Origin of the sequence: Burkholderia sp. BE17 (genome assembly GCF_009362305.1) — a bacterium.
Classification (GTDB): Bacteria; Pseudomonadota; Gammaproteobacteria; order Burkholderiales; family Burkholderiaceae; genus Burkholderia; species Burkholderia pyrrocinia_C.
This window is the reverse complement of record NZ_WHNU01000040.1, coordinates 1-56945: the sequence shown is the minus strand read 5'-3', so window position 1 is coordinate 56945 and position 56945 is coordinate 1. Positions and strand designations below refer to the sequence as shown.

The 56945-nt window shown below is 67.2% G+C and carries 55 protein-coding genes, 1 tRNA gene, 1 pseudogene and 1 riboswitch (1 of these 58 running past the window's edge); of the genes and pseudogenes, 40 read left to right on the top strand and 17 right to left on the bottom strand.

Annotation, left to right across the window (positions count from 1 at the left end):
* The 7 genes from GD429_RS29815 to GD429_RS29785 all read right to left on the bottom strand — a co-directional run.
* A protein-coding gene (locus GD429_RS29815; RefSeq protein ID WP_152862416.1) for a hypothetical protein crosses the window boundary here: on the bottom strand, positions 1-5 show its beginning. 967 nt of this gene lie to the left of the window's left edge; only the first 5 of its 972 coding nucleotides appear in the window; it begins with the start codon at positions 3-5; the stop codon falls past the left edge of the window.
* Complete coding sequence (locus tag GD429_RS29810) at positions 2-703, bottom strand: WbqC family protein (RefSeq protein ID WP_321574974.1); 702 nt, start codon at positions 701-703, stop codon at positions 2-4. The genes GD429_RS29815 and GD429_RS29810 overlap by 4 nt, the downstream gene beginning before the upstream one ends.
* Positions 704-705: 2 nt before the next feature.
* Entirely contained in the window at positions 706-1851 is a 1146-nt protein-coding gene (vioA, locus tag GD429_RS29805; RefSeq protein ID WP_131948757.1) for a dTDP-4-amino-4,6-dideoxy-D-glucose aminotransferase VioA, read from the bottom strand.
* Positions 1852-1881: 30 nt separating this feature from the next.
* On the bottom strand, positions 1882-4233 hold the full coding sequence (locus GD429_RS29800) for a tetratricopeptide repeat protein (RefSeq protein WP_152862414.1): 2352 nt from the start codon (positions 4231-4233) through the stop codon (positions 1882-1884).
* Between the two features lie 253 nt (positions 4234-4486).
* Positions 4487-4786 (bottom strand): flagellar protein FliT, encoded by a 300-nt coding sequence (locus tag GD429_RS29795; RefSeq protein WP_152862412.1) that lies wholly within the window; start codon positions 4784-4786, stop codon positions 4487-4489.
* A 25-nt stretch (positions 4787-4811) separates the two neighbouring features.
* Positions 4812-6308: a flagellar filament capping protein FliD gene (gene fliD, locus GD429_RS29790; protein WP_152862410.1), complete on the bottom strand. Its 1497-nt coding sequence runs from the start codon at positions 6306-6308 to the stop codon at positions 4812-4814.
* A gap of 132 nt (positions 6309-6440) precedes the next feature.
* The gene (locus tag GD429_RS29785) at positions 6441-7598 is read right to left on the bottom strand and encodes a flagellin (protein ID WP_152862408.1); all 1158 of its coding nucleotides are present in this window, start codon (positions 7596-7598) and stop codon (positions 6441-6443) included.
* A gap of 518 nt (positions 7599-8116) precedes the next feature.
* On the opposite strand from GD429_RS29785, the gene rpsU reads away from it, so the two are divergent.
* Positions 8117-8329: a 30S ribosomal protein S21 gene (rpsU, locus tag GD429_RS29775; RefSeq protein WP_006401410.1), complete on the top strand. Its 213-nt coding sequence runs from the start codon at positions 8117-8119 to the stop codon at positions 8327-8329.
* Positions 8330-8559: 230 nt separating this feature from the next.
* Here rpsU and GD429_RS29770 read toward each other — a convergent pair whose 3' ends face one another.
* Positions 8560-9162 carry a DNA-3-methyladenine glycosylase I gene (locus GD429_RS29770; protein WP_152862404.1) on the bottom strand — a complete coding sequence of 201 codons (603 nt, stop codon included), beginning with the start codon at positions 9160-9162 and terminating at the stop codon, positions 8560-8562.
* A gap of 142 nt (positions 9163-9304) precedes the next feature.
* Here GD429_RS29770 and GD429_RS29765 point away from each other — a divergent pair, with 142 nt between their 5' ends.
* Positions 9305-10186 (top strand): BadF/BadG/BcrA/BcrD ATPase family protein, encoded by an 882-nt coding sequence (locus tag GD429_RS29765; RefSeq protein WP_152862402.1) that lies wholly within the window; start codon positions 9305-9307, stop codon positions 10184-10186.
* 145 nt (positions 10187-10331) lie between these two features.
* Positions 10332-11156 carry a Cof-type HAD-IIB family hydrolase gene (locus GD429_RS29760; protein ID WP_152862400.1) on the top strand — a complete coding sequence of 275 codons (825 nt, stop codon included), beginning with the start codon at positions 10332-10334 and terminating at the stop codon, positions 11154-11156.
* 131 nt (positions 11157-11287) lie between these two features.
* Here GD429_RS29760 and aqpZ read toward each other — a convergent pair whose 3' ends face one another.
* Positions 11288-12028 carry an aquaporin Z gene (gene aqpZ / locus GD429_RS29755; RefSeq protein ID WP_152862398.1) on the bottom strand — a complete coding sequence of 247 codons (741 nt, stop codon included), beginning with the start codon at positions 12026-12028 and terminating at the stop codon, positions 11288-11290.
* A 300-nt stretch (positions 12029-12328) separates the two neighbouring features.
* On the opposite strand from aqpZ, the gene GD429_RS29750 reads away from it, so the two are divergent.
* Complete coding sequence (locus GD429_RS29750) at positions 12329-12625, top strand: H-NS histone family protein (protein WP_006489320.1); 297 nt, start codon at positions 12329-12331, stop codon at positions 12623-12625.
* 112 nt (positions 12626-12737) lie between these two features.
* Here the strand turns inward: GD429_RS29750 and GD429_RS29745 are convergent, their stop codons facing one another.
* On the bottom strand, positions 12738-13802 hold the full coding sequence (locus tag GD429_RS29745) for a glycosyltransferase family 4 protein (RefSeq protein WP_152862396.1): 1065 nt from the start codon (positions 13800-13802) through the stop codon (positions 12738-12740).
* A gap of 666 nt (positions 13803-14468) precedes the next feature.
* On the opposite strand from GD429_RS29745, the gene flhD reads away from it, so the two are divergent.
* From flhD to metF, 25 genes and pseudogenes are all read left to right on the top strand, one after another.
* A complete protein-coding gene (gene flhD / locus GD429_RS29735; RefSeq protein ID WP_011350590.1) occupies positions 14469-14789 on the top strand; it encodes a flagellar transcriptional regulator FlhD in 321 nt (106 codons plus the stop codon).
* A 92-nt stretch (positions 14790-14881) separates the two neighbouring features.
* Positions 14882-15436, top strand: a complete 555-nt coding sequence (gene flhC, locus GD429_RS29730; protein ID WP_152862394.1) for a flagellar transcriptional regulator FlhC — start codon at positions 14882-14884, stop codon at positions 15434-15436.
* Between the two features lie 180 nt (positions 15437-15616).
* Positions 15617-16477 carry a flagellar motor stator protein MotA gene (motA, locus tag GD429_RS29725; RefSeq protein ID WP_011350592.1) on the top strand — a complete coding sequence of 287 codons (861 nt, stop codon included), beginning with the start codon at positions 15617-15619 and terminating at the stop codon, positions 16475-16477.
* A 13-nt stretch (positions 16478-16490) separates the two neighbouring features.
* Positions 16491-17510, top strand: coding sequence for a flagellar motor protein MotB (gene motB / locus GD429_RS29720; RefSeq protein ID WP_152862392.1), 1020 nt, complete (start codon positions 16491-16493; stop codon positions 17508-17510).
* Between the two features lie 24 nt (positions 17511-17534).
* Positions 17535-17912 carry a response regulator gene (locus GD429_RS29715; protein WP_034183898.1) on the top strand — a complete coding sequence of 126 codons (378 nt, stop codon included), beginning with the start codon at positions 17535-17537 and terminating at the stop codon, positions 17910-17912.
* A 33-nt stretch (positions 17913-17945) separates the two neighbouring features.
* Positions 17946-20225, top strand: coding sequence for a chemotaxis protein CheA (gene cheA, locus GD429_RS29710; protein WP_152862390.1), 2280 nt, complete (start codon positions 17946-17948; stop codon positions 20223-20225).
* Positions 20226-20273: 48 nt separating this feature from the next.
* Positions 20274-20789: a chemotaxis protein CheW gene (gene cheW, locus GD429_RS29705; RefSeq protein WP_152862388.1), complete on the top strand. Its 516-nt coding sequence runs from the start codon at positions 20274-20276 to the stop codon at positions 20787-20789.
* A gap of 37 nt (positions 20790-20826) precedes the next feature.
* A complete protein-coding gene (locus GD429_RS29700) occupies positions 20827-22788 on the top strand; it encodes a methyl-accepting chemotaxis protein (protein WP_152862386.1) in 1962 nt (653 codons plus the stop codon).
* A gap of 3 nt (positions 22789-22791) precedes the next feature.
* On the top strand, positions 22792-23784 hold the full coding sequence (locus GD429_RS29695) for a CheR family methyltransferase (protein WP_152862384.1): 993 nt from the start codon (positions 22792-22794) through the stop codon (positions 23782-23784).
* Entirely contained in the window at positions 23781-24584 is an 804-nt protein-coding gene (cheD, locus tag GD429_RS29690) for a chemoreceptor glutamine deamidase CheD (RefSeq protein WP_152862382.1), read from the top strand. The genes GD429_RS29695 and cheD overlap by 4 nt, the downstream gene beginning before the upstream one ends.
* The gene (locus GD429_RS29685) at positions 24581-25672 is read left to right on the top strand and encodes a protein-glutamate methylesterase/protein-glutamine glutaminase (protein ID WP_152862380.1); all 1092 of its coding nucleotides are present in this window, start codon (positions 24581-24583) and stop codon (positions 25670-25672) included. Before cheD ends, GD429_RS29685 begins: the two co-directional genes overlap by 4 nt.
* 67 nt (positions 25673-25739) lie before the next feature.
* Positions 25740-26135: a chemotaxis response regulator CheY gene (cheY, locus tag GD429_RS29680; protein WP_026045350.1), complete on the top strand. Its 396-nt coding sequence runs from the start codon at positions 25740-25742 to the stop codon at positions 26133-26135.
* Position 26136: 1 nt separating this feature from the next.
* Positions 26137-26868 (top strand): protein phosphatase CheZ, encoded by a 732-nt coding sequence (gene cheZ / locus GD429_RS29675; RefSeq protein ID WP_034183906.1) that lies wholly within the window; start codon positions 26137-26139, stop codon positions 26866-26868.
* A gap of 262 nt (positions 26869-27130) precedes the next feature.
* A complete protein-coding gene (locus GD429_RS29670; protein WP_174422189.1) occupies positions 27131-27634 on the top strand; it encodes a DUF2844 domain-containing protein in 504 nt (167 codons plus the stop codon).
* A gap of 16 nt (positions 27635-27650) precedes the next feature.
* A complete protein-coding gene (locus GD429_RS29665; protein ID WP_152862378.1) occupies positions 27651-28904 on the top strand; it encodes a DUF3443 domain-containing protein in 1254 nt (417 codons plus the stop codon).
* Positions 28905-29066: 162 nt separating this feature from the next.
* Positions 29067-29565 (top strand): annotated as a pseudogene (locus GD429_RS29660) (VOC family protein).
* A 419-nt stretch (positions 29566-29984) separates the two neighbouring features.
* Entirely contained in the window at positions 29985-30365 is a 381-nt protein-coding gene (locus tag GD429_RS29655) for a DUF805 domain-containing protein (protein ID WP_152862377.1), read from the top strand.
* 343 nt (positions 30366-30708) lie between these two features.
* Positions 30709-31908: a flagellar biosynthesis protein FlhB gene (flhB, locus tag GD429_RS29650; protein ID WP_321574971.1), complete on the top strand. Its 1200-nt coding sequence runs from the start codon at positions 30709-30711 to the stop codon at positions 31906-31908.
* Complete coding sequence (flhA, locus tag GD429_RS29645; protein WP_152862374.1) at positions 31905-34004, top strand: flagellar biosynthesis protein FlhA; 2100 nt, start codon at positions 31905-31907, stop codon at positions 34002-34004. Before flhB ends, flhA begins: the two co-directional genes overlap by 4 nt.
* Positions 34001-35764 (top strand): flagellar biosynthesis protein FlhF, encoded by a 1764-nt coding sequence (flhF, locus tag GD429_RS29640; RefSeq protein ID WP_152862372.1) that lies wholly within the window; start codon positions 34001-34003, stop codon positions 35762-35764. Before flhA ends, flhF begins: the two co-directional genes overlap by 4 nt.
* Entirely contained in the window at positions 35757-36575 is an 819-nt protein-coding gene (locus GD429_RS29635) for a MinD/ParA family protein (protein ID WP_152862370.1), read from the top strand. Before flhF ends, GD429_RS29635 begins: the two co-directional genes overlap by 8 nt.
* A 22-nt stretch (positions 36576-36597) precedes the next feature.
* Positions 36598-37332 (top strand): RNA polymerase sigma factor FliA, encoded by a 735-nt coding sequence (locus GD429_RS29630; RefSeq protein WP_085041358.1) that lies wholly within the window; start codon positions 36598-36600, stop codon positions 37330-37332.
* A 94-nt stretch (positions 37333-37426) separates the two neighbouring features.
* A riboswitch (S-adenosyl-L-homocysteine riboswitch) is annotated at positions 37427-37554 on the top strand.
* A 32-nt stretch (positions 37555-37586) separates the two neighbouring features.
* A complete protein-coding gene (gene ahcY, locus GD429_RS29625) occupies positions 37587-39005 on the top strand; it encodes an adenosylhomocysteinase (RefSeq protein WP_152862368.1) in 1419 nt (472 codons plus the stop codon).
* A gap of 160 nt (positions 39006-39165) precedes the next feature.
* On the top strand, positions 39166-39519 hold the full coding sequence (locus GD429_RS29620; RefSeq protein ID WP_011882923.1) for a phage holin family protein: 354 nt from the start codon (positions 39166-39168) through the stop codon (positions 39517-39519).
* 13 nt (positions 39520-39532) lie between these two features.
* Complete coding sequence (gene metF / locus GD429_RS29615; RefSeq protein ID WP_152862366.1) at positions 39533-40363, top strand: methylenetetrahydrofolate reductase [NAD(P)H]; 831 nt, start codon at positions 39533-39535, stop codon at positions 40361-40363.
* An 88-nt stretch (positions 40364-40451) separates the two neighbouring features.
* On the opposite strand, the gene GD429_RS29610 is transcribed toward metF, so the two are convergent.
* Together GD429_RS29610 and GD429_RS29605 are read right to left on the bottom strand one after the other, a co-directional pair.
* A complete protein-coding gene (locus GD429_RS29610) occupies positions 40452-41930 on the bottom strand; it encodes an amidase (protein ID WP_152862477.1) in 1479 nt (492 codons plus the stop codon).
* Positions 41931-42011: 81 nt separating this feature from the next.
* Complete coding sequence (locus tag GD429_RS29605) at positions 42012-42704, bottom strand: dienelactone hydrolase family protein (RefSeq protein WP_258282638.1); 693 nt, start codon at positions 42702-42704, stop codon at positions 42012-42014.
* Between the two features lie 246 nt (positions 42705-42950).
* Here GD429_RS29605 and GD429_RS29600 point away from each other — a divergent pair, with 246 nt between their 5' ends.
* On the top strand, positions 42951-44030 hold the full coding sequence (locus GD429_RS29600; RefSeq protein ID WP_152862364.1) for an NAD(P)H-dependent flavin oxidoreductase: 1080 nt from the start codon (positions 42951-42953) through the stop codon (positions 44028-44030).
* Positions 44031-44548: 518 nt separating this feature from the next.
* Positions 44549-45691, top strand: coding sequence for a branched-chain amino acid ABC transporter substrate-binding protein (locus tag GD429_RS29595; protein WP_152862362.1), 1143 nt, complete (start codon positions 44549-44551; stop codon positions 45689-45691).
* A gap of 85 nt (positions 45692-45776) precedes the next feature.
* Here GD429_RS29595 and GD429_RS29590 read toward each other — a convergent pair whose 3' ends face one another.
* The gene (locus GD429_RS29590) at positions 45777-46994 is read right to left on the bottom strand and encodes an MFS transporter (RefSeq protein ID WP_321574967.1); all 1218 of its coding nucleotides are present in this window, start codon (positions 46992-46994) and stop codon (positions 45777-45779) included.
* Positions 46995-47447: 453 nt separating this feature from the next.
* Here GD429_RS29590 and GD429_RS29580 point away from each other — a divergent pair, with 453 nt between their 5' ends.
* The 3 genes from GD429_RS29580 to GD429_RS29570 all read left to right on the top strand — a co-directional run bounded on the left by GD429_RS29580 (position 47448) and on the right by GD429_RS29570 (position 50153).
* Positions 47448-48107 (top strand): HugZ family protein, encoded by a 660-nt coding sequence (locus GD429_RS29580; protein ID WP_152862358.1) that lies wholly within the window; start codon positions 47448-47450, stop codon positions 48105-48107.
* A gap of 355 nt (positions 48108-48462) precedes the next feature.
* Positions 48463-48756, top strand: coding sequence for an H-NS family nucleoid-associated regulatory protein (locus GD429_RS29575; protein WP_152862471.1), 294 nt, complete (start codon positions 48463-48465; stop codon positions 48754-48756).
* Between the two features lie 239 nt (positions 48757-48995).
* Positions 48996-50153 (top strand): cation diffusion facilitator family transporter, encoded by a 1158-nt coding sequence (locus GD429_RS29570; RefSeq protein WP_152862356.1) that lies wholly within the window; start codon positions 48996-48998, stop codon positions 50151-50153.
* 42 nt (positions 50154-50195) lie between these two features.
* Here GD429_RS29570 and GD429_RS29565 read toward each other — a convergent pair whose 3' ends face one another.
* From GD429_RS29565 to GD429_RS29555, 3 genes are all read right to left on the bottom strand, one after another.
* Entirely contained in the window at positions 50196-50666 is a 471-nt protein-coding gene (locus tag GD429_RS29565) for an Lrp/AsnC family transcriptional regulator (RefSeq protein ID WP_006477376.1), read from the bottom strand.
* A gap of 79 nt (positions 50667-50745) precedes the next feature.
* On the bottom strand, positions 50746-51405 hold the full coding sequence (locus GD429_RS29560) for an exonuclease (protein ID WP_152862354.1): 660 nt from the start codon (positions 51403-51405) through the stop codon (positions 50746-50748).
* Positions 51402-52046 carry an MBL fold metallo-hydrolase gene (locus tag GD429_RS29555; RefSeq protein ID WP_152862352.1) on the bottom strand — a complete coding sequence of 215 codons (645 nt, stop codon included), beginning with the start codon at positions 52044-52046 and terminating at the stop codon, positions 51402-51404. The genes GD429_RS29560 and GD429_RS29555 overlap by 4 nt, the downstream gene beginning before the upstream one ends.
* Positions 52047-52701: 655 nt before the next feature.
* Between GD429_RS29555 and GD429_RS29545 the strand changes: the two genes are divergently transcribed.
* Positions 52702-53313 (top strand): septal ring lytic transglycosylase RlpA family protein, encoded by a 612-nt coding sequence (locus GD429_RS29545; RefSeq protein ID WP_152862350.1) that lies wholly within the window; start codon positions 52702-52704, stop codon positions 53311-53313.
* Between the two features lie 78 nt (positions 53314-53391).
* On the opposite strand, the gene rsmI is transcribed toward GD429_RS29545, so the two are convergent.
* Positions 53392-54270, bottom strand: a complete 879-nt coding sequence (gene rsmI, locus GD429_RS29540) for a 16S rRNA (cytidine(1402)-2'-O)-methyltransferase (RefSeq protein WP_152862348.1) — start codon at positions 54268-54270, stop codon at positions 53392-53394.
* Positions 54271-54316: 46 nt separating this feature from the next.
* On the opposite strand from rsmI, the gene GD429_RS29535 reads away from it, so the two are divergent.
* From GD429_RS29535 to GD429_RS29515, 5 genes are all read left to right on the top strand, one after another.
* Complete coding sequence (locus tag GD429_RS29535) at positions 54317-54745, top strand: YraN family protein (RefSeq protein ID WP_193727232.1); 429 nt, start codon at positions 54317-54319, stop codon at positions 54743-54745.
* A 126-nt stretch (positions 54746-54871) separates the two neighbouring features.
* A complete protein-coding gene (locus tag GD429_RS29530) occupies positions 54872-55456 on the top strand; it encodes an SIS domain-containing protein (RefSeq protein ID WP_152862344.1) in 585 nt (194 codons plus the stop codon).
* A gap of 17 nt (positions 55457-55473) precedes the next feature.
* Positions 55474-56274 carry a BON domain-containing protein gene (locus tag GD429_RS29525; RefSeq protein WP_152862342.1) on the top strand — a complete coding sequence of 267 codons (801 nt, stop codon included), beginning with the start codon at positions 55474-55476 and terminating at the stop codon, positions 56272-56274.
* Complete coding sequence (locus GD429_RS29520) at positions 56271-56633, top strand: c-type cytochrome (RefSeq protein ID WP_152862340.1); 363 nt, start codon at positions 56271-56273, stop codon at positions 56631-56633. The genes GD429_RS29525 and GD429_RS29520 overlap by 4 nt, the downstream gene beginning before the upstream one ends.
* Before the next feature lie 66 nt (positions 56634-56699).
* Positions 56700-56775: transfer RNA gene (locus tag GD429_RS29515), tRNA-Ala, on the top strand.
* Positions 56776-56945 lie beyond the last annotated feature (170 nt).

Here is a 56945-nt window from a genome sequence, read left to right as displayed (position 1 = left end):
ATCATGCGGCCACCGTGTCGATTGCAAGCATCGTGCGGGCCGTGTCGACGCGGTTGAACATCAGCACATCGATGATCGACAGATTCGGCACGAACGGCATGCCGAATTGCGTGTACGAGCCGGATTCGGGTTCGATGAACGCGAGGTCGATGCCGGCGTCGAGGAACGCCGCACGATCGTACAAGGTCCGGCCACCGGGTGCGTTAACGTAGAGTCGGGCGCTTTCTCGGCGACAGATATCGATCACCCGAGCCTGGCCACGCAGCATGACGTTGCCGTAACCGGTCGACGTGGAGATGAATTTGGTTTCGATGCCGAGATAGGCGCAAGTCTCGGTGACGCTGTGCGACGCCAGCTGTCCGATTGCATCGGTATCGGTCGACAGCACACGTTCGACGAGCCGGATAACGGGTGCATATTGCGGCGCCCGCGAATAGGCGTGATGCAGCATTGCGAGCAGTTTGGGCATCCAGCGATCCCGCGGCTGGATGCGTACATCCAGAATAGGGCGCGACGAACTGGCACCGTTCAGCGGAACGGTGAGGTAGTGCGGCGCGTCCCCGAGCAGAATGCGATTTCGGTTGATCCAGCCGTTTTTAATGTACGCGACGTCGTCGTAAAACACGAAGCGGTCGACCGACGCCGCGAGCTGAAAGTAGCCGAGATACGGAAACAGATACGGCTGCATGATCGCCAGACGCACGATCAGTGCTCCGCGATCACGCTGACGATGCGCAGCAGGTCGTATTTCGTCAATGCCGGATAGATCGGCAGGCACAGCACCTTCATCGACGCTTCGGCGGCCACCGGCAGGTTCGCACGACTGGCGGACGGCAGGCCACGATACATCGGGAAATCCGAAATCAGCGGATGGAAATAGCGTCGCACGTAGATGTCGAGGTCGCGGAATTTCGCGTATAGCGCGTCGCGGCTCAGTGGGTATTCCGGCTCGACGAGAATCGGAAAGTAAGCGTAGTTCGCGGCGATTTCGCCGGCGTCCGGCAAGCAGCGGATGCCTGGTATATCCCGCAGCAATTCCCGGTAGCGAGCGTCGATTTCCTGGCGGCGGGCCAGTGCGTCGTCGATGTGTTGAAGCTGCAGCAGCCCGAACGCTGCATTCACTTCGCTCATCTTTCCGTTGATGCCGGAGGCGACGACCGTGACTTCGTCGACAAATCCGAAGTTTTTCAGATGATCGATGCGCTGCTTCGTTTTCGCATCGGGGCAGATGATGGCCCCGCCTTCGAACGTGTTGAAGACCTTGGTGGCATGGAAGCTGAGAATCGACAGGTCGCCATGCTTCAGCACGCTGCCGTCGCCGGTTCGAACCCCGAACGCGTGCGCGGCGTCGTAGATCACGCGGAGGTTGTAGTTGTCGGCGATCTTCTGGATCGCCTCGACGTCACACGGATGTCCATAGCAATGCACCGGCATGATTGCCGTCGTCTGCGGCGTGATCGCCGCCTCGATTTTCGCCGGGTCGAGATTGAGCGTATGCGGATCGACATCGACGAATACCGGCTTGATGCCGTTCCAGAGGAGCGAGTGCGCCGTCGCGACGAACGAATAGGGCGTCGTGATCACCTCGCCCGTGATGCGCAGCGCCTGCAGTGCGGTGACGAGCGCGAGGGTGCCGTTCGCGAACAGCGACAGGTACGGCACGTCGAGATACTCGCACAGCGCGCGCTCGAACTGCTGGTGGAACGGGCCGCCGTTGGTCAGCGTCCGGCTTTCCCAGATCTTCTCGAGGTACGGCAGGAATTCTTCAAGCGGAGGCAGGTGCGGTTGCGTGACGTAGATGCGTTCGTGCGGCAGTTGCGCGACGGACGACGCGGGCAGGCTGGCGGTCATGGCGGTCTCTCTCTCGGTATCGCGTGGAGCTCAGGCCTCGGCCGCGGCCTGTGCGGTAGCCGTGTCGTCGAACAACGGCGTGTCGAATGCGGTGACGGGCTCGCCCGCGCACCAGCGGGTCCACATCGTACGCAGCGCCGACGACAGCCCGGCCGCGACGACGGCCGGGCGGAACGCGGCGGATTGCGAGCAGCGTGCGCGCAGGCCGGTGCGCAGTGCCTGAAGGGCGGCGGTGTCTTGGCCGAGCGCGAGCGCCTTCGCAACGAAATCGTCCTCGTCGCCCGCGATGAAGGCGTCGAGCCCAACGTGCTGCAGCCAGGTCGCACTGCCACGCCCGGCCAACGTCACGCCGGGGATGGTCAAGGTCGGGACGCCCATCCACAGTGCGTTCAGCGTGGTGGTCGAGCCGGTGTACGGGAACGTGTCGAGACACAGATCGACACCATGGTGCTGCTGCATGTACACGGGGATGTTCGAGCGGCGGTGGAACGACAGGCGTCCGGCATCGATACCCGCGGCGGCAAACCATTCGGTCAGCGTGTTCTGGTCGCCGTCGTTGCCGATCGCGCCAAGCGCCATGCGCGCGGTCGGATTCGCGTGCAGCACGCGCGCCCAGACCGAAATCACGTGCGGGCTCAACTTGTTCAGGCGGTTGAAGCTGCCGTAGGTCGTGTAGCCGTTGTGCAGCGCAGGCAGCAGGTTGACGGGCGGGCAATGCTGTGGCGGCATGAACGGCGCGCTCGCAGGCAGCCGCACGATCTGCTCGACGAAATGGTCGTCGAATTGACCGTGCGGCGCGACGAAGCGATCCGTCAGGTAGTAGTCCATCGCGGCGATCCCTGTCGTGACCGGATAGCCGATCCATGACGCCTGCACCGGTGCCGCACGCTGCGCCAGCGCGACGAGCCGATTACGGCCGGTGTGGCCCGACAGGTCGATCATGATGTCGATTCGGTCATTGCGGACGCGCTCGAGGAACGCCCGGTCGGTCATGCCGGCGACATTACGCCAACTCTTCGCGCAGGCCTTGAAGCGTCCGGATATCTGATCTTCCTCGACGTGATTGTGATAGAAGTGCATCGCGATGCCCGTATCGGTCACAAGATGCTCGATGACGGGCAAGGCATAGGAAGCGACCGCATGGTTGAACAGGTCGCCCGACACGAAGCCGATCTGCAGCTGGCGTGTCGGGTTACGCGAATTTGAGAAAACGGCCGTGCGTTTGCGCTTGTGGTTGTCGTAGTGTCGGCCGAACTTGCGGTGTTCGTCGAAGAGCATTTGCGGAGCGAGGTCGCTGCTATGCACGAGGCAGAACAGCATGCTGCTGTGAGTCACGCTGTCGGTCGGGTCGATTTCTAGCGCGCGCCGCAGCCAGCCGAGTGCCTCCTGTGTCGCACCGTGTTCGAGCAACACGAATCCGAGCGTGCCGAGCGGGGCGGCCGCGCCGGGCGCGAGTTCGACCGCGCGTCGGCAGGTCGCAATTGCTTCGTCCGTGTGACGCAGCGCGAACAGCACGAGGCCGTGGATGCGCAGTCCCTCCGGGTGCCCAGGCTGGAACTCGAGCAGGCGACGGCACTGTTCGTCCGCCTCCGCGAAACGATGAGTCACCCGCAGCGTATCGGCGAGAAGGATGCGCACAAGCACTTCCTCCGGCAGCAATTCGATCGTGCGCAAGCCGGCATCGATCATCTCCGCAAAGCGACCTTCCCGGTGCAGTGACGCGGACAGCGCACGCCAGCATGCACCGTCGTCCGGGAATTCGGCGACCAGTCGCTGAGCATATGTGACGGCTTCCGCGTGCTTGCCCTTGCCGAAAAGTGCGGCGTGCTTCTGCAGATGGTTCTGACTGGCGCGGCTGACCGGCTTGCCGGCCCCATCCCGTCCCGCAGGAGGGCCTCCGGTGGTTTCCGCTACGATCGCCGCGTCGATGCCGCTCGATACGCCGACCGCTGCCGCGGTTGCGAGCACCAGGTCGGGCGCCGCCATCTGCGCGATCAACCCGTCGAGCGCGGGGCCGCGCACGCCGCGCTGTTGTGCGATCTCGATCGCGATCCACGCGGCGGGCGTTTGCCCGCTGCGATACAGCGCGTGAATGTAGCTGACCCAGTAGTAGCCGTTGGCCGGATTCGCGCCGATTGCGGCTTCGAAATGCGGCACCGCGTCGGCCGGGCAGCCCGTATCGACCATTAGCACCGCGAGGTTGTAGTGCGCGTCCGCGTGCGCGGGCACTGCGTCGAGGATGGCCTCGTATAGCGCCTGCGCGTCGTCGAAGGCACCGCTGCGCTGGCGTTCGAGCGCGTTGTCCATGACGAGCGCAATGTCCTGCGCGAGTTGCTGCTCGGGCGTGAGCGTGGCGGTGGCGGACGGATCGGACGGGAGCATGATGAAATCTGCGGAAAGTCGGTCGATACCATTATCGGTAGCGTGCCGCCGCGCCGATGCCGCGAGGTGACGGTAAAAGCCCGGTCAGTTTGGCCGATTGAACGGGCTGCCGCGGCACGGCGACGCGGCCGTCGGCGTGCCAAAAAAAATGCCCGCACGAGGCGGGCGGAGGCGAACGAGCACGCCCTCACATCAGCGTGTAGTTCTTGTTGTCGGGTTGGCGCGCGCGGTTCGGCGCTGCGCCTGGGGTGCGTCAGCGGCTCGCGACGCTCTGGTACTGGCCGACGGCCTGCACGCGGCCCATTGCCGCCTGGTATTCGTCGGTCAATTCCTGCTGCGCGCGTTGCGCGTCGGCGAAGATACGGTCGTTGCTGGCCTGCATGCGGCGGATCGCGGCGATGCCGGCCGGCGGCTGGTCGGCCGCGAGCAACGCGACGAGCGGCTCGCGTGCGTCGACGAGGCGCGCCGCCTCGATCCAGTCGGCCATCGCGGCTGCATGATCGATTGCGTCGGTGAGCGCGTCGAGCTGCGCGATCAGTTCGGTCTGTTCCATCGTGGCTCTCTTGTCCGGCTGGCGGTCAGCCCTTGTTGTTCGACATCGCGCCGGCGCTGTTCGCGCCACCGAACAGCTGCGTCAGGTACTGCGAGTTGCTGTTCATCGTCGCCATCAGCTTGTTGAGCGCGGTGAACTGCGCCTGGTACTGGTTGGTCAACTGCGTTGCGTAGTTCGACAGGTTCGTCTGCTGCGTCGTGACGCTCTTCAGATCGTTGCTGAGCGCCGTCGTGCGCGCGGCGATCAGCCCATTCGTCTTCGTGTAATTCGTGATGTTCGTCGTCAGCTGCTCGCCGATTCCGTTCGTCGAGTTGAACAGCGACGCAACGCCCGACGGGTTGGTCTGCAGCGCGGTGTTGAGCGTCGCGCTGTCGGTCTTCAGCGTGCCGTCGGCCTGCAGCGTGACGCCGATCGACGCGAGGTTGACCGTCGAGCCGTTGCTGTTCACACCGCTCGCGACGATCGACGCGAGCGAGTTCTTGATCGTGTTGAGCGTCGAATCGCCGAGCAGCGGGCCTTGCGACGACGCGCCGGACGTGAAGCTCGACAGCGAGCCCATCGTCGTGACGAGCGTGTTGTAGAGCGTCACGAAGTTGTTGACCGCGGCGGCCTGGGTTTTCGTGTCGGTGGCGACCGTCAGCGTCTGGGTCTGGCTCGCGTTGACGGCGGCCGTGGTCAGGTTCAGCGTGACGCCGGTGATCGCGCTCTTCACGGTGTTGCTCGCGCTCGTGCCGGCGATGCCGTTGATCGTGAACGCGGCGTCCTGCGCGGCCGTGCTTTGCTTCCATGCGGCGCTGCCGTTCGCGGACGTAAAGGTCGACTGGCCGCCCGTCGTGCTGGCCGTCGACGTGACGCCGAGGCTGGACAGGCCGTTGTCGCCGGACACGTTGCTGAGCGCGACGCTGATCGCGTTCGCCGCGCCGGTCGGCGTCGAGCTGAGCACGAGGTGCGCGCCGTCGCTGCCGTTGACGACCGATGCGACGATGCCCGGGTTGCCGGTCGTGTTGTTGATCGCGGCGGCGATGCCGGACAGCGTGTTGTTCGTGCCGTTCACGTCGACCGTGAACGACTGGCTGCCGAGCGACAGCGTCATCGTGCCGGTGCCGAGCGCCGTGGACGAACCGAACGCGGCCGACGACAGCGACTGCGACGTCGCGATCTGCGTGACGCCGACCGAATAGCTGCCGGCGACGGCGCCCACGCCCGCGGTCGCAGTGAGGCCGGTGCCGCTCGCGGTTGCGGTGAAGGTGTTCTGCAGCGAGCCGTTCGACAGCGTCGTGAGGCTGGCCTGCAGCGCGCTCAGCGCCGCCGAAAGGGCGCCGTACGCGGAAATCTGGGTGTTGTCGCTGGCCTGCTTTGCGGTGAGCGCGGCGCTTTGACCGGCGATCTTCGCATTGACGAGCGCCGTCACGAGCGAGTTGACGTCCATCGACGAGTTGCCGGTCGACCCGCTGATGATCGATTGCGCAGCCTGCTGCAGCTGGCTGTTGGCCGAGTTGGTGGCGGAATTGATCGTCGACATCGTATTGCTCCGTGCGGCGGATGATCCGTGAAATGCTGGGTGAAGATCTGGACGCGGGGCAAGGCCGCGCGCGCCAAGCGTTTGCGGCCGGGCCGCGCGTTACGCGGGGCCCGGCCGTCGGATGCTACGAGATTACTGCAGGAGCTTCAGGACCTGCTGCGGCAGCGAGTTCGCCTGTGCGAGCACCGAGATGCCTGCTTGCTGCAGCACCTGGTTCTTCGACATGTTCGCGGTTTCCTGCGCGAAGTTCGCGTCGGTGATCTGCGACTGTGCCGACGACAGGTCGGTCGATTCTGCCTGCTGCGCCGTTGCGATCGCCGTGAAACGGTTTTGTGCCGCGCCGAGTGCTGCCTGCACGTTGTTCACCGTTTGCAGCGCGTTGTCGATCGACACCATCGCGACGTTCGCACCGCTGACCGTGCTGATGTCGAGGCCCGACACCGTTGCCGGCTTGTTGACGGCGTTGATCTGCGCGACGGCGTTCGTGATCGCGGTGAGCGATGCCGACGACATGCTGGAGCTGGTCGCGCCCGCGCTGATCGAGATTTGCGAGACCGTCGTGCCGTTCGAAGCGGCTGCGGTCGTCGTCGTGAAGACTGCCGATGCCGCAGCGCTCGAGAGCGTCGAGCCGTTCTGGTCGGTGAACGTGAAGCCGCCCTTGCCGTCCGACGTCACGTTGATGGCCGTGATGGCCGCGCCCGACGACGTGTAAGCGCCGGCGGAGTCGAGGCTCAGGCCCGTGATCGTGCCGACCGTCTGGCCGCTCTGCACGACGCCGCCGCCGATCTTCGCAGCCGACATGCTTTGGCTCAGGTCCAGCGAAATCGTCTGGCCGACGTTCGCGCCGACCTGGAACGACACGATGCCTGCGTTGCCGTTCAGGATGTTCGTGCCGTTGTACGTCGTTTGCGACGCGATACGGTTCACTTCCTGGACCTGCTGCGAGACTTCCTGTTGCAGTGCTGCCTGGTCGGTCGTCGACATCGTGCCCGTCGACGCCTGGACGGCCAGTTGGCGAATACGCTGCAGGCTGTTCGTCAGCGACGACAGTGCGCTCGATGCCGTTTGAATCATCGACACGCCGTCGTTCGCGTTCGACACGCCCTGGTTCAGGCCGTTGATCTGCGTTTGCATCCGCGTCGAAATCGCGAGGCCGGCTGCGTCGTCGGCTGCGCTGTTGATGCGCTTGCCCGACGACAGACGCGTGATGGCTTGCGACAGTGCACCTTGCGAGCCGTTGAGGTTCTGCTGTGCAACCAGCGAGTTGATGTTGCTATTGATTCCGAGCATGGAAAAATCTCCTGTTTAAGCCGAAAGCCCTGGGAAGCCGTTTTTGGCGTCGGCGGAAGCACTCGTTCATTGCTGGCCGCCTCAGAGCAGGATTTCGGCGTGCCAAAACAAAACTTGAGGGGCGCATTGAGATTCGTCCCGATTTTTTATCGTTCTTTGTCATTTCGGACGGGCCGGCCAGATGCCCGATCAACTGGGGGCAGAGACGGCCCGCAGACGGAGTGGCAAGGCTGTGCACACGCAATCGACAAAAGGATGGTTTTGTCTGTGATTCCCTGATATGATGGCGGGCTGAATTGAGATTTCTGTCACGCCTTTGCCGGTTTCGGCATGTCTGCTGGCAGTCAAACGCGGCGCTGCACGCGGTTGTGAAGCGTACTCGCGGTGCTTTCCGCCTCTCTTTTCCGGCCTCCGAGGCCGTATTTCCGCTCGTTTCGCCTGTTGTGGGGACGCCCGGATGGCCGGTGCGTGGCGCTTGGCCGCTACGTTTTTGACCGTTTAAGCAATTTAGGAACGACATGACGACGATTCTTCTGAAAGAAAACGAGCCGTTCGAAGTGGCGATTCGCCGCTTTCGTCGCGCTATCGAAAAAAATGGCCTGATCGCTGAGCTGCGCGAGCGCCAGTCTTACGAAAAGCCGACCGCAGTCCGCAAGCGCAAGAAGGCAGCAGCCGTCAAGCGCCTGCACAAGCGCCTGCGCAGCCAGATGCTGCCGAAGAAGCTCCACTAAGAGCGTCTTAGGGTTCGCCGCGAAACGGCGGAGTGTGTCTCGAAAGAGGCCGCTCCGCCGTTTTGCTTTTGGAGGCCGGGAAAGTTCGTGCCGTGGCGGCGAGGTCGCCGACCCGCGCGTGCCGGTGATCGATCTGTCGCTCGTGGTCGGTCGTGCCGGCGTCGTCACGCGCCGCGCGGTGACTGGACGGGGCGGAGCCGTTGCAGGCTCCGGGTGATGGTTGGCGCTGGTCAGCCCGCCTTGCGCCGGCGTGCCGGCTGCTTGCCGCCGAGCGCCGCGCATTGAGCGTGGCACGGGCAGCCGGCCTCGTGATCGTTGACCATGCCGGTCGCCTGCATCAGCGCATAACAGATCGTCGAGCCGACGAACTTGCAGCCGTATGCCTTCAGCGCCTTGCTGAGCGCGTCGGACTGTTCGGTCGATGCAGGCGCGTCGCGATACGACTCCCATGCGTTCTGGACCGGCGTGTTGCCGACGAACGACCACAGGAACGCGGCGAGCGACCCGTGCTCGTCGCGGATGCGCTGCACGGCGCGCGCGTTGGTCACCGCCGATTCCACTTTCGCGCGGTTGCGCACGATGCCGGGGTTCTCCAGCAGTTTCTCGACGCGCTTCGGCGTGAAGCGCGCGACGGCGTCGACATCAAAATCGGCGAACGCTTCGCGATAGCCAGCGCGCTTGTTCAGGATCGTCGACCACGACAGCCCGGCCTGCGCGCCTTCCAGGATCAGCATTTCAAACAGGTGGCGATCGTCGTGCGACGGCACGCCCCACTCGGTATCGTGATAGTGAGCGTCCGCTTCCGTCTTCACCCAGTTGCACCGCTGCGACATCGTCTGCCTCGTATTCAGTGTCGATTCGATCGCGCCAGCATAGCGGAAGCCCCTTTCGCGGGATAGCCGGCCGAACGGCAGATGGGCGCGCGGTGCCGATCCGGTTAAGCTTGGCGCCTGTTCGAATCAGCGGGATGAAGGCATGGCGACATTACTTTTTGCGATCGGCATCGACGGCGGCGGCACGGGCACGCGCGCGGTGCTGGCCGACCGGCACGGGCGCGAACTCGCGCAGGGGCGCGGCGGCCCGTCGGGGCTCGGTCTCGGCATCGAGCGCGCGTGGGCGTCGATCGGCGCGGCCTGTGCGGACGCGTTCACGCGCGCCGGCCTCGCGTTCGACCTGTCGCAGTGCGCGCTCGGCTGCGGGCTCGCGGGCGTCAACAATGCGGCGTGGCTTGCCGCGTTCCGCGCGCAGGCGCCGCTCGATGTGCTCGCGATCGAGAGCGACGCGTATACGACCGTCGTCGGCGCGCACGGCGGCGCGCCCGGGCTCATCGTCGCACTCGGCACCGGCAGCATCGCGGCGGCGCTCGATGCGGGCGGCGCGTGCCGGATCGCGGGCGGCTTCGGCTTTCCGTCCGGCGACGAGGCGAGCGGCGCGTGGCTCGGCATGCGTGCGCTCGCTTACGCACAACAGGCGCTCGACGGCCGCGTGCCGCGCGATGCGTTCGCCGACGCGCTGCTCGCGGAAACGGGCGCGCAGGATCGCGACGCGCTCGTCCAGTGGTCGTGCGATGCGAACCAGACGATCTACGCGCGGCTCGCGCCGATCGTGTTCGCGCACCGCTCGCATCCGGTCGCGGGCGCGCTGATCGCGCAGGCCGGCGACGAGATCGGCAAGATGATCGACGCGCTCGATCCGCAGCAGGTGCTGCCGGTCGCGCTGTGCGGCGGGCTCGCGGACGCGCTCGCGCCGGCCGTGCCGGCGCGCCACGCCGCGCGGCTGCGCGCGCCGCTCGACGATTCCGCGCACGGCGCGCTGCGGCTCGCGCTGCAGGCGCTGCGGGCGGCGGAAGGTGCTTGAATGTGGCTGAACGTGTCTGAAGCGGGTTGAAGGCGCGCCGCAGCAGCGCCGCAGGCGGCGCTCGACCGGGAACCGTCCGGCGCGCAGCCGGGCACGACGTTAGAATGGCCGTTCCGCAGAGCCCTGAGCGCCATTCTTCCGCCCCATGTACAAAGTCATCGCCACCGATCTCGACGGTACCCTGCTGAACAGCGATCACCAGCTCGATCCGTACACGATCGACACCGTCCGCCGGCTCGAGCGCGACGGCCTGCAGTTCGTGATCGCCACGGGGCGCCATTACGCGGACGTCGCGGGCATTCGCGACGTGCTCGGCATCCGGCCGTACCTGATCACGTCGAACGGCGCGCGCGTACATGCGCCGGACGACACGACGATCCACGCGCAGGACATCGATCCCGCGATCGTCCGCGGCCTCGTGCAGCCGGACGTCGTCGGCTTGCACGGCCGCGTGATCGTCAACCTGTTCACCGACCAGGGCTGGCTGATCGACCGCGATGCGCCGCACCTGCTTGAATTCCACCAGGATTCGGGTTTCCGGTACGACGTGATCGACATGCCCGCGCATGACGGCGCGGATATCGCGAAGGTGTTGTATATCGGCGAGCCGGCCGATCTGGCGATCGTCGCCGAGCAGATGCGCGTGCGGTTCGGCGATGCGCTGTACGTCACGTACTCGCTGCCCGACTGTCTCGAAGTGATGACCGCGAACGTGTCGAAGGGCCGCGCGCTGCGTAGCGTGCTCGCGCGGCTCGGCGTCGACACCGGCCACTGCATTGCGTTCGGCGACAACATGAACGACATCGACCTGCTCGAAACCGCCGGTCACGCGTTCATGATGAACAACGCGAATCCCGACCTGGTCGCGCGGCTGCCGCACATCCCGCGGATCGGCAACAACTTCGATGCGGGCGTCGCCCGCCACCTGCGCACGCTGTTCTCGCTCGAGGACAACGTCGCCGCTTCCTGAGCGAACGACCCGGGCGCGCTTCCTGAACTGCAATGAAAAACGGGCGCCAAGGGCGCCCGTTGAAATTGCCTGCCTCGATGTTCTTCGACAGCGTGAGGCTCGCTGTTCTGCTCGCGTGACCCCGTAGTGTTTTATTCGATGGTGCGAGCCGATGGCGGCAGCAGGTCGACGGCGTCGTTACGCCCCGCGACCAGCGGGTAGATGATCCCGGCGAGTACCGCGCCGATCAGCGGTGCCACCCAGAACAGCCAGAGCTGGCCGATCGCGTCGCCGCCGACGAACAGTGCCGGGCCGGTCGAGCGCGCCGGGTTCACCGACGTGTTGGTGACCGGAATCGAGATCAGGTGAATCAGCGTCAGGCACAGGCCGATCGCGATCGGTGCGAAGCCGGCCGGCGCGCGCTTGTCGGTGGCGCCGAGAATCACGAACAGGAAGAAGCCCGTCATCACGACTTCGCAGATGAACGCCGCGGCCAGCGAGTAGTGGCCGGGCGAGCGCTCGCCGAAGCCGTTCGTCGCAAAGCCGCTGCCGACGACGTCGAAGCCGGGCTTGCCGGTCGCGATCAGGTACAGCACGAACGCGCCGAGCGTCGCGCCGACAACCTGCGCGACGATGTACGGCGCGAGATCGCGTGCGGGGAAGCGGCCGGCGACCGTCAGGCCGACGCTCACCGCCGGATTCAGGTGGCAACCCGAAATGTGGCCGATCGCGAATGCCATCGTCAGCACGGTCAAGCCAAAGGCAAGTGCGACGCCGGCAAAGCCGATGCCGAGGCCCGGAAAGGCGGCGGCCAGCACGGCGCTTCCGCACCCGCCGAGCACCAGCCAGAACGTGCCGAATACCTCTGCAGCGAGACGCTGAGAAAGATTCATGTAAGGACCTCGTCCAAGTGGGTTGAAGACAACCGGACGACACGACGGATTTATTTCGTCGCCCGGAATTGGTCTGGATTATAGGAAATGAATCGGGTCCGGGAGGGTCAACGATTGTTAAATTTGAATGGCTGGCGAAGGCCTTTTATTAGAATAAGTCCGCATTCTCGATATAGCCGAATTGGTTAAAGATGACAGCATTTATTTCGAAGGGTAGGGCGGCAGTGCGGATGACGTAACGGATGTTTGTGTCCCGGCCGGATTCGCCGGGGCCGCATCATCGAAAAGGGGAGTCGAAAAATGTCTCAATACGCGAAACTCAAGGCGCAGATCGCCGATCTGCAGGCCCAGGCGGACGACGTGCGTCGCCAGGAAGTGGCGGCGGTGATTGCCGACGTCCAGCGAATGATTGCCGAATACGGCCTGACGGCCCAGGACCTGGGCTTCGCGGAGCGAGCGCGGCGCGGCCGCCCGCCGAAGAAGGCGCCGCTGCCCCCGAAATACCGTGATCCGAAGTCCGGCGCGACCTGGAGCGGGCGCGGCAAACCGCCGAATTGGATCGTCGGGAAAAACCGCGATCGATTCCTGATCGAATGACTGCAAGCCCAAATAGAAAGAGCCGCATCGTCGATGCGGCTCTTTTGTTTTGCGGTTTTGCGCGCCGATTTCGGCGCGGATTTTACCGAATATTTCGACGCGGATTTCCGCGTCAGGCGCCCGCGACCCGGCGCAATGCCGGTTGCCTGGTCGCCGTGCAAAGCGATTCGTAAGTTTCGACATAACGCCGCGCCATTGCCTTCGAGCTGAAACGCGTATCGAAACGTTCGCGGATCGCGGTGCGCGACAGGCTGTCGATCCGGTGCAGCGCGCCGACCGCGCCCTGCACGTCCTCGACGATGAAGCCGGTCACGCCGTCCTCGATAACTTCCGGCACCGAGCCGCGGTTGAACGCGACGACCGGCGTGCCGCACGCCATCGCCTCGATCATCACGAGGCCGAACGGCTCCGGCCAGTCGATCGGGAACAGCAGCGCCTTCGCGCCGGACAGGAACGCGGGCTTCTGCGCTTCGTTGATCTCGCCGATGAATTCGACGTGAGCCTGGCCGAGCAGCGGCTCGATCACTTCCTTGAAGTAGTCGGCGTCGGCCTTGTCGACCTTCGCGGCGATCTTCAGCGGCAGCCCGCTTTGCGCGGCGATCCGGATCGCCGTGTCGACGCGCTTTTCGGGGCAGATCCGGCCGAGGAACGCGAGGTATTCGGGTTTCACGCCCGGCTGCGGCGTGAGCAGCGTGTCGGGCAGCCCGTGATACACGGTGCCGGCCCACGCGGCCTGCGGCAGCGGCTTGCGCTGGTTGTTCGAGATCGACACGACCGGCGCGTCCGGGAATGCGTCGAACACGGGCTGCAGCTCCGGCAGGTCGAGGCGGCCGTGCAGCGTCGTCACGTACGGCGTGTCGAGGCGCGACATCAGCGGGAACGGCAGGTAGTCGAGGTGGAAGTGCAGCACGTCGAATTCGTGCGCGACGCGGGCGACCTGTTCGAGGAGCCGCATGTGGGGCGCCATCGAATCGCGGATCGACGGGTCGAGCCGCAGTGCGCGCGGCCAGGCCGCCTCGAGGCGGGCCGACGTGACGGAGTCGCCGCTGGCGAACAGCGTCACATCGTGCCCGAGTTCGACGAGCGCCTCGGTGAGGTAGGACACGACACGCTCGGTGCCGCCATAGAGTTTCGGCGGAACGGCTTCGTAAAGCGGCGCGATCTGGGCAATTCGCATGGGTGTTCTCCGATGTCGATCCGGGTGCGCCGCGGCGCCGATGTGGATCCCGTACAAGGTTGCGGAACTCGCCGACGCACGCTGTTGGCGGTACGTGGCCGGGCCCTGGGCGGGGTGCGCGGGGCGCCGGACGGCAAGCTGCGGGGCGGGCCGGCACGGCTCGCGCCGCCGCCCATTGGAGTCCATTATCGATATCGCCCTGAGGGGTTCGAGTGTTTTTTCAAACACTTAAGGCTTGTTACACGATGAAATACGCGAAAACCCCGAGAAAAAGGGCCCGGAAACATGAATCGAGACAGACTCAACTATTGTTGCGCTATCGTGAAAAACCACTATAATTTTTACCGATCCGAATGCCGGCAGCCTTGCCGGCAAGCCTTCCGCCACCGCGCGGCGGGAGTCGGACCCCTCGCAGCCGAATCCGCGCTACCACCCCGCTTTCCCGATTGCCCCCTTTCAATTCGCCTTGTCGGAAAAATTCCTACACGGTTTACAGACAAATCCTGCATGGCATACGCCACTTCGCTGATACCGACATAAATCCCGTTTGGCCAGAATTCGCCCTGTAAGACTATAAACGTGCCGACCGAGCGCCGAGAGGGCCCTGATCGAGCAAACGTTTCCATAACACGAATGGCCAAAGCAAAGCTTTTTAACGGGGGAATCATGAGCGCTACCAGCGAAATGCTCAGTGAGATCAAAGAGGTCAACCTGTCGTACCTCCTCCTCGCGCAACGCCTGTTGCGGGAAGACAAGGCGATGGGCATGTTCCGCATGGGAATTTCGCAGGAACTCGCCGACGTGCTCGCGAACCTCACGCTCGCACAGACCGTGAAACTCGCCGCGTCGAACCAGATGCTGTGCCGCTTCCGCTTCGACGATCACGCGCTGCTGTCGTCGCTCGCCGACAAAGGCCGCAGCGACGTCGTCGCGCACGCCCACTCGGCCATCCTGATGGCCGGGCAGCAGGTCGAAGGCGTCCGCTGATCCATCCCGCCTTGCGTTTGTCCCGGCGTGCCGCGCCGGCCGGCAGCGTATTGGCCATTCATCCGAACAACGTCAAGCGGACGGTTTTCACCATGGCAAGCAAAAGCGTCGTGATCGAGGTGAAGGAAATCACCCTCGCCATCGAACTGATCGAACTGGGCGCCCGGCTGCAGTTGCTGGAGGCGGAGACGAGCCTGTCGCGGGACCGTCTGATCAAGCTGTACAAGGAGTTGAAGGGCGCGTCGCCGCCGAAGGGGATGCTGCCGTTCTCGACCGACTGGTTCATGACGTGGCAGCCGAACATCCACTCGTCGCTGTTCTACAACATCTACCGGTTCATGCAGGACCACGGCCGCTGCGAGCCGATCCAGTCGATCGTGAAGGCGTACCGGCTCTATCAGGAGCACGTGAACCTGTCCGGCGATGAGGCCGCGCTGAGCCTCACGCGCGCGTGGACGCTCGTGCGCTTCTTCGATTCGGGGATGCTGCAGATGACCCCGTGCACGCGCTGCGGCGGCCACTTCGTCGCCCATGCGCATGATCCGCATCAAGGTTTCGTCTGCGGCCTGTGCCAGCCGCCGTCGCGCGCGGGCAAGACCCGCAAGGCCGCCGCCGCGCGCGCCGAACTGGCCGCCGCCGCGGCCTGAACGCCGGGCCGGGCAGGGCCGGGCGGGGCGCGGGCTGCTGCCGCGGGCCGCGCGAACCGTCTGCCAATTGCTGGTAAACACCGTCGGGCGGCTGCCGGGCGGCCGCGAAAGTTTTCCTGCCGACTGCCGTAAACCTGTTTAACGGCGATCTTCCCGCCGGTCTTTCATGAGGGACAGGCAGTGCTGATTATCGTGGGAACACTCGTGACGCTGTTGTCCGTCTTCGGCGGTTATGCGCTGGCAGGCGGGCATCTGGGCGCCTTGATCCAGCCCGTCGAGATCCTGATGATCGTGGGCGCCGGCGTCGGCGCATTCATCCTCGGCAACGGTGGCAAGACCATCAAGGCCACGCTGCGCGTGCTGCCGACGCTCTTCAAGGGCTCGAAATACACGAAGGACGTCTATATGGAGCTGATGGCGCTCCTGTACGTGCTGCTCGCGAAGGCGCGCAAGGAAGGCACGCTGACGCTCGAGGCCGACATCGACGATCCGGAAAAGAGCCCGATCTTCACGCAATACCCGAAGATCCTCGCCGATCACCACATCGTCGAATTCCTGACCGACTACCTGCGCCTGATGGTGGGCGGCAACATGAACGCATTCGAGATCGAGAGCCTGATGGACGAGGAGATCGAGACGCACCACGCGGAAGGCGAAGGCCCGGCGCACGCGCTGATGCGCGTCGGCGACGCGATGCCGGCGTTCGGCATCGTCGCGGCCGTGATGGGCGTCGTGCACACGATGGCGTCCGCCGACAAGCCGCCCGCGGTGCTCGGCGCGATGATCGCGCAGGCGCTGGTCGGCACGTTCCTCGGGATCCTGCTGTCGTACGGGCTGATCGGGCCGCTCGCGAGCCTCGCGGAGCAGCGCGTCGCCGAGTCGACCAAGATGTTCCAGTGCATCAAGGTGACGATCCTCGCGACGCTGAACGGTTATGCACCGGCGATCGCGGTCGAGTTCGGCCGCAAGGTGCTGTTCTCGACCGAGCGGCCGTCGTTTTCCGAGCTCGAAGAGCACGTGCGCCGCGTGAAGGCGAAGTGACGCGGAGCGACCGATGAGCAAAAGCAAGGATCGCGCGATCGTCGTCAAGCGGGTGGCCCCGGCGAAGAAGGGCCACCACGGCGGCGCATGGAAGCTCGCGTACGCGGATTTCATGACCGCGATGATGGCGTTCTTCCTGCTGATGTGGCTGCTGAGCTCGGTCACGCCGGTGCAGTTGAAGGGGATCGCCGAATACTTCAACACGCCGCTGAAGGCCGCGCTGTTCGGCAGCGGCGATCGCAACTCGCAGGACTCCAGCATCATCAACGGCGGCGGCCGCGACCTGTCGAGCACCGACGCCGGCACGCTGCGCCGCACCGACGGCACGACGTCGCTCGCCGAGCGCGTCGCGAAGCCGGTCGACGAGCATGCGCAAGCGCAGGCGCAGGGTTCGATCGAGCGGCTCGAGCAGGCGCGCCTGCACGACCTGCAGATCAAGCTGATGGCCGCGATCGAGGCCAACCCGACGCTGCGCCAGTTCAAGCAGCAGATCCGCATCGACTCGACGCTGATGGGGCTGCGCATCGAGATCGTCGATACGCAGAAGCGGCCGATGTTCGCGATGTCGAGCGATCACGTCGAGCCGTACATGCGCGACATCCTGCGCGAAATCGGCAAGACGCTGAACGACGTGCCGAACCGGATCATCGTCCAGGGCCACACCGACGCCGTGCCGTACGCGGGCGGCGAGGGCGGCTACAGCAACTGGGAACTGTCGGCCGACCGCGCGAACGCGTCGCGCCGCGAGTTGATTTCCGGCGGCATGGACGAGGCGAAAGTGCTGCGCGTGCTCGGCCTCGCGTCGACGCAGAACCTGAACAAGGCCGACCCGCTCGATCCGGAAAACCGCCGGATCAGCGTGATCGTGCTGAACCGCAAATCCGAAGAAGCGCTGATGCGCGACGACGCGACGACCACGACGCTGTCGGCCGATGCGGCGGGCTCGAAGCTGCTCGCGCAGCAGCTCGCCGGCCCGTCGCCGGCCGCGCGTCCGGTCGTTGCGAGCGCCGTCGCCGTGGCGCCGAAACCCTGACGTTTCCACGATTCCGAGACAGACATGATCCGAACCATTCTCGCCATCGACGACTCCGCGACCATGCGTGCGCTGCTGCAGGCAACGCTTGCGCAGGCCGGCTACGACGTGACGGTGGCGCCGGACGGCGAAGCCGGCTTCGACATGGCCGCGACCGCGCCGTACGACCTGGTGCTGACCGACCAGAACATGCCGCGCAAGAACGGGCTCGAGGTGATCGCCGCGCTGCGCAAGCTGACCGCGTATGCGAACACGCCGATCCTCGTGCTGACGACCGAGGGCAGCGATGCCTTCAAGGATGCCGCGCGCGACGCGGGCGCGACCGGCTGGATCGAGAAGCCGATCGATCCGGTCGTGCTGGTCGACCTGGTCGCGACGCTGTCCGAGCCGGCTGCTTCCTGAAATGAACGCGACGAATCCAACCGGTGACCGGGCATGACTCTCGATATCACGCAGTTCTACCAGACCTTTTTCGACGAAGCGGACGAGCTGCTCGCGCAGATGGAGCAGCTTCTGCTGAACCTCGACGTCGACTCGCCCGACCCCGAAGACCTGGCCGCGATCTTCCGCGCCGCGCATTCGATCAAGGGCGGTGCGGCGACGTTCGGCTTTTCCGCGCTGACCGATACGACCCACATCCTCGAATCGCTGCTCGACCGCGCGCGCAACCATGAGCTGACGCTGACCAAGGAGATGATCGACGCGTTCCTCGAGACCAAGGACGTGCTGTCCGACCAGCTCGTGGACTACCGCGCGAGCGCCGAACCGGACGCGGCGGCCGCCGCGACGATCTGCGCGAAGCTCGAACGGCTGAAGGCCGAAAGCGGCGCGGGCACGCCGGCGGCCGCTGCGGCCGCGCCGGTCGCCGCTGCTGCCGCACCGGCTGCACGGGTTGCCCCGGCCGCGGAGCTCGCCGCCGGCGGCGATCGCGCGCCCGATCATGTGGTCGAGCAGGCCGTCGCGGCCGCGCATCCGGCGGCCGACGCGGGCGAAGACGGCCCGCACCTGAAGATCACGCTGGTAGGCGTCGACGCGAAGGACCGGGAGCTGCTCAGCGAAGAGCTCGGCAACCTCGGCCGGATCGTCAGCCGCGAGGAAGCGGGCGCCGACCTGACGCTGTGGCTCGAATCGGACGTGCCGTCCGACGACATCGTCGCCGTGTGCTGCTTCGTGATCGACGAAAGCCAGATCCGCATCGCGCATGGCACGGCGCCGGCCGCGCCGGCCGCGCCGGCGGCACCCGCTGCCGCGCAGGACGCCGCGGCACCGGCTGCCGAACCGGCCGCTGCCGCGCAGCCCGCGCGGGTCGAGGTATTCGCGCCGCAGGCCGCCGCGCCGCAACCGGCCGCACCGGCGCCGGCTCCCGCAGCAACCGTCGAGCCGGCCGCGGCTGCCGCAACGGCACAGCCGCAGCAGCAACCCCAGCAGCCGCAGGCCGAACACGCGGCGCCGGCCGCCGCGCATCACGACGACAAGCGCGCGCGCCCGGCCGCCGCGGCCGCATCGGGCGCCGAAGGCAGCTCGATCCGCGTCGGCGTCGAGAAGGTCGACCAGCTGATCAACCTCGTCGGCGAGCTCGTGATCACGCAGGCGATGCTCGCGGAGACCGCGAGCGCGTTCGATCCGGCGCTGCATGACCGCCTGTTCAACGGGATGGCGCAGCTCGAGCGCAACGCGCGCGACCTGCAGGAAGCCGTGATGTCGATCCGCATGATGCCGATGGACTACGTGTTCAGCCGCTTCCCGCGGCTCGTGCGCGACCTCGCCGGCAAGCTCGGCAAGCAGGTCGAGCTCGTCACGTTCGGCCAGGCGACCGAGCTCGACAAGAGCCTGATCGAACGGATCATCGACCCGCTCACGCACCTCGTGCGCAACAGCCTCGACCACGGGATCGAAACCGTCGACAAGCGCGTCGCCGCCGGCAAGGACGCGGTCGGCCAGCTCGTGCTGTCGGCCGCGCATCACGGCGGCAACATCGTGATCGAGGTCAGCGACGACGGCGCGGGCCTGAACCGCGAGCGGATCCTCGCGAAGGCCGCGAAGCAGGGCATGCCGGTGTCCGACAACATCAGCGACGACGAAGTCTGGCAGCTGATCTTCGCGCCGGGCTTCTCGACCGCCGAGACGGTGACCGACGTATCGGGCCGCGGCGTCGGGATGGACGTCGTGAAGCGCAACATCCAGTCGATGGGCGGCCACGTCGAGATTACGTCGCAGGCCGGCCGCGGCACGACCACGCGGATCGTGCTGCCGCTGACGCTCGCGATCCTCGACGGGATGTCGGTGAAGGTCGGCAGCGAGATCTTCATCCTGCCGCTGAACTTCGTGATGGAGTCGCTGCAGCCGTCGAACGACGACATCTACACGGTCGGCAACGGCGAGCGCGTGGTGCGCGTGCGCGGCGAATACCTGCCGCTGGTCGCGCTGCACGAGGTGTTCTCGGTCGAGGACGCGCGCACCGACCCGACGCAGGGGATTGTCACGATCATGGAAACCGAGGGGCGCCGCTTCGCGATGCTGATCGACGAGCTGGTCGGCCAGCAGCAGGTGGTCGTGAAGAACCTCGAAACCAACTACCGCAAGGTGCACGGCATCTCGGCGGCGACCATCCTCGGCGACGGCAGCGTCGCGCTGATCGTCGACGTCGCGGCGCTGAACCGTGAAACCCGTGCGACGCACGGCGCCCGTGGCGGCGCCGAGCTCGCGATGTTCTAACTCTCGCCATACAACCGATTGGGGGCAAAAGTGTCTGCTGAAGTCCAAATGATCAATCCGGCCGCGGCGAACGCGGCAACCAGCCGCCGCGACGCGGAACAAGGCGACGCGACGGGCCAGGAATTCCTCGTGTTCACGCTCGGCGACGAGGAATACGGGATCGACATCCTGAAAGTGCAGGAAATCCGCGGCTACGACAGCGTCACGCGCATCGCGAACGCGCCCGATTTCATCAAGGGCGTGATCAACCTGCGCGGGATCATCGTGCCGATCGTCGACATGCGGATCAAGTTCCATCTCGGCCGCGTCGAGTACGACCACCAGACCGTCGTGATCATCCTGAACGTCGCGCATCGCGTGGTCGGGATGGTGGTCGACGGCGTGTCGGACGTGCTGACGCTGCAGACCGACCAGATCATGCCGGCGCCGGAATTCGGCGCGACGCTGACGACCGAGTACCTGACGGGCCTCGGCACGGTCGACGGCCGGATGCTGATCCTGATGGACATCGAGAAGCTGATGTCGAGCCGTGAAATGGCGCTGATCGAGGCGCTCGGCGGTTAAGTGCGCCGCGCGCGCAGGAATTTCGGGAGAATCTGCAATGTTGCATAACTGGTCGATCCGCACGACGCTCACGGCGGTCGGACTCATTCTCGTGTGCCTGGCCGCCGCGGTCGGCGGGCTCGGCCTCTACGCGCTCGATCACGCGAGCCGTTCGCTCGACGAGATCGCGCACGTCGACCTGCCGGCGATCCACACGCTGGACGACACGGCCGCGCACCTGCTGCGCTCGCGCGTTGCGCTCGACCGCTTCCGTACGCTGACCGAAGCCGGCAATGCGGCCGAGGCGGCGAAGGTGCTCGACCGGGCGCAGGAGCTGTATACGAAGTCGAACCAGAACTGGCAGGCGTTCCAGTCGATTCCGAAGCTCGGTGTCGAGCAGGCGCTCCTCGACGAGCTCACCGCCCGCTACACGACGATCGTGAAGGAAGGCGTCGAGCCCGAATTTGCCGCGGCGCGCGCGGGCGACATGGCGGCGTACCACGCGATTGCCGACGCGAAGATCAGCCCGATGTTCGTCGCGTTCGACCAGACGGCGGCGGCCGTGATCGCATCGCTGCAGAAGCGCGCGGAAGAGCGCCAGGCCACGACGCAGACGCAGATCTCGCTGATGGTCGCGCTGATCACGGCCGGCATCGCGATCGCGTTCGTCGTCGTGATCGCGATCCGCTTCGCGATGCGCGGGCTGATCGTGAAGCCGCTCGAGGACGCGATCGCGCACTTCGAGCGGATCGCCGGCGGCGACCTCACGCAGCCGGTGAACGTGTCCAGCACGAACGAGATGGGACGCCTGTTCGGCGGTATCAAGCGGATGCAGGACGCCGTCACGACGATGGTGCAGTCCGTGCATCGCGGCACCGAATCGATCGACGTCGGCGCGCGCGAGATCGCGACCGGCAACATCGACCTGTCGCAGCGCACCGAGGAGCAGGCCGCGTCGCTGCAGGAAACCGCGTCGAGCATGGAGCAGTTGACTGGCACCGTGCGGCAGAACGCGGAGAACGCGCGGCAGGCGAGCCAGCTCGCGGTGAACGCGTCGGACATCGCGACGCAGGGCGGCGAGGTGGTCGGCCAGGTCGTGTCGACGATGCAGGACATTGCGGCAAGCTCGGGCAAGGTCGTCGACATCATCGGCACGATCGAAGGCATCGCGTTCCAGACCAACATCCTCGCGCTGAACGCGGCGGTCGAGGCCGCCCGTGCGGGCGAGCAGGGCCGCGGCTTCGCGGTGGTCGCGGGCGAGGTGCGCTCGCTCGCGCAGCGCAGCGCGAGCGCCGCGAAGGAAATCAAGCAGCTGATCGGCGATTCCGTCGGGAAGGTCGACAGCGGGTCTGCGCTCGTCGCGCGCGCGGGCACGACGATGGACGAGATCGTGCAGGCCGTGCGCCGCGTGACCGACATCATGGGCGAGATCAGCGCCGCGTCGGAAGAGCAGTCGACCGGCATCGAGCAGGTCAACCGCGCGGTCGGCCAGATGGATTCGGTTACGCAGCAGAACGCGGCGCTCGTCGAGCAGGCGGCGGCCGCGGCCGCGTCGCTCGAGGAGCAGACGCGCCAGATGAAGACGATCGTGTCGGCCTGGCGCGTGGCGGGCGGCATCGCGCTCGCGCCGGCGCGCGGCGTTGCGCGGCCGGTCGCGCACGAGCCGTCGGAGCCGCATCGCGACGCTGCGCCGGTCGCCGCGCTGCCGGCACCGCAGGCTGCCGCACAACCGGCACGGCGCGCCGCGCCGGCGTCGCATGCGGCTACGTCGGCCGCGGCGGGCGCCGCGGGCGCAAGCCAATCGAAGCGCGCGGCCGACCCCGGCGCGCGCGCGCAGAAGGAAGCACCCGCGTCCCGCGGCGCCGCTGCAGGCGGCTACGGGCCGCGTCTCGCGAAGTCGGCCGCCGCCCCGGCGGACAAGCCGGCCGCAAAGCCCGCGCTCGTGCGCCCCGCGCTGAACGGCGAGAAGCCGGCGCTGGCCGCGGCCGGCACGTCCGACGACGACTGGGAGACCTTCTAAGCCATGCCGAACGCGCGCGCGCCGTTTCGACCCGATGCACCGGATGCCTCGCCTCGCGCGGGCGAGCCGGGGCGCGACTTCGCGTTCACGGGCGCGGATTTCGCACGCATCCGCGCGCTGATCCACCAACGCGCGGGGATCTCGCTGTCCGAGCACAAGCGCGACATGGCGTACAGCCGTCTCGCGCGGCGGCTGCGCGCGCGCGGCCTCGACACGTTCCGCGACTACCTCGACCTGCTCGAGCAGGAAGACGATCCGCTCGAGTGGGAAGCGTTCACCAATGCGCTGACCACGAACCTGACCGCGTTCTTCCGCGAGTCGCACCACTTCCCGATCCTGTCGGCGTTCGTGAAGGGGCGGCCGGCGCCCGTGTCGGTGTGGTGCTCGGCGGCATCGACCGGCGAAGAGCCGTACTCGATCGCGATCACGCTGATCGAGGCGCTCGGCGAATCGGCGGCGCGCGGCGCATCGATCCTCGCGACCGATCTCGACACGCAGGTGCTCGCGAAGGCGGAAGCCGGTATCTATACGTACGACCAGGTCAAGCACCTGTCGCCCGAGCGGCTGAAGCGCTTCTTCCTGAAGGGCACGGGCGCGCAGGCCGGCCGCGTGAAGGTGCGCCCCGAGCTGCGCGCGATGATCCGCTTCGAGCAGTTGAATTTGACCGATGCGGACTACGGGATCGCGAAGCCGTTCGACGCGATCTTCTGCCGCAACGTGATGATCTATTTCGACAAGCCGACGCAGGGGCAGGTGCTGTCGCGCTTCGAGCCGCTCGTGAAGCCGGGCGGGCTGCTGTTCGCCGGTCATTCGGAGAACTTCACGTACGTCACGCAGGCGTTCCGGCTGCGCGGGCAGACGGTGTACGAACTGACGCGCGACGCCGCGCAGGGTGCGCGGCCGCGTGGCGCGCAGGCGCCCGCGGCGGCCGCCATGCCGTCGCCCGTGCGTGCGCGGGCCGCGGACGCCGCGCCCGCCTATGGAGATCGCGGATGAGCGCACTGCCGATCGCGACCAATCGCTATTTCGACAACCACTTCGGCCGTCCCGGCGTGAAGCTGTTGCCGAACGAGTTCTACACGACGTCCGAGGACATGGTGCTGATGACCGTGCTCGGCTCGTGCGTGGCCGCGTGCCTGCACGACCCGTACGCGGGCATCGGCGGGATGAACCACTTCATGCTGCCCGACGACGGCACCGATCCGGGCGCGGCCGCGTCGGAATCGATGCGCTACGGCGCGTACGCGATGGAAGTGCTGATCAACGAGCTGATCAAGGCCGGCGGGCGCCGCGAGCGCATCGAGGCGAAGGTGTTCGGCGGCGCGGCCGTGCTGGCCGGGATGACGACCATCAACATCGGCGATCGCAACGCGGATTTCGTGCGCCGCTACCTCGCGCTCGAACGCATCCGCATCACGGCGGAAGACCTGCAGGGCGTGCACCCGCGCAAGGTCGCGTTCATGCCGCACACGGGGCGCGCGATGGTGAAGAAGCTGCGGCTGCAGGTGCCGGGCGTCACCGAGCGCGAAGCCGCGCTCGCGCGCGAGGCCGAGCGCGCCGCCCGGCCGCGCGCACACGTCGAGCTGTTCGCGGCGAAGCGGCCGGCCGCGCCGCAGCCGGCGCGCCCGCGCATCGAGCTGTTCGGCGCGCGCGGCGCGAGCCCGGGCGGCACCGGCGCGGGCACCGGCACCGGCGCGGGCAGTGCCGCCGGTGTGCGGGCGGCGAACCCATATGCCGGGAGCCCGGGCGCCGGAAGCGCGTACGCGGGGAACCTATCGAAAAAGCAGGAGGCATGACCGCAGTGCAGAAGATCAAAGTATTGTGCGTCGACGATTCGGCGCTGATCCGCAGCCTGATGACGGAGATCATCAACAGCCAGCCCGACATGACGGTGTGCGCGACCGCGCCCGATCCGCTCGTCGCGCGCGAGCTCATCAAGCAGCACAACCCCGACGTGCTCACGCTCGACGTCGAAATGCCGCGCATGGACGGGCTCGACTTCCTCGAGAAGCTGATGCGCCTGCGGCCGATGCCGGTCGTGATGGTGTCGTCGCTGACCGAGCGCGGCTCGGAGATCACGCTGCGCGCGCTCGAACTGGGCGCGGTGGATTTCGTCACGAAGCCGCGCGTCGGGATTCGCGACGGGATGCTCGACTACGCGGAAAAGCTCGCCGACAAGATCCGCGCGGCGTCGCGCGCACGCGTGCGGCAGGCGCCGCAGCCGCAGGCCGCCGCGCGCACGGCGGACAGCCAGCCGGCCGCGCCGATGATCAACAATCCGCTCGTCAGTACCGAGAAGCTGATCATCATCGGCGCGTCGACGGGCGGCACCGAGGCGATCCGCGAAGTGCTGACGCCGCTGCCGCCGGATGCGCCGGCGGTGCTGATCGCGCAGCACATGCCGCCGGGCTTCACGAAATCGTTCGCGCAGCGGCTGAACGGCCTGTGCCGGATCGCGGTGAAGGAAGCCGAGCACGGCGAGCGCGTGCTGCCGGGCCATGCGTACATCGCGCCGGGCCATGCGCACCTGCTGCTCGCGAGAAGCGGCGCGAACTACATCGCGCAGCTGTCGGACGAGCCGCCGGTGAACCGCCACCGCCCGTCGGTCGACGTGCTGTTCCGCTCGGCGGCGACGCACGCGGGCAAGAACGCGATCGGCGTGATCCTCACCGGGATGGGCCGCGACGGCGCGGCCGGCCTGCTGGAAATGAAACGCGCGGGCGCTTACACGTTCGCCCAGGATGAAGCGAGCTGTATCGTGTTCGGGATGCCGCGCGAGGCGATCGCGCTCGGCGGCGCGGACGAGATCGCACCGCTCGCCGACATGAGCCGCCGCGTGATGGCGCGACTGGCGACGATGGGCGACCGCGTGCAGCGCGTGTGAATGGAATGTCACGGGGCGCGTGCCACGATACGCGTCCCGACGGAAACGAATCTGGAAAGGAACGACGATGGACAAGAGCATGAAAATCCTGGTGGTGGACGATTTCCCGACGATGCGCCGGATCGTCCGCAACCTGCTCAAGGAACTGGGCTACACGAACGTCGACGAGGCCGAGGACGGCGCGGCCGGTCTCGCGCGGCTGCGCGGCGGCGGCTTCGACTTCGTGATCTCGGACTGGAACATGCCGAACCTCGACGGCCTCGCGATGCTGAAGGAAATCCGCGCGGACGCGACGCTCACGCACCTGCCGGTGCTGATGGTCACGGCCGAGTCGAAGAAGGAGAACATCATCGCGGCCGCGCAGGCGGGCGCGAGCGGCTACGTCGTGAAACCGTTCACGGCCGCGACGCTCGACGAGAAGCTGAACAAGATCATCGACAAAATGGCGAAGACCGGGAGCTGACGTGAACGAGCCGATCCATGCGGCGCTCGCCGGCGCGGGGTTCAGCGCCGACAGCCACCCAGAAGGCGCCGATTTCGCGAGCGACCGCATTCTCGCGCGCATCGGCCAGGTCACGCGGGCGCTGCGCGATTCGATGCGCGAGCTCGGGCTCGACAAGCATGTCGAGCGCGCGGCGGAAGCCGTGCCCGATGCGCGCGACCGGCTGCGCTACGTCGCGACGATGACCGAGCAGGCCGCCGTGCGCGTGCTGAATGCGATCGAGGTCGCGAAGCCCATGCAGGAGCGCATCCAGAACGAGGCCGAGGCGCTCGACGCGCGCTGGGCGCAGTGGTACGCGGCGCCGATCGAGCACGCGGAAGTGCGCGAGCTGATGGACGACACGCGTACGTTCCTGCGCACGCTGCCCGAGTCGACGTCGGCGACCAGCGCGCAACTGCTCGAGATCATGCTCGCGCAGGATTTCCAGGACCTGACCGGGCAGGTGATCAAGAAGATCATGGACATGGTCTACCTGATCGAGCAGCAGCTCCTCACCGTGCTCGTCGAGAACATCGCGCCCGAGCGGCGCGAACAGTTCGCGGCTACCGCGGCCGCGCTCGCGGCCGAGCAGATGAGCTCGACCGGCAGCCCCGAATCGCTGCTGAACGGCCCGCAGATCGCGCCGGAAGGCAAATCCGACGTGGTCCAGGACCAGGGGCAGGTCGACGACCTGCTCGCGAGCTTGGGTTTCTGATCCTGCCGCGGCGCATCGGCGCGCCCCGTTTCGCGGGGCCGCCCGATGCGTGCGTCGCGCCGTTCCCACCACGTTTTCCCACGCTCGCCGCGCACGCGCGACGCTGTACGGGCTGTGTCGAATTGACACTTTGACACACTCAGCAGGCATACTACGCGTCAGCAGCAACGGAGCGTCATTCATACGACTTTCATATGTTGGCTGGCGGCGCGGGCACGATGGCTGCGCCTCCGGCAACGAAGCCAGTCCCTTGGGAGGGAACGTGAAGCTGGAACGCTTGGGCTGGGCCGTCGCGCACGCGGCGGCTGCAATGGGTGTGCTGTGGACCGTCCACGCACACGCGGAACTGGGCGGCGCGCCGATGTCGCCGCCGGCGGACGATCAGGCTGCAACCGTGCGTGCGATGCAGCGCGCGATGCGCTCGGCCGACGGCGTGCAGACGAGCACGGCCGCCTATACCGTCCGCGAGATCACGCTCGGATCGGGCACCGTCATCCACGAATACACGTCGGCCGCCGGCAGCGTGTTCGGCCTCGCATGGCGCGGGCCGACGATGCCGGATCTCGCGTCGCTGCTCGGCAGCTATTTCCCGCAGTACACCGCCGGCGTCCAGGCGGCGCACGCGGCGCGCGGCTGGCGCGCGCCCGTGTCCGTCGACACCAGCGGCCTCGTGATCCGGACGGGCGGCCACATGGGCGCCTTCTCGGGCCAGGCGTGGCTGCCGGCGGCGCTGCCTGCCGGCCTCGCCGGCAACGACATCCAGTGACAGCGGGAGAGCGATCTTGAGAATTCCTCGTAAATTCAAGCGCTGGCTCGGCGTGCTGGGCCTCGCGGCCGCGACGGCCGTGCTCGTGACGGCATGCGGCGGCGATGGCGGCGGCGATGGCGGCGGCAGCTCCGGCAACAACGGCGGCGGCAACGGTTCGACCGTGTCGGACGGCAATACCGCGAACACGGCCGTCATCACCGTCGGCACCGGCGCCGCGAACGTGATCAACATCCCGACCGTCAGCGTGAAGGTCTGCGCGCCGGGCACGTCGACCTGCCAGGTGGTCAACAACGTGCTCGTCGATACCGCGTCCTACGGGCTGCGGCTCGTCGGCAGCGCGGCGTCGGGCGTGCTCAACAGCCTGCCGCAGGTGACGAGCGGCGGCGCGCCGGTCGCAGAGTGCGGCAAGTTCGTGTCGAGCTACACGTGGGGCTCGGTGCGCACGGTCGACCTGTCGATCGGCACCGAACAGGCGAACTCGCTGCCCGTGCAGATCATCGGCGACCTCGGCACGACGAACGTGCCGAGCTCGTGCACGAACGGCGGCGCGTCGGCCAACACGGTGCGCGACCTCGGCGCGAACGGCATCCTCGGCATCGGGCCTGCACCGGTCGACTGCGGCACGACCTGCGCGACGTCGACGTCGTCGAGCAACAACTACTACGCGTGCCCGAACGGCAATGCGAGCTGCGCGATCGCGCTCGTGCCGGTCGCGCAGCAGGTCGCCAACCCGGTTCATCGTTTCGCGACCGACAACAACGGCGTGATCGTGCAGATGCCGACCATCTCGACCAGCGGGCAGGCCAGCGCGACGGGCCTGCTGATCTTCGGGATCGGCACGCAGGGCAACAACGGGCTCGGTGCGTCCACCGTCATGACGTCGACCACGACGGGCGACGTCAGCGCGTCGTTCCTCGGCAGCACGGTGACGGCTTTCTTCGATACCGGTTCGAACGCGTATTTCTTCAACGATTCGGCGCAGACGGTCTGTTCGAGGAACACGCAGTTCTACTGCCCGTCGTCGACGACCACCTATACGGCGACGCTGACCGGCCAGAACAGCGCGAGCGGCACCGTGTCGATGCCCGTCGCGAACGCGGATACGCTGTTCTCGAACGCGTCGACGTTCGCGTTCAACGACATCGCGGGCCCGTTCGGTTCGTCCGGATGGCTCGATCTCGGCATGCCGCACTTCTACGGCAAGACGATCTACTTCGGGATGGACAAGCGCTCGAGCGGCGGCGCGGCGCCTTTCGTCGCGTTCTGACGCGGCACGGCCGCAGGCAGCAAAGAGGGGGCGAGCAATCGCCCCCTTTTTTTATCCGGAAACCGCGCGCGCACTACGGATCGGATCGCCGCCGTGCGCGGGCGCAGCACCTACGATGTAAGACCGGCACCGGTGCCGGCACGACATCGAGGAGACAGCGCCATGAGCCAGCGCATACAACGCATCACGCCGTTCCTGTGGTTCGACCACGACGCCGAGGCGGCCGCCGGTTTCTACGTGTCGGTGTTCGACAACGCGCGCATCGTGCACGTCGCGCGCTACGGCAAGGCCGGCGCGCACGCGTCCGGGCAGGCCGAGGGCGCGGTGATGACGGTTGCGTTCGAGCTCGACGGGCAGGCGTTCGTCGCGCTGAACGGCGGCCCCGTGTTCCAGATGACGCCGGCCGTGTCGTTCGTCGTCAACTGCCGCGACCAGGACGAGATCGACCGCTACTGGGCACGCCTGTCCGAAGGCGGCGACGAGCGCGCGCAAGCAGTGCGGCTGGCTGCGCGACCGTTTCGGCGTGTCGTGGCAGGTCGTGCCCGTGCAGATGTCCGAGCTGATGACGGGCGATCCGGCACGCGCCGAGCGCGTGATGGCGCAGGTAATGACGATGAAGAAGCTCGATCTCGGTGCGCTGCAGCGGGCGGCGGCCGGTTAGGGCCCGGGCCGGAAGCCGGCCGTCGCGCACCGCCGTCGTATGGTCGAGGAAGCGGTGGCCGGGCCCGTACGCGGCGCTTTCGACGCGCGCCGCGTCGGCCGGAGCGATGGCGTAATACCGGCCGGTAAATCGAATGCCGCGCGACCGGATCGATTATCGATCGCGCCTGGATTCATTCGGTTGTAATCAAATGCTGGATTATCCGAGGCTGTCGACTCTGTCAGGTCTTCAAGATTTATTAAAATGACGCGGCATGCAAGTCCGTGGCGCGACATCACGCCATGACAGCCGTTCCAGCGCCGTGCGACGGGGTGTACGCCGGCCCGGCATGTGAAAAGAGATGGAGCCTGCCGAAATTCAAACATATAATTCCGGCGTTGTTTCCGGGGTCGCCAATATAAAACAGGAGGGTAATAAAGATGAATTTTTCCGAGGCTGTTCGTTCCGTACTCAATCAATACGCGAAATTCGAAGGCCGTGCGCGTCGTGCCGAATACTGGTATTTCGCGCTGCTGACCGGCGTTCTTTCGGTCGCTGCACAGGTGATCGGCGCGATCGGCCGCGACGCGAGCCTGATCATGCTGCTGCTGCTCGGCGCGATCTTCCTGATTTCGCTGGCGCTGATCATTCCGAGCATTGCGGTCAGCGTGCGCCGCCTGCACGATACGAACCGCTCGGGCTGGTTCCTGCTGCTCGGGTTCATTCCGATCGTCGGCGCGATCCTGCTGCTCGTGTGGATGTGCTCGCGCGGCACCGCAGGTCCGAACCGCTTCGGCGAGGATCCGATCCCGGCGGTCTGAGCGCCGCCCGCCCCGACGCGCGACGCCGTCGCGTCGGGGCCTGATTTCCCCGCTTTTCCCGCTTCTTCGCTTCACCGTTCCCCGCTTCATTCCGCCACCGTCCCGTCCGGGAACCTCGCCGGGAACCGCGCTCCACCGTCGCGCCGATCGCCGCGTTTTTCCGCCGCATCGCGCCACTTCGCGCGCCGCTCCGGCCCCCGTCCGGCCCCGTTCGCGCCGGCTCGCCCGATTCCCCGAAATACCCCCCTTTCCCGGCTTTGCTCGACCGATCGGCGTTTGACGCCTCCATGAATAATCGGTGTCACTGGAAAGCGGCATTCCGCCGTACCCGACTGGAGGCCCCGTGGCAGACGAGAGCGATCTCGACAAGACCGAAGCCGCCACTCCCAGGCGCCGCGAGAAGGCGCGCGAGGAGGGGCAGGTCGCGCGTTCGCGCGAACTGGCTTCGTTCGCGCTGCTCGCGGCCGGGTTCTACGGTGCATGGCTGCTCGCGGGCCCGTCGGGCGCGCATCTGCAGGCGATGCTGCGCGGCGCGTTCACGTTCGACCGCGCGACCGCGTTCGACACGAACCGGATGCTGTCGGCGGCCGGCAGCGCGAGCCTCGAAGGCTTCGCCGCGCTGCTGCCGATCCTCGTGCTCACTGGCCTCGCGGCGCTGCTCGCGCCGATGGCGCTCGGCGGCTGGCTGATCTCGCAGAAAACCTTCGAGCTGAAGTTCGACCGCCTGAACCCGATCTCGGGCCTCGGCCGGATCTTCTCGATCCAGGGGCCGATCCAGCTCGGCATGTCGCTCGCGAAGACGCTGGTCGTCGGCGGGATCGGCGGCATCGCGATCTGGCGCAGCAAGGACGAGCTGCTCGGCCTCGCGACGCAGCCGCTCGGCGCGGCGCTGCCCGACGCGCTGCATCTCGTCGCCGTGTGCTGCGGCACGACGGTCGCGGGCATGCTGGTGGTCGCCGCGCTCGATGTGCCTTACCAAATCTGGCAGTACAACAAGAAGTTGCGCATGACGAAGGAAGAAGTGAAGCGCGAGCATCGCGAGAACGAAGGCGATCCGCACGTGAAGGGGCGGATCCGCCAGCAGCAGCGCGCGATCGCGCGCCGCCGGATGATGGCGGCCGTGCCGAAGGCCGACGTGGTCGTCACGAACCCGACGCACTTCGCCGTCGCGCTGCAATACACGGACGGCGAGATGCGCGCGCCGAAGGTCGTCGCGAAGGGCGTGAACCTCGTCGCCATGCGCATCCGCGAACTCGCGGCCGAGCACAACGTGCCGCTGCTCGAGGCGCCGCCGCTCGCGCGTGCGCTGTATCACAACGTCGAACTCGAACGCGAGATTCCCGGCTCGCTGTACTCGGCCGTCGCCGAAGTGCTCGCGTGGGTCTACCAGCTCAAGCGCTTCCGTTCGGAAGGCGGCGCGTTCCCCGCGGTGCCGGTCGATCTCGACGTGCCGGCCGAACTCGACAAGGGCACGTCGGTGCCGGCCGACGATGAACGTGAAGAGGCCGAAGACACCCTGGGCAACCAAGGAGCCTCCGCATGAGCACCCCGACCGGCCTGTTCGCGAAGCGCACGAACCCGTTCGCGGGCACCAACCTGCGCGCGCTCGCGGGCCCCGTCCTCATCTGCATGATCCTGGGGATGATGATCCTGCCGCTGCCGCCGCTGCTGCTGGATCTGCTGTTCACGTTCAACATCGCGCTGTCGGTGATGGTGCTGCTCGTCAGCATGTACACGATGAAGCCGCTCGACTTCGCGGCGTTCCCGAGCGTGCTGCTGTTCTCGACGCTGTTGCGCCTGTCGCTGAACGTCGCGTCGACGCGCGTCGTGCTGCTCGAGGGCCACACGGGCCCCGACGCGGCCGGCCAGGTGATCGAGGCGTTCGGCCACTTCCTCGTCGGCGGCAACTTCGCGGTCGGCATCGTCGTGTTCGTGATCCTGATGATCATCAACTTCATGGTGATCACGAAGGGCGCGGGGCGGATCGCCGAAGTGTCCGCGCGCTTCACGCTCGACGCGATGCCCGGCAAGCAGATGGCGATCGACGCCGACCTGAACGCGGGCCTCATCAACGAGGAACAGGCGCGCAAGCGCCGCCTGGCCGTGTCGCAGGAAGCCGAGTTCTACGGGTCGATGGACGGTGCGTCGAAGTTCGTGCGCGGCGACGCGATCGCGGGCCTGATCATCATGGCGATCAACGTGATCGGCGGGCTGATCGTCGGGATGGTCCAGCACGACATGAGCTTCGCGGCGGCCGGCACGAACTACACGCTGCTGACGATCGGCGACGGCCTCGTCGCGCAGATCCCGTCGCTCGTGATCTCGACCGCGGCCGGCGTGATCGTGTCGCGCGTCGCGACCGACGAGGACATCGGCACGCAGATCACCGGCCAGTTGTTCACGAATCCGCGCGTGCTGACGATCACCGGCGTGATCATCGTGATCATGGGGCTGATCCCGGGGATGCCGCACTTCGCGTTCCTCGCGCTCGGCGGCGGCGCGATCTGGCTGGCCCGCACGCAGACGAAGCGCGCGGCGGCCCGCAAGGCGGCCGGCGACGTGACCGACATCGCGCCGCCCGCCGTGCTGCCGGCCGACAGCCACGAGGCGACCTGGGACGACGTGCAGCTGATCGACCCGCTCGGCCTCGAGGTCGGCTACCGGCTGATTCCGCTGGTCGACAAGAACAGCGACGGCGAGCTGCTCAAGCGCATCAAGAGCATCCGCAAGAAATTCGCGCAGGAAATCGGCTTCCTGCCGCCGGTGATCCATATCCGCGACAACCTCGAACTGCGGCCGAACGCGTACCGGATCGCGCTGAAGGGCGTCGAGATCGGCGTCGGCGAAGTGTTCCCGGGCCAGTGGCTCGCGATCAACCCCGGCCAGGTGACGGCCGCGCTGCCGGGCGCCTTGACGCAGGATCCCGCGTTCGGGCTGCCGGCCGTGTGGATCGACGTCGCGCTGCGCGAACAGGCGCAGGTGTACGGCTACACGGTGGTCGACGCGAGCACGGTCGTCGCGACGCACCTGAACCATCTCGTCGTCCAGCACGCGGCCGAGCTGCTCGGCCGCCAGGAAGTGCAGGCGCTCGTCGAGCGCACCGGCAAGGACGCGCCGTCGCTCGTCGAGGACCTCGTGCCGAAGACGATCTCGCTGACGACGCTGCAGAAAGTGCTGCAGAACCTGCTCGAGGAAGGCGTGCCGATCCGCGACATGCGCACGATCCTCGAGGCCGTGTCCGAACATGCGGGCCGCGGCGACGCGTTCGAGATCACCGCCGCGGTGCGGCTCTCGCTCGGCCGCGCGATCACGCAGCAGTGGTATCCGGGCGCGGGCGAGATGCAGGTGATGGGCCTCGACTCGAATCTGGAGCGCGTGCTGTCGCAGGCGCTCGCCACCGGCGCGAACCCGGGCCTCGAACCCGGCCTCGCGCACAACCTTCTGACCGGCACGCAGCAAGCGATGCTGCGTCAACAGAATCTCGGGCTGCCGCCCGTGCTGCTGGTGCAGCACGCGCTGCGCGCGATGCTCGCGCGTTTCCTGCGCCGCAGCCTGCCGCAATTGAAAGTGCTGTCGTACGCCGAAGTGCCGGACACACGCACGATCAAAGTCGTTAACGTCATCGGGGGTTCCGCTTGAACATTCGCAAATTCACCGGCGCAACGAGCCGCGACGCGCTTCGTCTCGTGCGCGAGGCGCTCGGCGCCGACGCGGTCGTGCTGTCGAACCGCACGCTCGATGACGGCAGTGTCGAAATCGTCGCACTCGCCGATTCGGACCTGGCCGCGGTGACGCTGCCGGCCGCCGCACGGCCGCGCATCGCCGCGCCGCGCGTGCCGGATTCCGTGCCGGCCGCCGCGGTGCAGGGCATCGTGTCGCGCCCGGGCGCCGCGCTCGCGCGCCCGAGCGCCAATCCGTATGCAGCGGGCGTCGGCGGGCTGCCGGACGTGTTCTCGTCGGTGTTCGGCGCAAGCGCCGAGGCGGACGAAACGGACGTCGCGGACGAAACGGCGGCGCACCCTTCGACGATCGATGCGGCAGCACCGGCTGCGGTATCGCCGTCGCTCGCCGCACCGGCCGCCGGTACGCACGCAGCCGGGATGCCGGCAACCCCCGCTTCCGAACCCGCACCGTGGCTCGTCGAGCACGCGAAGCGCCTGACTCGGCAGCGCGACGCGCTGATCGCGCGCACGCAGGCGACGCAAGCCGGCGCACCCGCGCCGCGCAGCGCCGCGAGCGCACCGTCGCCCGACTGGGCACGCGACATCGTGCGCGATGCCGAACGCCGGATGCCGGCCGCCGCCCCGCGCACGCCCGACACGAACGCCGCGAAAGCCGCCGAGCGCACGCGCCTGTCCGCCGACACGGCCGCCGCGGTGGCCGATGCGGTGAAGTCGCGCATCGAGCGGGTCGTCAACGACACGGTGATGCACGAGCTCGGCGAACTGCGCGGAATGATGGAAGAGCAGTTCGACAGCCTGATGTGGCACGACCGCCAGCGTCGCAGCGCCGTGCATGGCGCGCTGACGAAGCACCTGTTCGCGGCCGGCCTGTCCGCGCAGCTCGTGCGGATGCTCGTCGACAACCTGCCGTCCGGCGACGACGCGCAGACCTTCGAGCAGGCCGCCGAATGGGCGCAGTCGGTGCTCGCGGCGAACCTGCCGGTGCTCGACAGCGAGGACGCGCTGATGGAGCGCGGCGGCGTGTTCGCGCTGATGGGGCCGACGGGCGTCGGCAAGACCACCACCACCGCGAAGCTGGCCGCACGCTGCGTGATGCGCTTCGGCGCGAGCAAGGTCGCGCTGCTGACCACCGACAGCTACCGGATCGGCGGCCACGAGCAACTGCGCATCTTCGGCAAGATCCTCGGCGTGCCGGTGCACGCGGTGAAGGATGCGGGCGATCTCGCGCTCGCGCTGTCCGAGCTGCGCAACAAGCACATCGTGCTGATCGACACGATCGGCATGAGCCAGCGCGACCGCGCGGTGTCCGACCAGATCGCGATGCTGCACGGCGCGAACGCACCGGTGCAGCGCCTGCTGCTGCTCAACGCGACGAGCCACGGCGACACGCTCAACGAGGTCGTGCAGGCGTATCGCAGCGCGGGCGAGCATCCGGACCTCGCCGGCTGCATCCTCACGAAGCTCGACGAGGCGACCCACCTCGGCGGCGTGCTCGACACGGTGATCCGCTACAAGCTGCCGGTCCACTACGTGTCGACCGGCCAGAAGGTGCCGGAAAACCTGTATGTCGCATCGACCAAGTTCCTGCTGAAGAGCGCGTTCTGTGTGCCGCGCGACGGCTCGCCCTTCGTGCCGCAAGACGAAGACATGCCGACGCTGCTCTCCGCACTGACCGCACGTTCCACCGCCGAGCTGCACGAGGTGCGATTTGGATAAACGAATCATCGACCAGGCCGAAGGGCTGCGGCGCCTGCTGGCCGGGCGCGCGTCGCGCATCGTCGCGGTGACGGGCGGGCCGGCGGGTGTCGGCTGCACGTCCACCACCGTGAACCTGGCGGCGGCGCTCGCGTCGCTCGGCAAGGATGTGCTCGTCGTCGACGAGCGCGCCGACGTGCATTCGGCCAGCGCGACGCTCGTGGGCGCGTGGCTGCGCGACGGCGAGCGCACGCGGGTGGCCGCCGGCTTCGGCATGTGCGCGGCCGCGCGGCTCGCGCGCGCCGGCTACAGCGACGCGCAACTGAGCGACTTCATCGACGGCCCGGCCGACATCGTCCTCGTCGACGCGCAGCTGGGCGCCGACGGCTCGTTCTCGGCGCTCGCACGCGAAGCGCACGACGTGCTGGTCGTCACGCGGGTCGCCGCGCAGGCGATCACCGAGGCGTACGCATGCATGAAGCGGCTGCATTTCGCGCACGCGTTCGCGCAGTTCCGCGTGCTGACCAATCACGTCGCCAGCCATGCCGACGCGAAGACGGCCTTCGACAACCTCGCAGGCGTCGCGAGCCGCTACCTGACCGTGTCGATCGCCGACGCGGGCTGCGTGAGCGCCGATCCGCTCGTCGAACACGCGCGCGAGCTGACGCATGCGGTGGTCGACGCGTTCCCGTCGTCGTCGGCCGCACGCGACTACCGGCAGATTGCCGCCGACCTGCTGTACTGGCCGATGCGCCCGCGTTCGGGCGCGGGCCGCGCCGTCCATGCGGGCGGCAAGCCGTCGTATGAAGCGGGCGCGGCACACGCCGCGTGAGCGCTACCGGAAGGAGAGAGCCATGATGTACAACGCTCAGGGAAAGATGTCCCAGGCCGACGTGCTCGCGCAATATGCGCCGCTCGTGCGTCGCCTCGGGCTGCAGCTCGTCGCGAAGATGCCGGCGAGCGTCGATCTCGACGACCTGATCCAGGCCGGCATGATCGGCCTGATGGACGCGGCCGGCCGCTACAAGGAAGACCAGGGCGCGCAGTTCGAGACCTACGCGACGCAGCGCATCCGCGGCGCGATGCTCGACGAGCTGCGCAGCAACGACTGGCTGCCGCGCAGCCTGCGCAAGACGTCGCGCGAGGTCGAGCACGCGGTGCACCAGGTCGAGCAGCATCTCGGCCGCTCGGCGAGCGAGACCGAGATCGCGCAACACCTGAACATGCCGCTCGACGAATACCAGGGGATGCTGCAGGACCTGCACGGCAGCCAGCTCATCTACTACGAGGATTTCGACCGCGCGGCCGACGACGAGCCGTTCCTCGACCGCTATCGCGTCGATCACGCCGATCCGCTGTCGTCGCTGCTCGACGAGCACCTGCGCGAGGCGCTCGTCGAGGCGATCGAGCGGCTGCCGGAGCGCGAGAAGCTGCTGATGTCGCTGTACTACGAACGGGGTCTGAATCTGCGCGAGATCGGCGCGGTGCTCGAAGTGAGCGAATCGCGCGTGTGCCAGCTGCACAGCCAGGCCGTCGCGCGCCTGCGCGCGCGGCTGCGCGAACAGGCGTGGGTCGGCGCGGAGTCCTGACCCTTTCTCGACGGCAACGCGCGCCGACGCCGCGCGCTTGAATCGCTCGCGCCGCTTGCGCATTTTGCGCGCCGATTTGCTACAATCCCTCCCGTTTTCCGAGGAGCGTTGCGACGGACCACCCTGCGTCCGCCAGGCTCGGAAGGCTTCACCAAGCAGCCGTGCGGCGCGCGTTTCGCGACCGTCGCGCCGGCTCCGCTTCCTGAACGGCGCTCACGTCACCAATCTAGAACTTTTTTAGAAAGGAGGGCGTGATGAACGCCATTATCGATTCGCAAGCTTCCAAGGATTACGTCGTCGCCGACATGGCGCTGGCCGGCTGGGGCCGCAAGGAACTGAACATCGCCGAGACCGAAATGCCGGGCCTCGTGCAAATCCGCGACGAATACAAGGCGCAGCAGCCGCTGAAGGGCGCGCGCATCGCAGGTTCGCTGCACATGACGATCCAGACGGGCGTGCTGATCGAGACGCTGAAGGCGCTCGGCGCGGACGTCCGCTGGGCATCGTGCAACATCTTCTCGACGCAGGACCACGCAGCGGCCGCGATCGTCGAATCCGGCACGCCGGTGTTCGCGTTCAAGGGCGAATCGCTCGACGAATACTGGGAGTTCTCGCACCGCATCTTCGAATGGCCGAACGGCGAATTCGCGAACATGATCCTGGACGACGGCGGCGACGCAACGCTGCTGCTGATCCTCGGCTCGAAGGCCGAGAAGGACCGTTCGGTGATCGCGAAGCCGACCAACGAGGAAGAAGTCGCACTGTACAAGTCGATCGCGAAGCACCTCGACATCGACGCGACCTGGTACTCGAAGCGCCTCGCGCACATCAAGGGCGTGACCGAAGAAACCACGACCGGCGTGCACCGCCTGTACCAGATGGAAAAGGACGGCCGCCTGCCGTTCCCGGCGTTCAACGTGAACGATTCGGTCACGAAGTCGAAGTTCGACAACCTGTACGGCTGCCGTGAATCGCTCGTCGACGGCATCAAGCGCGCGACCGACGTGATGATCGCGGGCAAGGTCGCGGTCGTCGCGGGCTACGGCGACGTGGGCAAGGGCTGCGCGCAGTCGCTGCGCGGCTTGGGCGCTACCGTGTGGGTCACCGAAATCGATCCGATCTGCGCACTGCAGGCGGCGATGGAAGGCTACCGCGTCGTGACGATGGAATACGCGGCCGACAAGGCCGACATCTTCGTGACGGCGACCGGCAACTACCACGTGATCAACCACGATCACATGAAGGCGATGCGCCACAACGCGATCGTCTGCAACATCGGCCACTTCGACTCGGAAATCGACGTCGCGTCGACCCGCCAGTACCAGTGGGAAAACATCAAGCCGCAGGTCGACCACATCATCTTCCCGGACGGCAAGCGCGTGATCCTGCTGGCGGAAGGCCGCCTCGTGAACCTCGGCTGCGCGACCGGCCACCCGTCGTTCGTGATGTCGAACTCGTTCGCGAACCAGACGCTCGCGCAGATCGAGCTGTTCGTGCGCGGCGGCGAGTACGAGAACAAGGTGTACGTGCTGCCGAAGCATCTCGATGAAAAGGTCGCGCGCCTGCACCTCGCGCGCATCGGCGCGAACCTGTCCGTGCTGTCGGACGAGCAGGCTTCGTACATCGGCGTGCAGAAGGACGGCCCGTTCAAGCCGAACCACTACCGCTACTGATGCGCCGCCGCCGCCGCGCCGTGCGCGCCCCGCTGCGGGGCCCGCGGTGCGGCGGCGGCACGGTGCCGGATCGCCGGCCCTTGCGTTGCGCCTTCGGGCGCGCGCGGCGGCCGGCGGCGGCCACCGATCGCACAGATCGACAACCGAACCGGAGCACTCCATGAGCGTTATCCTCACCTGGGTCATCAACGCGCTCGCGCTGCTGATCATCACGTACCTCGTGCCGTCGATCCACATCAAGAGCTTCGGCACCGCGCTGATCGTCGCGGTCGTGCTCGGGCTGATCAACACGGTGATCCGCCCGGTGCTGATCCTGCTGACGCTGCCCGTCACGATCGTCACGCTCGGGGTGTTCATCCTCGTCGTGAACGCGCTGTGCTTCTGGTTCGCGTCGTCGCTGCTGAAGGGCTTCGAGGTGTCGGGATTCTGGTCCGCGTTCTTCGGTTCGATCCTGTACAGCATCGTGTCCTGGCTGCTGTCCGCGCTGATCTTCGGCCAGCGCGACATCGGCTGACCCCTTTCGAATCATGAAACCGATCGAACTCTCGTTTGAATTCTTCCCGCCGAAGACGGCGGACGGCGTCGAAAAGCTGCGCGCAACCCGTGCGCAGCTGCTGCCGCTTAAGCCGAAATTCGTCTCCGTGACGTTCGGCGCCGGCGGCTCGACGCAGCAGGGCACGCTCGATACCGTGCTCGACATGCAGAAGGACGGCCTCGAGGCCGCGCCGCACCTGTCGTGCATCGGCTCGTCGCGCGACAGCCTGCGCGCGATCCTCGACCAGTACCGCTCGCACGGCATCCGGCATATCGTCGCGCTGCGCGGCGACCTGCCGTCGGGGATGGGCGCGGTGGGCGAGCTGCGCTATGCGTCCGAGCTCGTCAGCTTCATCCGCGCCGAGCATGGCGACTGGTTCCACATCGAGGTCGCGGGCTACCCCGAGTACCACCCGCAATCGCGCTCGCCGAAGGCCGATCTCGAGAATTTCGCGCGCAAGGTGAAAGCCGGCGCGAATTCCGCGATCACGCAGTACTTCTTCAACGCCGACGCGTATTTCCGCTTCGTCGACGATGTGCGCAAGCTGGGCGTGGACGTGCCGATCGTGCCGGGCATCATGCCGATCACGAACTTCTCGCAGCTGATGCGCTTCTCCGAGATGTGCGGCGCCGAAGTGCCGCGCTGGGTCGCGCGCCGGCTCGAGAGCTTCGGCGACGATCGCGACGCGATCCGCGCGTTCGGTGCGGATGTCGTCACCGATCTGTGCCGCCGCCTGATCGACGCGGGCGTGCCGGGGCTGCATTTCTACACGCTGAACGCAGCGACCGCGACGCGGACGATCTGCGAACGGCTCGGCGTGTAAGCGCCGCCGCGCGTTTTGCATGCGCAAAAGCCCCGCCGGTTATGCCGGCGGGGCTTTTTTTCGATGCTTGCGGAAGCGGCCGCGCGCGTCAGCGCTGCGCCTGCATCAGCGGCGGGCGGCGGTCGAACCACGGCCGTGCCTGTTCGAGCTGCCGCGCGAGCCTGAGCAGCAGCGCGTCGTCGGTGTGGCGCGCGGCGAACTGCACGCCGATCGGCAGCCCGCGCGCATTCCAGTAGAGCGGTACCGACATCGCCGGCTGGCCGGTCAGGTTGAACAGCTCGGTGCAGCCGGCCCACGCGAACGCCTTCTCGGAAGACTTCGCGAGCATTTCCTTCGGCAGTGGTTTCACCGGCAGCGCGGCGAGCAGCTTCATCTGCGCCGATTCGAACGGCGTCGGCTGCAGTTCGCCGATCTTCACCGGCGGCCCCGCGAGCGATGCGCACAAAATGGCGTCGTAGCGCGACACGAGGCCGGCCACCTGCACGGTGAGCTGGCGCTGCCATTCGAGCACGTCCGGCAGGCGCGTGCGCGCGAGGCGCCGGCCGACCACGGCCATCGCCCACGTCGCCGCTTCGAATTCGCCGCGGCGCGGCGCGCGGCCGGTCAGCGCGCGCGCGCCGAGCACCATCTCCTCGGCGATCGTCGCCCACAGCGTGAGGAAGGTTTCGGCCGCGCGCGCGTAGTCGACGTGCAGCGTCGCCGGCTCGACGTGGTGGCCGAGCGATTCGAGCAGCGCGGCCGCGTCGTCGAGCGCCGCGCGCGTGTCGTCGGCGAGCGCCGGCGCGAGCATCGGATCGACGACGAGGCCGATCCGCAGCGGGCCGGGCGGCGTATCGAGTTCGCCGAGGAACGTGCCGGGTGCGCCGTGCGGCAGCGTCTGGCCGGTCGTCACGTCGAGCAGCAGCGCGCTGTCGCGCACGCTGCGCGAGACCGCATGCTGGACGACGAGCTCGCCGTTCGACGGCAGGTCGACGAGCATCGGATTGCGGCTCGGCTTCAGGCCGAACAGCCCGCAGCACGATGCCGGGATGCGGATCGAGCCGCCGCCGTCGGACGCATGCGCGAGCGGCACGATGCCGGCCGCGACGGCCGCCGCCGCGCCGCCGCTCGAGCCGCCGGGCGTGTGGTCGAGGTTCCACGGGTTGCGGCACGCGCCGAACAGTTCGGGTTCCGTGTACGGCATCTGGCCGATCTCCGACGTGTTGGTCTTGCCGAACACGTTGAGGCCGGCCGCGCGGCTGCGCGCGATCACCGGCGAATCGTCGGCGGGCACGTAGTACCGGTAGTGCCGGCTGCCCATCGACAGCGGCAGCCCGGCGACCGCCGCGCCGAGATCCTTGACGAGATACGGAACGCCCGCGAACGGCGCGGCGGCGCCGGGTTCGGGCGCGGCGCTCGCGCGCTGGCGCGCGGCTTCGTAGTCCTGCAGCACGATCGCGTTGATCGCGCCATTGACCGCTTCGGCCTGGCCGATCGCGGCATCGAGCAGTTCGCGCGGGCTGGCCTTGCCGTCGCGCACGAGCGCGGCGAGGCCGATCGCGTCATGCGCGAGATAGTCCGAGTGCATCGCTGTCACCCCCGTTGTGACTCGTGGCGATGAAGGGAGAATAACGCGGGCCCGGCGCGATGGGCCCGCGGACGGGTGTCGTTACAGGTGCTCGGCGAGGAACGTCAGCGTGCGGCCGTGCGCGAGCGCCGCCGCGCGCTGGTTGTACGACGCGCGATCGGTGCAGTTGAAGCCGTGCTCGGCGCCCGGATACACGTGGAAGGATGCGTGGCCGTGGCCGGCGAACGCGGCCTTCACCTGGTCGACGGCCGCGAGCGGGATCCCATGGTCGTTTTCCGCGTAGTGGAACAGGATCGGCTGCGTGACCTTGCCGGCCAGATCGAGCGCGTTCTGGATGCCACCGCCGTAATAGGCGACCGCCGCGTCGAGCTTGCCGGCCGCGGCCGCACGGTACGCGAGCTGGCCGCCGAAGCAGTAGCCGATCGCGGCGAGCTTGCCGGCCACTTCGGGGCGTGCGCGCAATGCGTCGGCCGCCGCGCCGATGTCCGCGACCGCGAGACCGACGTCGGTCTTTTTCAACAATTCGATGCCCTTGTCGCGATCCGCGCCTTCGTAGGTCAGCTCGACACGCGGCTGCGTGCGCCAGAACACGTCCGGCGCGAGCGCGACGTAGCCGTCGGCCGCGTACTGGTCGGCGACCGCGCGGATGTGCGAGTTCACGCCGAAGATCTCCTGGATGATGATGACGGCGGGGCCCTTGCCGCGCTTGGGCAGCGCGAGATAGCCGCCGAAGCTGTCGTTACCGGTCGGGATGTCGATCCATTGGGCAGTCACGTTTTGAACTCCTGGCGTACGGGATGCGCCGAGCGCGCCCCGGGTGGAATAGGGCGGCCTAGTGTGCCACCAATCGTCTGGTGTTGCAGGGCACGCGCAACGCGTGAGCGTGCCGCGCGCGCCTGCTTCTCGCGCAGCGATCGTTTCGATCTCGATTATTCATTTTTCGGCGGCGAGCCGCTTCGATAGAGTCGATGTGCCGGCTTTTACAAAGCGCTTTCGCGCATCGTCATCGAAGGATTCGTCATGTCTGCCCGCCCGTATTCCACGCCCTTTTCCGAACGTTTCGGCCTGCGCCTGCCGCTCGTGCAGGCGCCGATGGTCGGCGCGACCACGGTCGCGATGGTCGCCGCCGCATCGAACGCCGGCGCGCTCGGCAGCCTCGGCGCCGGCGCGTTCGAGCCCGATCGTCTCGCGACCGAAGTCGCGGCGATTCGCGCGGCGACCGATCGCCCGTTCGCGGTCAACCTGTTCGTGCTGCCGGACGTCGGGCCCGATGCGGCGACCGTCGCGCGCGCACTCGCGGCGATCGACCCGCTGAACGCGACGCTCGGGCTGCCGCCGGGCGCCGCGCCCGCGCGCTACGCGCCCGACTTCCGCGCGCAGCTCGATGCGCTCGTGTCGCTGCGCGTGCCGGTCGCGAGCTTCACGTTCGGCGTGCTCGATGCGGCCGACGTCGCGCGGCTGAAGGCCGCCGGCACCTATGTGATCGGCACCGCGACGCACGTCGCCGAAGGGCTCGCGTGGCAGGCGGCCGGCGCCGACGCGCTGTCCGCGCAGGGCGCCGAGGCGGGCGGCCATCGCGGCACGTTCATCGGCGCTGCCGAAGACGCGCTGATCGGCACGTTCGCGCTCGTGCCGCAGCTCGTCGACGCGACGGGCCTGCCCGTGCTCGCCGCGGGCGGCATCATGGACGGCCGCGGGATCGCGGCCGCGCTCGCGCTCGGCGCGCAGGGCGCGCAGCTCGGCACCGCGTTCCTGACCTGCGCGGAAAGCGCGATCGCGGCGGACTGGAAGGCACGCCTGCTGGCTTGCGCGGATACGTCGACGCAGGTCACGCGCGCGATCACCGGCCGCCATGCGCGCGGGCTGCGCAACACGCTGATGGCGCGGCTCGGCGAACGCGTGGCCGACGCCGCGCCGTACCCGGTGCAGAACGCGCTGACGCAGCCGCTGCGCCAGGCTGCCGCGCGCGCGAACGACGGCGACTACCTGTCGCTGTGGGCCGGCCAGGGCGCGCCGCTCGCGCGGCGGCGCGGCGATGCGCTGACGACGTCGCAGCTCGTCGCCGCGCTCGACGCCGAATGGCGCGCATCGGCCGCCTGAACGGTACGCTTCATCGACCGCCTGAACGGTACGCTTCACCGACCGCCCGAACGGTACGCTTCATCGACCGCCTGAACGGTACGCTTCATTGACCGCCTGAACCGTTCGTATCGAGCGACGAAACGCGCGTGTTGTCACGCGCGTTTCATTCAATGATCGCGGGCACAAAATACCGAATCGAAATGCCCCGGGAATCTCTTGAAACCACCTTTCGACAAGCTGCCGGAAACTAGCGGAAACCCTTATTCGGCGCGGCTTGTAGCGATATTCGAGTCATCATTCCAAAGTGCGCATATCGGTAGTGTTACCACTACCCCAAAAAAGTCCCACAAATTAATTTGATCACCTACACTTGCGCGCAAGTACGGACGGGCGGTTGCTAAAAGCGGCTGTTTTCACGTGCTTGAGGCCAAGTGCATGAAGGATGCAACCGGCGAATCGTCCAGTGAATGCAAACACAGGGATGGCAGCGGGGCACCGGGCGATGGCGTTTTTTGGGACCGAAACTGGAGACTTACATGAATATCAAAATGCAGAAGCTGTTGCCGATCACCGCAGCGGCGATGCTGTGCGTTGCAGCTGCAAGCAACGCGGCCGCCGATCAAGTCGTCAAGATCGGCCACGTCGCGCCCTTGACGGGCGGCATTGCCCACCTGGGCAAGGACAACGAAAACGGTGCGCGTCTCGCAGTCGAGGAGATCAACGCCAAGGGTCTCACGGTCGGCGGCCAGAAAATCACGCTGCAACTCGACCCGCAGGATGACGCGGCCGACCCGCGGCAGGCCACGCAGGTTGCGCAGAAGCTCGTCGACGACAAGGTCGTCGCCGTCATCGGCCACCTGAACTCGGGCACGTCGATCCCGGCCTCGAAGATCTACAGCGATGCGGGCATCGTGCAGATCTCGCCGTCGGCGACCAACCCGGCCTACACGCAGCAAGGCTTCAAGACCACGTACCGCGTGGTGGCGACCGATGCGCAGCAGGGCCCGGCACTCGCGAACTACGCGCACTCGAAGGGCATCAAGAGCGTGGCGGTGGTCGACGATTCGACCGCATACGGCCAGGGTCTCGCGAACGAGTTCGAGAAGAAGGCGAAGGCGCTCGGCCTGAAGGTGATGTCGCACGATGCGACGAACGACAAGGCGGTCGACTTCCGCGCGATTCTGACCAAGATCAAGGGTGAGAACCCGGACGCGATCATGTACGGCGGCATGGACGCCACCGGCGGCCCGTTCGCGAAGCAGGCGAAGCAGCTTGGCGTGCGCGCGAAGATCCTCGCGGGCGACGGCGTGTGCACGGAAAAGCTGGCCGACCTGGCCGGCGATGCGACCGACAACGTCGTGTGCTCGGAAGCGGGCGCTTCGCTCGAGAAGATGCCGGGCGGCAGCACGTTCAAGGCGAAGTTCGAGAAGCGCTTCGGCCAGCCGATCCAGATCTACGCACCGTTCACGTATGACGCCGTGTACATCGTCGTCGACGCGATGAAGCGCTCGAACTCGACGGACCCGGCGAAGATCCTCGGGGCGATGCCGGCGACGAACTACACGGGCGTGATCGGCACGACGACCTTCGACTCGAAGGGCGACCTGCAGCACGGCGTGATCTCGCTGTACAACTACAAGAGCGGCAAGAAGACGCTGCTCGACGAAGTGAAGATGTAACGCAACAGGCGGTCAACAGCAGGGGCGAAAGCGCGCATGCGGCAACGCATGCGCGCTTTCTTTTTGGCTGACGGGCGCCATGCCGTCAGATCTTCAGGTGCGCGAGCACCTTCGGCGCGACGGCCGCGACGAGCGCCGCGCACAGCGCGACGACCGACAGGCCGATCGTCAGGTTCGCGGCCTGCGCGACCGCGCCGATCACGACCGGGCCGAACAGCAGTCCGAAATACGCAAGCCCGGCCACATGCGCGAGCCCTTCGGCCGCGTGGATGCCTTTCACGCGCGCGGCGGCCGCGAACAGCACGGGCATCATGTTCGCGAGGCCGAGGCCCATCAGCGTGAAGCCGGTCAGCACGGCGGGCGGATACGGCAGCAGCGGCGCGCCGATCATCCCCGCGCACGCGAGCGACGCGCTCGCGAACACGAGCTGCGGCGCGCCGAAGCGGGCGCGCACGGCGTCGCCCGCGAAGCGCGCGATGGCCATCCCGCCCGAGAACGCCGCGTACGCGGCGCTTGCAAGCGCGGGGCTCGCCGCGACGACGTCGCGCATGTAGACCGTCGCCCAGTCGTACATCGCGCCTTCGGCGATCAACGCGACCAGCGCGATGCCGCCGAGCATCCACAGCGCGGGCGAGCGCCAGCGGTTGCCGCCGCCGTGCGCGTGTTCGTGGTGCGGCACATGCGGCAGCACGGCCGGGCTCGCGGCCACGAGCACCGCGGCGCTTGCCGCGGCCGCAAGCGCGAGATGCGCGGCCGGCGCCATGCCGGCCGACAGCAGCGCGCCGCCGGCCGCCGCGCCCGACATCCCGCCGATGCTGAACATGCCGTGCAGCGACGACATGATCGGCTTGCCGAGTGCGATCTCGACCGCGCTGGCCTCGGCGTTCATCGCGACGTCGAGCGTCGCCATCGAGAAGCCGAACACCGCGAGCACGCCGAGCAGCATCCAGTAGTCGGGCACAACGAGGATCAGCGCCGCGCACGCGGACATCACGAGCCCGCCCGCGAGGCACGCGGTGCGCGAGCCGACGCGCGCGATCCAGCGCGCGATGGTCAGCATCGCGGCGATCGAGCCGCCGGCGACCGCGAACAGCGCGATCGACAGCAGCCCGGGGCTCAGCGCGAACTTGTCGCGCACGGTCGGCACGTGCACGCCCCACGACGCGTACATCATGCCGGCGACGAAGAACAGCGCCATCGACGCCGTGCGTGCACGCTGGCGGGCCGGGAGCGACAGCACGCGATGCGAGTCGGGCGGCGCGGCGAACGGGGACGACGATTCGGGGGAGGAGGATTCGGACACGGAAGGCTCGTCAAAGGATGCGCGGACGCACGCGGCGTCCGTCGGAATCGTCCGATTCTATCGAACCGCTTACGATCCTGCCGGGCGCTGCTCGTTCGGTGGACAGTTCGGCGATCCGGCGATCCGGCGAACCGGCGAACCGGCGAACCGGCGAACCGGCGAACCGGCGAACCGGCGAACCGGCGAACCGGCAAACCGGCAAACCGGCAAACCGGCAAACCGGCAAACCGGCAAACCGGCGAACCGGCGAACCGGCGAACCGGCGATCAGGCGATCAGGCGATCAGGCGATCAGGCGATCAGGCGATTCGGCCACGTCGCGGCAGCGCGCCGTCCGTCCGGTGCCTGGCGCCGCATCGGCCGTTCGGCCGATACGCGGCGCGCAGCGCCCGCGGGTAACATCGAAGCGCACGCGGCGTGCCCGAAGCGCCGCCCTTCGACCGCAGGAGTCCTCTTGAACATCGATCCCGCCTTCGCCCTGCATCTGCTGCACCGCTGCGCGCTCGGCACGCTTGCCACCCATGCGCGCGATCCGCAGGGCTTCCCGTATCCGACGGTCGTCCCGTTTGCGCCCGATGCAAGCCATCGGCCCGTGATCCTCGTGAGCGGCCTCGCCGAACACACGCGCAATCTCGACGCCGATCCGCGCGCGGGCTTCCTCGTCGTCGACGCGCCCGACGGCGACGTGCTGAACGCCGAACGCGCGACGCTGCTCGGCCGTTTCGTGCCGCTTTGCGACGATCCGCACGTCACCGCGCGCTACTTGCGCTACGAGCCGGACGCCGCGCGTTATCTCGCGCTCGGCGATTTCACGTTCCGCGCGCTCGATATCGAGCGGCTGCGCTATATCGGCGGCTTCGGGCGCATGGGCTGGGTCGACGGCAAGCATCTCGATACGCTGCCGCCGCTCGGGTTCGACGAGGAGCAGGCACTGTGGGACGCATACGATGCCGGCGACGCGCGCCGCGACGGGCTCGAATTGCTCGGCGTCGATCGCCACGGCGCCGACTGGCGGTGCGACGGCCGCCGCGTGCGCACGCAGTTCGACGCGCCGCCGGCCGATGCCGGCGCACTGCGCGACCGGCTGATCGCATGCGCGCGGGATGTGACGTGACGCCGCGGGTTACCGGTTTGTCCGTTCAGCCAGCCGCACCATCCGATTTTCGCAAACCTGTCGTTCTATGAAAGCTTTGATTTTTAGTATGCAGGGTAATTGCGTATGTTGATAGCCTTAATAGACGATCGCTAATGTCCTAATCTCTGTGGAGGAGCGTAAAAATTTGAGAAAAGGCCGCGTCCGGTCAAAATGACATGTGCGAATTACAATTGATCTCGGGATTTTCATGAATCTCGCTTCTATCAAATCTTTTTTGTGCTAATCTCTGCCTTCGAAAATCCGAGGCACATATATTTCATGAATGGTGAGCTGGCTGCAGACCGGCGCCATTAGTCAGATAGAAAGGGAAACTATGTCTTCTTACAAGGACCTGCTGGCCCAGCGGGAAAAGCTGGAGAAGCAAATCGAAGAAGCGAAGTCGCGTGAATACGCTGAAGTGCTGAATGACGTGAAGCAGAAAATTGCCGACTACGGCTTTTCGCTCGCCGAACTCGGCCTCAACCGCGCGAAGGCAGGTAAGGTTGGCCGTCCGCGCGCAGGCGTGGCCGCGAAATACCGCGATCCGGAATCGGGCGCGACGTGGTCGGGCCGCGGCAAGCCGCCGCGCTGGATCGCCGGCAAGAACCGCGAACAGTTTGCGATTTAAACGCTTGTTTAAGTCGTCTGCTCAAAAGAGCCGCGTGTCCGTTCAGGAGCGCGGCTTTTTTGTTTCCGGACACCGGCCAGCGTGCGGGAAGTGTCATGGAATTGTAATAATGCCGCGTGAATGAAAATGCGACACGTTCGTATAAGCGGTTGATTTGAATGAGAAATTTGTGGGTATTGGCGGAGCTTGCGGGGCGCCTTTGATAGAATTGCGTATCGCACACCGATATCTCATATTTCATGTCCACGTTTTCCGGCGACGCGCTAAGCGCAGATAAGCACGCAGTTGCGCGCAAGAGCACGCTCGTCAGTATTGTGCTGAATGTCGTGCTTGCGACATTTCAGATCGTCGTCGGCACGATTGCGCATTCGCAGGCGTTGATTGCCGACGGTGTGCATTCGATTTCCGATTTGATCTCGGATTTCGTCGTGCTGGTTGCGAATCGGCATAGCGGCGCATCGCCGGACGCCGACCACAATTACGGACACAGCCGCTACGAGACGGTCGCGTCGCTGTTTCTCGGCGCGATCCTGATTGCGGTCGGAATCGGCATGCTCTGGCGCGCCGGCGACCGGCTCGTTAATCTCGAAAACATTCCGGCCGTGCACTTTTCCGCGCTGATCGTCGCGCTGACGGTGCTCGTGTCGAAAGAAGCGTTGTTTCGCTACATGCTGCGCGAGGCGCGGCGCGTGCGCTCGGCGATGCTCGTCGCGAACGCATGGCATGCGCGTTCGGACGCCGCGTCGTCGCTCGTCGTCGCGATCGGCATCGTCGGCAGCCTGGCCGGCGTGCGGCTGCTCGACCCGATCGCGGCGGCGATCGTCGGCTTCATGGTTGCGCGCATGGGCTGGACGTTCGGTTATGACGCGTTGCAGGATCTCTCCGACCGCGCGCTCGACACGGCCGACACGGCCGAGATCCACGCGCTGCTCGCGGCGACCCCCGGCGTGCGCGACGTGCACGACCTGCGCACGCGCAAGATGGGCGATGCCGCGCTCGTCGACGCGCACATCCTCGTCGACCCGAAGATCTCCGTGTCCGAAGGGCATTACATCGCCGAGACCGCGCGCGCACGCGTGCTGTCCGACCCGCGCGTGCTCGATGCGCTGATCCACGTCGACCCCGAGAACGACACGGCGCGCCGTCCGGCGCTCGCGCTGCCGCCGCGCGGCGAGATCGCGGCACGGCTCGAGGCGGCGCTCGCGCAGCGCGGGCTGCGCGCGGCGGCGATCAACCTGCATTACCTGAGTACGGGGCTCGAGATCGACGTGACGCTCGCCAGCGATCCGGGCGACACCGATGCGGCGCTGGCCGGCCGGCTCGACGCCGACGCGTTGAAGCGCGAATTCGGCGCGCGCCGGATCGGCTTCACGCGCACGGTGCCCGCGCAGGCGTGACGCGATGCCCGCGAACGCGGGCCGTCCGTGCGGGCCCGCGCGTTACAGCGGCAGTTGCGTGTCGAACTTGATCTCGCGCAGCACGACGCTCGTGCGCACCTGCGACACGGCCGGGATCTTGAAGATGCGTTCGTGCAGGAACACGTCGTAGGCCTTGATGTCGGGTGCGACGATCTTGAGGATGTAATCGGCTTCGCCGGTCGTGCTGTAGCACTCGGTGACTTCCGGGCAGGTCGCGATCTCGCGCTCGAACTGCTCGACGCCGCCTTCGTTGTGGCGGGTCAGGTGCACGTGCGCGAGCGCGCACACGTGCAGGCCGAGCTTCTCGCGATCAAGCAGCGCCGTGTAGCGCTGGATCACGCCAGACTGTTCCATGTCCTTGATGCGGCGCCAGCACGGCGTGCTCGACAGGCCGACCTGGTCGGAGATTTCCTGTACGGAACGGCGCGCGTCGAGCTGCAACAGGCGAAGGATTTTTTGCGAAAAGGAATCGAGCGTCACCTGCGCCTCCATGCGGCAGCTACAACACGCTGAATGTTAGAGGGCCGGGAAAGGAAAGGCAATCTGGCGCGGCGCTGTTGAGCGAGATTCGCTAATTTGCTCGCGGATCCGTGGGATTTTGTCCCGCTCCCGCGTTTTCCGACCGATCGGTGTCCGACACGGCGAGGCCCGCGAGCGCGGCCTGCTGCCGGCGCAGGTCGGCGAGCATGTTGCAGAACAGCGCGCCTTGCTCGATCGCGTCGTCGAGCGCGACATGCGTGTGCGGGTGGTCGTCGAACCAGTGCTTCGGAAAGCGCGGCTTGATCGCCTTGCGGTACGGCAGCCCCGTCATCGCGAACGCGAGCGTCTTGATGTCGAGCGCCGACCACGAGAACGGGCAGCGTCCCGCGAAGCGCATCATGTACCAGAACATGAACGTGAAGTCGAAACCGGCCGGCATCGCGACGAACACGGGCTTGCCGGGCAGCGCCTCGACCCAGTCGACGTACGCGACCAGCGCCGCCTCGGGCGCCTGCAGGTCGCGCCGGCACGCGGCCCATGCGTCGGGCTCGGTCTTCCACCACGCTTCCTGAACCGGATGCGCCTGTGCGCCGGGCAGCGTCTCGAGGTTTGCCGAGAACGTCGCGATCAGCTGCTTGTCCTCGGTATAGGCGGCCGATGCGAAGCTCAGCATCGAATGCGGGCCGGGAATCGGGCCGTCGGCCTCGACGTCGGTGCTGACGTAGATTTCCTGAATGGCGGTCTGGTTCATCCGAATACCTTGTCGGACACGAACGGGTTCGTGCGGCGCTCGTCGCCGAACGTCGACACGGGGCCGTGGCCCGGCACGAACGTGACGTCGTCGCCGAGCGGCCACAGTTTTTCCTTGATCGAACGGACGAGATCCGCGTGATTGCCGCGCGGGAAATCGGTACGGCCGATCGAGCCCGCGAACAATACGTCGCCGACGATCGCGACGCGATGCGCGCGGCTGAAGAACACGACGTGGCCCGGCGTGTGGCCCGGGCAGTGATAGACCTCGAGCGTCTCGTCGCCGAACCGCACGGTGTCGCCGTCGTTCAGCCAGCGGTCCGGCTCGAAGGCGTCGGCGGCCGGAAAGCCGAAGCGCTCGCTCTGCGTCGGCAGCTTCTCGATCCAGAAGCGCTCTTCTTCCTGCGGCCCCTCGATCGGCACGCCGTAGTGCGTCGCGAGCGTCTTCGCGCCCGCGCAGTGATCGATGTGCCCGTGCGTGAGCAGCACCTTCTCGACCTGCACGTTCTGCCGCGCGACTTCCTGTTCGATCCGGTCGAGATCGCCGCCCGGATCGACGACGGCGGCGCGGCCCGTCTTCTCGCAGACGAGCAGCGAGCAGTTCTGCTGGAACGGCGTGACCGGAATGAGCGTGACTTTCATGGAGGCACCGGCGGCTAAAAGGAGCGATTGTACCGGTCGCGCGCGCTGCCTGCCGCCCGAGCGGCGCACCGCGCGATGCGTGTCTACGGGCAATCCCGGAGCATGTCGATTGTTACCGCCATAGCGAGAATCAATGCTCCGGACGGGCCGCTTTTCGGGATGGCGTTTTGGTTTATGTATAATGCGCCCCATTGAGCGTGAATTTTACGCAATTCGCTGGTGTTTCGGCCCCGTTAAATGGGGCGTCGGATTCACCGTCAAGCATCAGCCGCCGGGGAGTCCGGCGGTGTATCCAGCACCGAGTAGTCGGTGCTCACGTCTTGTCCGGCCGGGTGCTGCGCGCCCGCCTGCGGCCCTGCTGCCGCGCCGCCGGATGAGGCCTGTGCCGCCGTTCCTGTGAGTCGGTCGTATCGACGCGCGCGAACGTGAAGCCATGTTCGATGGCGGCATGTGGGGTCTGGTCAGGCTGTTGGGGACAGGTTGCGCCAGACGTGAAAGCTAATCAGGACGGTTGCGGCATAGACGAAAGCCGCGCCCATGCTAGCCGCCTGCTCGCATTCGAGCGGGGCGTGCACGCATTTGCCGTCCGGGCTGCGTGTCTGCGTTGTTGAGCAGCGTTTTGACGCGGCGGCCCGAACCAGAAGGCGACACGTCGATGAACGTACGATTTCCGAGTCGATTCGGGACCATTGCATTATTTTTTGCGTTGACGGGCTGTGCGGTGCCACCCAGCCAGACCACCGGAAGCGCGAACCAGAAGAACGCGGTCGACAAGACGGCCGCTGCCGCGAAGGCGGACAACGACAAGCAACAACTGAATTTCGATTCCGCACTGGCGTCGATGCCGGCTGCCGACAGCAAGGACGCGAAGAAGCCGTCGCTGGCGGACGCCGAGCCGATCGACGGCAAGGATGTGTCCGACTTCCGCCAGACGGGTCGCGCTTCCTGGTACGGGCGGGATTTCCACGGCCGCCGCACCGCGAACGGCGAGCGTTTCAACATGAACGCGCTCACCGCCGCGCACCGCACGCTGCCGCTTTCGTCGTACATCAAGGTGACGAATGCGTCGACCGGCAAGTGGGTCGTCGTGAAGGTCAACGATCGCGGGCCGTTCAAGCGCGGCCGTGTGCTCGACCTGTCGTATGCGGCCGCCAAGATGATCGGCCTCGTGCACGCCGGCACGGGCCGCGTGAAGATCGAAGGGCTGTCGCCGCGGGAAGCGCGCGACGCGCGCGACGAAATGTTCGCGTCGGTCTCGGCGAAGTAACGCGGCGGATCATCCGCTCATGTACAAAGGGCTGCCTTCCGGCAGCCCTTTGTCGTTTCCGCGCGGCGCCGTCGCGCGTCAGCCTTCCTTCAGCGCGAGCGCGCGCGCATACAGCGTGTTGCGCGACGCGCCCGTCAGCGCGGCCGCGAGCTTGGCCGCGCTCTTCACCGGCACTTCTTCCAGCAGCAGCCTGAGCAGCGCGTCGTGCGCGGTGTCGTCGGCTTCGCCGCTCGCCGCCGGCGCGCCTTCGACGACCAGCACGAATTCGCCGCGCTGCCGGTTCGCATCGCCGGCGAGCCAGATCTGTCCTTCGGCCAGGGTGCCCTGGAACAGTTGCTCGTGTAGCTTGGTGAGCTCGCGCGCGATCAGCAGCCGGCGTGCGGGGCCGAACGCGTCGGCGAGCGCGGCGACGGTTTCGGCGATCCGGTGCGGCGCTTCGTAGAACACCAGCGCATACGGGTGCGACACCAGCGCCTGCAGCGCGGTTGCGCGCTGTTTGGCCTTCGGCGGCAGGAAGCCCGCGAACGTGAACGAGCCGGCCCAGTCGCCGGCCACGCTCAACGCGGTCACGGCCGCGCTCGGGCCCGGCAGCGGAATCACGGCGAAGCCGGCGGTGCGTACCGCGTCGACGAGCCGCGCGCCGGGGTCCGAGATGCCCGGTGTGCCGGCATCCGATACGTACGCCACGCGCTCGCCGGCGCGCAGCAGTTCGATCACGCGCTGAGCGGCTTCGCGTTCGTTGTGCTCGTGCACGGCAAGGAGCGGCTTCGAGATCCCGTAGCGGGCGAGCAGCTGGCCCGTGTTGCGGGTGTCTTCGGCCGCGATGCGGTCGGCGAGGCCGAGCACGTGCAGCGCGCGCAGCGTGATGTCGGCGGTGTTGCCGATCGGCGTGGCGACCACGTAGAGCGTGGCGCTCGGGTAGTGCTGCGTATGCGCGAGTTCGAGGAGGGCAGTCATGGCAGGCAATGCGCGCAATCGCGGCGCAAGCGGAACAAGGACGGCATTGTGCCACGCGGCGCCGGCGCGGCCGGATGGCAGGCGCGGTTTGCCGCGCGCGGGCGACAACTTTTCCGGTGCGGCGCGATCCAAACCGGTCGGCGCGGCATTCGAGCAGCGTGCACGGCAATTTCTCGAACGCCGCGGGCTCGTGTTCGTTGCGGCGAACGTGACGATGCGCGGCGGCGAGCTCGATCTCGTGATGCGCGAGCCCGACGGCATGCTCGTGTTCGTCGAAGTGCGCGCGCGGCGCAGCGTCAGGCATGGCGGCGCGGCCGCGAGCGTCGGCTGGCGCAAGCGGCGGCGTCTGGTCGCCGCGGCGCTGCAGTTCTGGGCGCGGCACGGTGCCGGCGCCGCGTGCCGTTTCGACGTCGTCGCGTTCGAAGCCGGACGGCTCGTGTGGCTGCGCGACGCATTTCGTACCGACGATGCGTAGCCGCGAGCTGTGACGAGATGTAAAGAGTTCTTGCCGGACCGCCGGAGAGGGTGCCGGAGTACGGTAAACTCGCCGCACCCACGATGTCGCGCGATGCGTGCCACGCGCCCAGTTCACCAGGAATCGATGTCAGTCGAACGTATTCAGCAACAATTTCGCGACAGCGCCGCGCTTCACGCCGAAGCGGCCGACGCGCTGTCGTTGCCGATCGCAGCCGCGGTCGACGCGATGTTCGCCGCGCTGGCGAACGGCAACAAGATCGTCGCGTGCGGTGACGGCCCGTCGGCCGCCGCCGCACACTATCTCGCGGTGTCGCTCGTCGGTGGCTTCGAGCGCGAGCGTCCGGGCCTGCCCGCGATCGCGCTCGCCACCGATGCGTCGCAGGCCGGCCTCGCGGGCACGGCGGCCGCCGAGCAACTGTTCGCGCAGCAGGTGCGCGTGCTCGGCCAGACCGGCGACATCCTGCTGGTGCTCGACCCGGGCGGAGCGTCGCCGCGCGTGCTCGCGGCGATCGACGAAGCGCACGAGCGCGAGATGACCGTCGTCGCGCTGACGGGCGGCAACGGCCACGCGGTCGCGGCCGCGCTGTCCGACACCGATATTCCGATCAGCGTGCCCGCCGTTCGCGCGGCGCGCATCCACGAAGTCCATCTGCTGACTATCCACTGCCTGTGCGACGGCATCGACGCGATGCTGCTGGGTGAGGATTGAACGAAGGAGAGCCGTCGATGAATCAAAGCCGCGTCAAACAGACGCTCGTCAGAACCACGCTGCTCGCCGCGCTGACGGCGGGCCTCGCCGTATCGCTGCAGGGTTGTGTGCTCGGGGTCGTGGGTGCAGCGGCCGGCGGCGGCGCGTTGATCGCGACCGATCGCCGTACGCTCGGTGCGCAGACGGAAGATCGCGAGATCCAGGTCAAGGCACTTTCGCAGATCAACAACGGGTTGCCCGACCAGTCGCACGTGAACGTGACGGTGTTCAACCGCCGCGTGCTGCTGACGGGCGAAGTGCCGAACAATGCGTCGAAGCAGCGCGCCGAGGAGATCGTGCGCGGCATCAACAACGTGAACGGCATCGTCAACGAGCTGTCGGTCGAGCCGGCGGCGTCGTTGTCGTCGCGTGCGAACGACTCGTACCTCGAAGGGCGCGTGAAGTCCGAGCTGATCGCGACGAAGGGTATTTCGGCGAACTACTACAAGGTCGTCAGCGAGCGCGGCAACCTTTACCTGATGGGCCTAGTGACGGTAGACGAAGGCAATCGCGGCGCCGAAGCCGCGAGCCAGGTGCCGGGCGTCGAGAAGGTCGTGAAGGTGTTCCAGTACGTCAAGCCGCAGGATGCGCAGGCGCTGCAGGCCGCGTCGCCCGCGAGCGGCGCGTCCGACACGCAGGCTGCCGCCGCGCCGGCGGACAGCGCGACGGTCGGTGCGGTGCCCGACGCGTCGGTGCAGTCCACGCCGCTGCAGCCGCCCGCGCCGATCTCGAATTCGTCGAACGTGCACCCGGGCAACCCGAAGGCGCCGTCGCAATGAAGATCGTGCAGATGAAGCAGATGAAACAGTGGGTGGTGCAGGGCGCCGCGGCCGTGGCGCTCGTGGCCGGCACGCTGGGCGCCGCGCATGCGGACGTCGGCGACGGCCTGAAGGTGGCGCGCGGCAACGCATGCATGGGCTGCCACGCGGTCGACCGCAAGCTGGTCGGCCCGTCGTTCAAGGATATCGCCGCCCGCTACAAGTCCGATCCACAGGCCGCGGCGAAGCTGCAGAAGAAGGTGAAGGAAGGCGGTTCCGGCGTCTGGGGTGCGATTCCGATGCCCGCGCACCCGCGCATGAGCGACGCCGACGTCCGTTCGGTGGTCGAATGGGTGCTGGCCGGCGCGCCGTCAAAGTAACGCTTCATGGGTGCTGAAACCCCTATTGCCAAGCGCGGAAATGCGTGTGTATGATTATTGACTGTTGGGGCGGTAGCTCAGCTGGGAGAGCGTCGCGTTCGCAATGCGAAGGTCGGGAGTTCGATCCTCCTCCGCTCCACCAACGGAATTCGAAAGGCTCGGTCGCAAGATCGGGCCTTTTTGTTTTTTGCGGGGCCGCCTCGCGGCGCTTGCGCGGCGGCTAGCGCAGCAGATCGTTGACGGCCTTGCACGTCGGCACCGACAGCGCCGCGAATGCCTCACCGTCACCCGTCACCCGTCACCCTGTCTCTT

What these genes read in the sequence shown, in the direction of transcription:
- metF (WP_152862366.1), top strand. Translation starts at nt 39,533, where the DNA reads ATGAAACCGATCGAACTCTCGTTTGAATTCTTCCCGCCGAAGACGGCG.
- GD429_RS29695 (WP_152862384.1), top strand. Translation starts at nt 22,792, where the DNA reads ATGCCGAACGCGCGCGCGCCGTTTCGACCCGATGCACCGGATGCCTCG.
- GD429_RS29700 (WP_152862386.1), top strand. Translation starts at nt 20,827, where the DNA reads ATGTTGCATAACTGGTCGATCCGCACGACGCTCACGGCGGTCGGACTC.
- flhC (WP_152862394.1), top strand. Translation starts at nt 14,882, where the DNA reads ATGGCAAGCAAAAGCGTCGTGATCGAGGTGAAGGAAATCACCCTCGCC.
- GD429_RS29575 (WP_152862471.1), top strand. Translation starts at nt 48,463, where the DNA reads ATGTCTTCTTACAAGGACCTGCTGGCCCAGCGGGAAAAGCTGGAGAAG.
- GD429_RS29620 (WP_011882923.1), top strand. Translation starts at nt 39,166, where the DNA reads ATGAGCGTTATCCTCACCTGGGTCATCAACGCGCTCGCGCTGCTGATC.
- GD429_RS29610 (WP_152862477.1), bottom strand. Translation starts at nt 41,930, where the DNA reads ATGCACTCGGACTATCTCGCGCATGACGCGATCGGCCTCGCCGCGCTC.
- GD429_RS29750 (WP_006489320.1), top strand. Translation starts at nt 12,329, where the DNA reads ATGTCTCAATACGCGAAACTCAAGGCGCAGATCGCCGATCTGCAGGCC.
- GD429_RS29570 (WP_152862356.1), top strand. Translation starts at nt 48,996, where the DNA reads ATGTCCACGTTTTCCGGCGACGCGCTAAGCGCAGATAAGCACGCAGTT.
- fliD (WP_152862410.1), bottom strand. Translation starts at nt 6,308, where the DNA reads ATGTCGACGATCAATTCCGCCACCAACTCGGCCAACAGCCAGCTGCAG.
- flhD (WP_011350590.1), top strand. Translation starts at nt 14,469, where the DNA reads ATGAGCGCTACCAGCGAAATGCTCAGTGAGATCAAAGAGGTCAACCTG.
- GD429_RS29595 (WP_152862362.1), top strand. Translation starts at nt 44,549, where the DNA reads ATGAATATCAAAATGCAGAAGCTGTTGCCGATCACCGCAGCGGCGATG.
- GD429_RS29600 (WP_152862364.1), top strand. Translation starts at nt 42,951, where the DNA reads ATGTCTGCCCGCCCGTATTCCACGCCCTTTTCCGAACGTTTCGGCCTG.
- GD429_RS29765 (WP_152862402.1), top strand. Translation starts at nt 9,305, where the DNA reads ATGGCGACATTACTTTTTGCGATCGGCATCGACGGCGGCGGCACGGGC.
- flhA (WP_152862374.1), top strand. Translation starts at nt 31,905, where the DNA reads ATGAGCACCCCGACCGGCCTGTTCGCGAAGCGCACGAACCCGTTCGCG.
- GD429_RS29565 (WP_006477376.1), bottom strand. Translation starts at nt 50,666, where the DNA reads ATGGAGGCGCAGGTGACGCTCGATTCCTTTTCGCAAAAAATCCTTCGC.
- GD429_RS29745 (WP_152862396.1), bottom strand. Translation starts at nt 13,802, where the DNA reads ATGCGAATTGCCCAGATCGCGCCGCTTTACGAAGCCGTTCCGCCGAAA.
- GD429_RS29530 (WP_152862344.1), top strand. Translation starts at nt 54,872, where the DNA reads ATGTCAGTCGAACGTATTCAGCAACAATTTCGCGACAGCGCCGCGCTT.
- GD429_RS29560 (WP_152862354.1), bottom strand. Translation starts at nt 51,405, where the DNA reads ATGAACCAGACCGCCATTCAGGAAATCTACGTCAGCACCGACGTCGAG.
- rpsU (WP_006401410.1), top strand. Translation starts at nt 8,117, where the DNA reads ATGACGACGATTCTTCTGAAAGAAAACGAGCCGTTCGAAGTGGCGATT.
- GD429_RS29545 (WP_152862350.1), top strand. Translation starts at nt 52,702, where the DNA reads ATGAACGTACGATTTCCGAGTCGATTCGGGACCATTGCATTATTTTTT.
- cheA (WP_152862390.1), top strand. Translation starts at nt 17,946, where the DNA reads ATGACTCTCGATATCACGCAGTTCTACCAGACCTTTTTCGACGAAGCG.
- GD429_RS29555 (WP_152862352.1), bottom strand. Translation starts at nt 52,046, where the DNA reads ATGAAAGTCACGCTCATTCCGGTCACGCCGTTCCAGCAGAACTGCTCG.
- ahcY (WP_152862368.1), top strand. Translation starts at nt 37,587, where the DNA reads ATGAACGCCATTATCGATTCGCAAGCTTCCAAGGATTACGTCGTCGCC.
- cheY (WP_026045350.1), top strand. Translation starts at nt 25,740, where the DNA reads ATGGACAAGAGCATGAAAATCCTGGTGGTGGACGATTTCCCGACGATG.
- GD429_RS29715 (WP_034183898.1), top strand. Translation starts at nt 17,535, where the DNA reads ATGATCCGAACCATTCTCGCCATCGACGACTCCGCGACCATGCGTGCG.
- GD429_RS29795 (WP_152862412.1), bottom strand. Translation starts at nt 4,786, where the DNA reads ATGGAACAGACCGAACTGATCGCGCAGCTCGACGCGCTCACCGACGCA.
- GD429_RS29520 (WP_152862340.1), top strand. Translation starts at nt 56,271, where the DNA reads ATGAAGATCGTGCAGATGAAGCAGATGAAACAGTGGGTGGTGCAGGGC.
- cheW (WP_152862388.1), top strand. Translation starts at nt 20,274, where the DNA reads ATGATCAATCCGGCCGCGGCGAACGCGGCAACCAGCCGCCGCGACGCG.
- rsmI (WP_152862348.1), bottom strand. Translation starts at nt 54,270, where the DNA reads ATGACTGCCCTCCTCGAACTCGCGCATACGCAGCACTACCCGAGCGCC.
- motB (WP_152862392.1), top strand. Translation starts at nt 16,491, where the DNA reads ATGAGCAAAAGCAAGGATCGCGCGATCGTCGTCAAGCGGGTGGCCCCG.
- GD429_RS29685 (WP_152862380.1), top strand. Translation starts at nt 24,581, where the DNA reads ATGACCGCAGTGCAGAAGATCAAAGTATTGTGCGTCGACGATTCGGCG.
- vioA (WP_131948757.1), bottom strand. Translation starts at nt 1,851, where the DNA reads ATGACCGCCAGCCTGCCCGCGTCGTCCGTCGCGCAACTGCCGCACGAA.
- GD429_RS29525 (WP_152862342.1), top strand. Translation starts at nt 55,474, where the DNA reads ATGAATCAAAGCCGCGTCAAACAGACGCTCGTCAGAACCACGCTGCTC.
- GD429_RS29655 (WP_152862377.1), top strand. Translation starts at nt 29,985, where the DNA reads ATGAATTTTTCCGAGGCTGTTCGTTCCGTACTCAATCAATACGCGAAA.
- GD429_RS29770 (WP_152862404.1), bottom strand. Translation starts at nt 9,162, where the DNA reads ATGTCGCAGCGGTGCAACTGGGTGAAGACGGAAGCGGACGCTCACTAT.
- aqpZ (WP_152862398.1), bottom strand. Translation starts at nt 12,028, where the DNA reads ATGAATCTTTCTCAGCGTCTCGCTGCAGAGGTATTCGGCACGTTCTGG.
- cheD (WP_152862382.1), top strand. Translation starts at nt 23,781, where the DNA reads ATGAGCGCACTGCCGATCGCGACCAATCGCTATTTCGACAACCACTTC.
- GD429_RS29630 (WP_085041358.1), top strand. Translation starts at nt 36,598, where the DNA reads ATGATGTACAACGCTCAGGGAAAGATGTCCCAGGCCGACGTGCTCGCG.
- GD429_RS29800 (WP_152862414.1), bottom strand. Translation starts at nt 4,233, where the DNA reads ATGCTCCCGTCCGATCCGTCCGCCACCGCCACGCTCACGCCCGAGCAG.
- GD429_RS29785 (WP_152862408.1), bottom strand. Translation starts at nt 7,598, where the DNA reads ATGCTCGGAATCAATAGCAACATCAACTCGCTGGTTGCACAGCAGAAC.
- GD429_RS29760 (WP_152862400.1), top strand. Translation starts at nt 10,332, where the DNA reads ATGTACAAAGTCATCGCCACCGATCTCGACGGTACCCTGCTGAACAGC.